General features: G+C 69.5%; 48 protein-coding genes and 1 pseudogene (2 of these 49 only partly in view). 31 read left to right on the forward strand and 18 right to left on the reverse strand.

What is annotated here, in order from left to right; all coding sequences use genetic code 11:
* The 7 genes from GQ57_RS04080 to GQ57_RS04110 form a co-directional block, all read left to right on the forward strand.
* Positions 1-380: the 3' portion of an Rrf2 family transcriptional regulator gene (locus GQ57_RS04080; protein ID WP_031398264.1), read on the forward strand. 61 nt of this gene lie to the left of the window's left edge; 380 of the gene's 441 nt are visible here — the last part of the coding sequence; its start codon lies beyond the left edge, outside the window; it ends in the stop codon at positions 378-380.
* A 250-nt stretch (positions 381-630) separates the two neighbouring features.
* Positions 631-1212, forward strand: coding sequence for a DUF2760 domain-containing protein (locus GQ57_RS04085; protein ID WP_031398263.1), 582 nt, complete (start codon positions 631-633; stop codon positions 1210-1212).
* Positions 1209-3050 carry an Hsp70 family protein gene (locus GQ57_RS04090; RefSeq protein ID WP_034197143.1) on the forward strand — a complete coding sequence of 614 codons (1842 nt, stop codon included), beginning with the start codon at positions 1209-1211 and terminating at the stop codon, positions 3048-3050. Before GQ57_RS04085 ends, GQ57_RS04090 begins: the two co-directional genes overlap by 4 nt.
* Before the next feature lie 5 nt (positions 3051-3055).
* Positions 3056-5800 carry an Hsp70 family protein gene (locus tag GQ57_RS04095; RefSeq protein ID WP_034197144.1) on the forward strand — a complete coding sequence of 915 codons (2745 nt, stop codon included), beginning with the start codon at positions 3056-3058 and terminating at the stop codon, positions 5798-5800.
* A 517-nt stretch (positions 5801-6317) separates the two neighbouring features.
* Positions 6318-6500 (forward strand): hypothetical protein, encoded by a 183-nt coding sequence (locus tag GQ57_RS04100; protein ID WP_034197145.1) that lies wholly within the window; start codon positions 6318-6320, stop codon positions 6498-6500.
* Between the two features lie 731 nt (positions 6501-7231).
* A complete protein-coding gene (locus GQ57_RS04105) occupies positions 7232-7477 on the forward strand; it encodes a type II toxin-antitoxin system ParD family antitoxin (protein ID WP_034197146.1) in 246 nt (81 codons plus the stop codon).
* Positions 7467-7724: a type II toxin-antitoxin system RelE/ParE family toxin gene (locus GQ57_RS04110; protein WP_034197212.1), complete on the forward strand. Its 258-nt coding sequence runs from the start codon at positions 7467-7469 to the stop codon at positions 7722-7724. The genes GQ57_RS04105 and GQ57_RS04110 overlap by 11 nt, the downstream gene beginning before the upstream one ends.
* A gap of 309 nt (positions 7725-8033) precedes the next feature.
* Here GQ57_RS04110 and ctlX read toward each other — a convergent pair whose 3' ends face one another.
* On the reverse strand, positions 8034-9020 hold the full coding sequence (gene ctlX, locus GQ57_RS04115; protein ID WP_034197147.1) for a citrulline utilization hydrolase CtlX: 987 nt from the start codon (positions 9018-9020) through the stop codon (positions 8034-8036).
* 57 nt (positions 9021-9077) lie between these two features.
* Positions 9078-10157, reverse strand: coding sequence for an ornithine cyclodeaminase (locus tag GQ57_RS04120; RefSeq protein WP_031398256.1), 1080 nt, complete (start codon positions 10155-10157; stop codon positions 9078-9080).
* 297 nt (positions 10158-10454) lie between these two features.
* Between GQ57_RS04120 and GQ57_RS04125 the strand changes: the two genes are divergently transcribed.
* Together GQ57_RS04125 and GQ57_RS04130 are read left to right on the forward strand one after the other, a co-directional pair.
* The gene (locus GQ57_RS04125) at positions 10455-10886 is read left to right on the forward strand and encodes an Lrp/AsnC family transcriptional regulator (RefSeq protein WP_006479718.1); all 432 of its coding nucleotides are present in this window, start codon (positions 10455-10457) and stop codon (positions 10884-10886) included.
* A 165-nt stretch (positions 10887-11051) separates the two neighbouring features.
* Positions 11052-11453, forward strand: a complete 402-nt coding sequence (locus GQ57_RS04130) for a GlcG/HbpS family heme-binding protein (RefSeq protein ID WP_034197148.1) — start codon at positions 11052-11054, stop codon at positions 11451-11453.
* Between the two features lie 31 nt (positions 11454-11484).
* Here the strand turns inward: GQ57_RS04130 and GQ57_RS04135 are convergent, their stop codons facing one another.
* From GQ57_RS04135 to GQ57_RS38090, 8 genes are read right to left on the reverse strand one after another with little or no spacing between them, the layout of a single operon-like run.
* Positions 11485-12399 carry an alpha/beta hydrolase gene (locus tag GQ57_RS04135; RefSeq protein WP_052001050.1) on the reverse strand — a complete coding sequence of 305 codons (915 nt, stop codon included), beginning with the start codon at positions 12397-12399 and terminating at the stop codon, positions 11485-11487.
* A complete protein-coding gene (locus GQ57_RS04140) occupies positions 12396-13790 on the reverse strand; it encodes an FAD-dependent oxidoreductase (RefSeq protein WP_052001052.1) in 1395 nt (464 codons plus the stop codon). The genes GQ57_RS04135 and GQ57_RS04140 overlap by 4 nt, the downstream gene beginning before the upstream one ends.
* A 28-nt stretch (positions 13791-13818) precedes the next feature.
* The gene (locus GQ57_RS04145; protein WP_081896586.1) at positions 13819-14658 is read right to left on the reverse strand and encodes a tryptophan 2,3-dioxygenase; all 840 of its coding nucleotides are present in this window, start codon (positions 14656-14658) and stop codon (positions 13819-13821) included.
* A 41-nt stretch (positions 14659-14699) separates the two neighbouring features.
* Positions 14700-14978 carry a MoaD/ThiS family protein gene (locus GQ57_RS04150; RefSeq protein WP_034197149.1) on the reverse strand — a complete coding sequence of 93 codons (279 nt, stop codon included), beginning with the start codon at positions 14976-14978 and terminating at the stop codon, positions 14700-14702.
* Between the two features lie 55 nt (positions 14979-15033).
* Positions 15034-15444, reverse strand: coding sequence for a Mov34/MPN/PAD-1 family protein (locus GQ57_RS04155; RefSeq protein WP_031398250.1), 411 nt, complete (start codon positions 15442-15444; stop codon positions 15034-15036).
* Positions 15445-15454: 10 nt separating this feature from the next.
* Positions 15455-16618, reverse strand: coding sequence for a molybdopterin-synthase adenylyltransferase MoeB (gene moeB, locus GQ57_RS04160; protein ID WP_034197150.1), 1164 nt, complete (start codon positions 16616-16618; stop codon positions 15455-15457).
* A 52-nt stretch (positions 16619-16670) separates the two neighbouring features.
* Positions 16671-17714, reverse strand: a complete 1044-nt coding sequence (locus GQ57_RS04165) for an aminotransferase class I/II-fold pyridoxal phosphate-dependent enzyme (RefSeq protein ID WP_052001056.1) — start codon at positions 17712-17714, stop codon at positions 16671-16673.
* A complete protein-coding gene (locus GQ57_RS38090; protein WP_052001058.1) occupies positions 17707-18660 on the reverse strand; it encodes a helix-turn-helix transcriptional regulator in 954 nt (317 codons plus the stop codon). Before GQ57_RS38090 ends, GQ57_RS04165 begins: the two co-directional genes overlap by 8 nt.
* Before the next feature lie 244 nt (positions 18661-18904).
* On the opposite strand from GQ57_RS38090, the gene GQ57_RS04170 reads away from it, so the two are divergent.
* From GQ57_RS04170 to GQ57_RS04195, 6 genes are all read left to right on the forward strand, one after another.
* Positions 18905-20932, forward strand: coding sequence for a CoA transferase (locus tag GQ57_RS04170; protein WP_152601703.1), 2028 nt, complete (start codon positions 18905-18907; stop codon positions 20930-20932).
* Entirely contained in the window at positions 20929-23673 is a 2745-nt protein-coding gene (locus GQ57_RS38095) for an AMP-binding protein (protein ID WP_052001062.1), read from the forward strand. Before GQ57_RS04170 ends, GQ57_RS38095 begins: the two co-directional genes overlap by 4 nt.
* A 75-nt stretch (positions 23674-23748) precedes the next feature.
* A complete protein-coding gene (locus GQ57_RS04180; RefSeq protein WP_052001063.1) occupies positions 23749-25488 on the forward strand; it encodes an ABC transporter ATP-binding protein/permease in 1740 nt (579 codons plus the stop codon).
* A complete protein-coding gene (locus tag GQ57_RS04185; RefSeq protein ID WP_034197152.1) occupies positions 25485-27269 on the forward strand; it encodes an ABC transporter ATP-binding protein in 1785 nt (594 codons plus the stop codon). The genes GQ57_RS04180 and GQ57_RS04185 overlap by 4 nt, the downstream gene beginning before the upstream one ends.
* A 203-nt stretch (positions 27270-27472) precedes the next feature.
* Positions 27473-29719, forward strand: a complete 2247-nt coding sequence (locus GQ57_RS04190; RefSeq protein WP_063934551.1) for a TonB-dependent receptor — start codon at positions 27473-27475, stop codon at positions 29717-29719.
* A gap of 11 nt (positions 29720-29730) precedes the next feature.
* Positions 29731-30996 (forward strand): MFS transporter, encoded by a 1266-nt coding sequence (locus GQ57_RS04195; RefSeq protein ID WP_034197153.1) that lies wholly within the window; start codon positions 29731-29733, stop codon positions 30994-30996.
* 45 nt (positions 30997-31041) lie between these two features.
* Here GQ57_RS04195 and GQ57_RS04200 read toward each other — a convergent pair whose 3' ends face one another.
* From GQ57_RS04200 to GQ57_RS04215, 4 genes are read right to left on the reverse strand one after another with little or no spacing between them, the layout of a single operon-like run.
* Positions 31042-31638, reverse strand: a complete 597-nt coding sequence (locus GQ57_RS04200) for a peroxidase-related enzyme (protein ID WP_034197154.1) — start codon at positions 31636-31638, stop codon at positions 31042-31044.
* Positions 31635-32165 carry a CMD domain-containing protein gene (locus tag GQ57_RS04205; protein ID WP_034197220.1) on the reverse strand — a complete coding sequence of 177 codons (531 nt, stop codon included), beginning with the start codon at positions 32163-32165 and terminating at the stop codon, positions 31635-31637. Before GQ57_RS04205 ends, GQ57_RS04200 begins: the two co-directional genes overlap by 4 nt.
* A gap of 46 nt (positions 32166-32211) precedes the next feature.
* Positions 32212-33636: an NAD(P)-binding domain-containing protein gene (locus GQ57_RS04210; RefSeq protein WP_034197221.1), complete on the reverse strand. Its 1425-nt coding sequence runs from the start codon at positions 33634-33636 to the stop codon at positions 32212-32214.
* Between the two features lie 5 nt (positions 33637-33641).
* Positions 33642-34655 carry a LysR family transcriptional regulator gene (locus GQ57_RS04215; RefSeq protein WP_034197222.1) on the reverse strand — a complete coding sequence of 338 codons (1014 nt, stop codon included), beginning with the start codon at positions 34653-34655 and terminating at the stop codon, positions 33642-33644.
* Between the two features lie 354 nt (positions 34656-35009).
* Between GQ57_RS04215 and GQ57_RS04220 the strand changes: the two genes are divergently transcribed.
* From GQ57_RS04220 to GQ57_RS04235, 4 genes are read left to right on the forward strand one after another with little or no spacing between them, the layout of a single operon-like run.
* Complete coding sequence (locus GQ57_RS04220; protein ID WP_034197155.1) at positions 35010-36203, forward strand: ABC transporter substrate-binding protein; 1194 nt, start codon at positions 35010-35012, stop codon at positions 36201-36203.
* 36 nt (positions 36204-36239) lie between these two features.
* Complete coding sequence (locus GQ57_RS04225) at positions 36240-38051, forward strand: ABC transporter permease (RefSeq protein ID WP_034197156.1); 1812 nt, start codon at positions 36240-36242, stop codon at positions 38049-38051.
* 11 nt (positions 38052-38062) lie between these two features.
* Positions 38063-38920 (forward strand): ABC transporter ATP-binding protein, encoded by an 858-nt coding sequence (locus GQ57_RS04230; RefSeq protein WP_031398234.1) that lies wholly within the window; start codon positions 38063-38065, stop codon positions 38918-38920.
* Positions 38917-39678 carry an ABC transporter ATP-binding protein gene (locus GQ57_RS04235; protein ID WP_031398233.1) on the forward strand — a complete coding sequence of 254 codons (762 nt, stop codon included), beginning with the start codon at positions 38917-38919 and terminating at the stop codon, positions 39676-39678. The genes GQ57_RS04230 and GQ57_RS04235 overlap by 4 nt, the downstream gene beginning before the upstream one ends.
* Positions 39679-39735: 57 nt before the next feature.
* Here the strand turns inward: GQ57_RS04235 and GQ57_RS04240 are convergent, their stop codons facing one another.
* Positions 39736-40356 (reverse strand): TetR/AcrR family transcriptional regulator, encoded by a 621-nt coding sequence (locus GQ57_RS04240; RefSeq protein ID WP_031398232.1) that lies wholly within the window; start codon positions 40354-40356, stop codon positions 39736-39738.
* 262 nt (positions 40357-40618) lie between these two features.
* On the opposite strand from GQ57_RS04240, the gene GQ57_RS04245 reads away from it, so the two are divergent.
* The 8 genes from GQ57_RS04245 (at position 40619) to GQ57_RS04280 (ending at position 50673) form a co-directional block, all read left to right on the forward strand.
* A complete protein-coding gene (locus GQ57_RS04245; RefSeq protein WP_200880649.1) occupies positions 40619-42790 on the forward strand; it encodes a beta-glucosidase family protein in 2172 nt (723 codons plus the stop codon).
* A gap of 32 nt (positions 42791-42822) precedes the next feature.
* The gene (locus tag GQ57_RS04250) at positions 42823-44070 is read left to right on the forward strand and encodes an MFS transporter (protein ID WP_034197157.1); all 1248 of its coding nucleotides are present in this window, start codon (positions 42823-42825) and stop codon (positions 44068-44070) included.
* Positions 44071-44101: 31 nt separating this feature from the next.
* Positions 44102-45589 (forward strand): sulfatase-like hydrolase/transferase, encoded by a 1488-nt coding sequence (locus GQ57_RS04255; protein ID WP_034197158.1) that lies wholly within the window; start codon positions 44102-44104, stop codon positions 45587-45589.
* A 161-nt stretch (positions 45590-45750) separates the two neighbouring features.
* On the forward strand, positions 45751-46788 hold the full coding sequence (locus GQ57_RS04260; RefSeq protein ID WP_031398228.1) for a porin: 1038 nt from the start codon (positions 45751-45753) through the stop codon (positions 46786-46788).
* Positions 46789-46855: 67 nt separating this feature from the next.
* Positions 46856-47266, forward strand: coding sequence for a BON domain-containing protein (locus GQ57_RS04265; RefSeq protein ID WP_081896578.1), 411 nt, complete (start codon positions 46856-46858; stop codon positions 47264-47266).
* Positions 47267-47402: 136 nt separating this feature from the next.
* Positions 47403-49028, forward strand: a complete 1626-nt coding sequence (locus GQ57_RS04270; RefSeq protein ID WP_034197159.1) for a sulfatase — start codon at positions 47403-47405, stop codon at positions 49026-49028.
* Positions 49029-49103: 75 nt separating this feature from the next.
* Positions 49104-50075 carry a formylglycine-generating enzyme family protein gene (locus tag GQ57_RS04275; RefSeq protein WP_081894870.1) on the forward strand — a complete coding sequence of 324 codons (972 nt, stop codon included), beginning with the start codon at positions 49104-49106 and terminating at the stop codon, positions 50073-50075.
* Between the two features lie 154 nt (positions 50076-50229).
* On the forward strand, positions 50230-50673 hold the full coding sequence (locus tag GQ57_RS04280) for a hypothetical protein (RefSeq protein ID WP_034197226.1): 444 nt from the start codon (positions 50230-50232) through the stop codon (positions 50671-50673).
* Positions 50674-50788: 115 nt separating this feature from the next.
* Here the strand turns inward: GQ57_RS04280 and GQ57_RS04285 are convergent, their stop codons facing one another.
* Both GQ57_RS04285 and GQ57_RS04290 read right to left on the reverse strand, forming a co-directional pair.
* The gene (locus GQ57_RS04285; protein WP_034197160.1) at positions 50789-52237 is read right to left on the reverse strand and encodes a sensor histidine kinase; all 1449 of its coding nucleotides are present in this window, start codon (positions 52235-52237) and stop codon (positions 50789-50791) included.
* Positions 52224-52889, reverse strand: a complete 666-nt coding sequence (locus GQ57_RS04290) for a response regulator transcription factor (RefSeq protein WP_031398222.1) — start codon at positions 52887-52889, stop codon at positions 52224-52226. The genes GQ57_RS04285 and GQ57_RS04290 overlap by 14 nt, the downstream gene beginning before the upstream one ends.
* A gap of 237 nt (positions 52890-53126) precedes the next feature.
* Here GQ57_RS04290 and GQ57_RS04295 point away from each other — a divergent pair, with 237 nt between their 5' ends.
* The 4 genes and pseudogenes from GQ57_RS04295 to GQ57_RS41315 all read left to right on the forward strand — a co-directional run bounded on the left by GQ57_RS04295 (position 53127) and on the right by GQ57_RS41315 (position 56174).
* Positions 53127-54143 carry an ABC transporter substrate-binding protein gene (locus GQ57_RS04295; protein WP_034197161.1) on the forward strand — a complete coding sequence of 339 codons (1017 nt, stop codon included), beginning with the start codon at positions 53127-53129 and terminating at the stop codon, positions 54141-54143.
* A 98-nt stretch (positions 54144-54241) separates the two neighbouring features.
* Entirely contained in the window at positions 54242-55552 is a 1311-nt protein-coding gene (locus GQ57_RS04300; protein WP_031398220.1) for an MFS transporter, read from the forward strand.
* An 81-nt stretch (positions 55553-55633) separates the two neighbouring features.
* Positions 55634-55909, forward strand: coding sequence for a YlcI/YnfO family protein (locus GQ57_RS04305; protein ID WP_034197162.1), 276 nt, complete (start codon positions 55634-55636; stop codon positions 55907-55909).
* Positions 55906-56174: pseudogene (locus tag GQ57_RS41315) on the forward strand (type II toxin-antitoxin system RelE/ParE family toxin). Before GQ57_RS04305 ends, GQ57_RS41315 begins: the two are co-directional and overlap by 4 nt.
* Before the next feature lie 37 nt (positions 56175-56211).
* On the opposite strand, the gene GQ57_RS04315 reads toward GQ57_RS41315, so the two are convergent.
* Positions 56212-57671, reverse strand: partial view of a sensor histidine kinase gene (locus GQ57_RS04315; RefSeq protein ID WP_031402229.1) — the 3' portion only. Its footprint extends 325 nt past the window's final position; the window shows 1460 of its 1785 coding nt (coding positions 326-1785); its start codon lies beyond the right edge, outside the window; it ends in the stop codon at positions 56212-56214.

Genomic DNA, 57671 nt, shown 5'->3' on the forward strand with positions numbered 1-57671 from the left:
ACGGCCCGCTGACGTCGGAGACGATCGCGACGATGCTGGGCACGAACCCGGTGGTCGTGCGCCGCCTGCTCGGCGGCTTGCGCGACCACGGCTACGTGCAGTCGGAGAAGGGGCATGGCGGCGGGTGGGTGTTGAGCGCCGCACTCGACGACATCACGCTGCTCGACGTCTATGGCGCGGTGGGCGAGCCGCCGCTGTTCTCCGATCTCGTCACCGACGACGAGGCCGAATGCCTGGTCGAGCAGGCCGTCAACGCGCACCTGTCGGCCACGCTGAAGGAGGCCGAGACGACGCTGCTGGCCCGCTTCGGCGAAGTCACGCTCGGCATGCTGTCGCGCGATTTCGAAGCGAAGGCGGCCCGGCGGCGCAAGCCGCGCTGACGCGCTGCAGCATCGCGGCCGGGCGCGGCCGCCGTGCGTGCCGACGCGGCCGAAACGGTCGCGTCGCGACGTTCTGTCCCCCAACTTCTGCCCGGTTCGCCCGCCACAGGGCAAAATACGGGTTTTCCGCACCCGCGAGGGCGCGACCGAATCACGCGCCGGGTGGCGAAAGTGCGCAATCCGCACGCCGCCGCCGGGCGCCCAGGCACGATCGCTCGCCATGTCGCGAGCCCACAGGAGTCCAGACCTCATGCCCGAATCCAACCTGTCCTTCTTCGGCCGGCTGTCGCTTGCCGTCGGCACGTTCTTCTCCGTGCTCGGCAATCGCGAGTTCGCGGCCGGCGTGCTGCGCGTGCGCGACGGCGCCCCGGCGCCGGTTGCACCGGCCCCCGCGGCCGCCCCGGCCCCCGCGCCGGCGCCCGTGAAGGCGCCGGCGCCCGAGCTGCGCGAAGCGAGCCCGCAGGCCGCGCTGCAACTGCTCGGCCTGCTGCAGCGCGATGCGCGCTTCATCGATTTCGTCGAGGAAGACATCGCCGGCTACGCGGACGCCGACATCGGCGCGGCCGCGCGCCTCGTCCACGACGGCTGCCGCGCCGCGCTGCGCGAGCACTTCACGATCGTGCCGGTGCGCGACGAAGCCGAAGGCAGCCGCGTGACGCTGCCGGCCGGCTTCGACGCGACGGCCGTGCGCGTGACGGGCAACGTGGTCGGCGCCGCGCCGTTCACGGGGACGGTCAGCCATCGCGGCTGGCGCGTGGCCGACGTGCGCCTGCCGAAGCTGACGGGCAGCCACGACGCCTCGGTCGTCGCACCGGCGGAGGTGGAACTGTGAGCGATTCGCGCTATTCGATCGGGATCGACCTCGGGACGACCCACTGCGCGCTGTCGTACGTCGACAGCGCCGCGAGCGACGGCGAAACCATCGCGCAGCAGGTGCTGCCGATCGCGCAGCTCACCGCGCCCGGCGCGCTGGAGTCGCGCGACCTGCTGCCGTCGTTCCTCTACCTGCCGCATGAAAGCGAACTGACGCAGGGCGACCTGACGCTGCCGTGGACGTCCTCGCGCGACTTCGCGGTCGGCGAGATGGCGCGCACCCGCGGCGCCGGCACGCCGATCCGCCTCGTGTCGAGCGCGAAGAGCTGGCTGTGCCACCCGGGCGTCGACCGCCGCGCGGCGATCCTGCCGAGCGATGCGCCGCCCGAGGTGTCGCGCGTGTCGCCGCTGGAAAGCTCGATCCGCTACCTGACGCACCTGCGCGAAGCGTGGGACCACGCGCATCCCGATGCGCCGTTCGCCGAGCAGGACGTGACGGTCACGATCCCCGCGTCGTTCGATCCGGCCGCGCGCGAGCTGACGGCCGAGGCCGCCCGCGCCGCCGGCTATTCGCGGATGACGCTGCTCGAGGAGCCGCAGGCCGCGCTCTACAGCTGGATCCAGAAAAGCCACGGCGGCTGGCGCAAGCAGGTGCAGGTCGGAGACCTGATCCTGTGCGTCGACGTCGGCGGCGGCACGACCGACCTGTCGCTGATCGCGGTGGTCGAGCGCGACGGCAATCTCGAACTGCACCGCGTGGCGGTGGGCGAGCACATCCTGCTCGGCGGCGACAACATGGACCTCGCGCTCGCGCACGTAGTCGCCCGCAAGCTCGCGCAGCAGGGCACCCAGGCCGATCCGTGGCAACTGCGCGCGCTCACGTACGCATGCCGCGCCGCGAAGGAAACGCTGCTGTCCGATCCGTCGGCCGACGCGGTGCCGCTGGTCGTGCCGAGCCGCGGCTCGAAGCTGATCGGCGGGTCGATCCGCACGGAACTCACCCGCGCGGAACTCACGCAGACGATCCTCGAAGGCTTCTTCCCGCAGGTCGATGCGGCGGCGCGCCCGGTGAGCCGCGCGCGCGTCGGCCTGACGCAGCTCGGCCTGCCGTATGCGCAGGACGCGGGCGTCACGCGCCATCTCGCGGCGTTCCTCGGCCGCCAGGTCGCGGCGCTCGATTCGCTCGAAGGCGTGCAGCGCACGCTGCCGCAGGGCGCGACGTTCCTGCATCCGACCGCCGTGCTGTTCAACGGCGGCGTGTTCAAGTCGACGCTGCTCACGCAGCGCGTGCTCGACACCCTCAACAGCTGGCTCGCCGCCGAAGGCGCGCCGCCCGCCCGCCTGCTCGAAGGCGCGGATCTCGATCTCGCGGTCGCGCGCGGCGCGGCCTACTACGGCTACGTGAAGCGCGGCCGTGGCGTGCGCATTCGCGGCGGCACGGCGCGTGCGTACTACGTCGCGATCGAATCGGCGATGCCCGCGGTGCCGGGGCTCGAACCGCCGGTGCAGGCGCTGTGCGTCGCGCCGTTCGGGATGGAGGAGGGCTCGGATGCGGCGCTGCCGCCGCAGGAGTTCGGCCTCGTCGTCGGCGAACCGGTGCAGTTCCGCTTCTTCGGTTCGTCGGTGCGCCGCCAGGATCAGGTCGGCACGCTGCTCGACTACTGGTCGCCGGAAGAACTGCAGGAACTCGAGGAAATCCAGGCCACGCTGCCCGCCGAAGGGCGCACGGTCGGCGAGGTCGTGCCGGTGAAGCTGCATGCGCGCGTGACCGAGGCCGGCACGCTCGAACTCGAGGCGATCCCGAGCGGCACGAACGAGCGCTGGAAGGTCGAGTTCGACGTGCGCGGCGCCGCCTGAGCGCGATGAAGCGCTATACGGTCGGTATCGACCTCGGCACCAGCAACACGGTCGTCGCATACGTCGAGGCCGGTTCCGACGCGATCCGCGTGTTCGACGTCGAGCAGCTGGTCGGCCCCGGTGCGGTGGCCGCCCAGCCGCTGCTGCCGTCGGTGCGCTATCACCCCGCGGCGGGCGAGCTGCCGCCCGATGCGTTGCGGCTGCCGTGGGCGGCCGATGCGCAGGCGGGCGCGGCCGGGGCGGCGCCCGCCGTGATCGGCCGCTACGCGCGCACGCTCGGCGCGCAGGTGCCGGGCCGGCTCGTCAGCAGTGCGAAGAGCTGGCTGTCGCACGCGTCGGTCGACCGGCTCGCGGCGATCCTGCCGTGGGGCGCGGCCGACGGCGTCGACAAGGTGTCGCCGGTCGATGCCAGCGCGAGCTATCTCGCGCATGTGCGCGACGCGTGGAACGCGCGTTTTCCCGATGCGCCGCTCGCGGAACAGGACGTGATCCTCACGGTGCCCGCGTCGTTCGACGACGGCGCGCGGGCACTGACCGTCGAGGCCGCGCGGCGCGCGAAGCTGCCCGCGCTGCGGCTGCTGGAGGAGCCGCAGGCCGCGTTCTACGACTGGCTGTACGGCCAGCGTGGCAGGTTGCGCGACACGTTCGCCGCCGCGCGGCGCGTGCTGATCTGCGACGTCGGCGGCGGCACGACCGACCTCACGCTCGTCGACGTCGCGCCGGGCGGCGACGGCGAGCCGACCTTCACGCGCGTCGGCGTCGGCAATCACCTGATGCTCGGCGGCGACAACATGGACCTCGCGCTCGCGCGCCTGGTCGAAACGCGCCTGACCGAGCCCGGCGCGCGGCTGTCGGCGGCGAGCCTGTCGCAGCTCGTCGAGCGCTGCCGCGCGGCGAAGGAGCGGCTGCTCGGCGACGACGCGCCCGCATCCGTCACCGTCACGCTGCTCGGCGCGGGCAGCAAGCTCGTCGGCGGCGCGCGCTCGGCCGAGCTGACGCGGCAGGAAGTCGAGCAGATCGTCGTCGACGGGTTCTTTCCGCAGGTCGAAGCCGGCGAGCTGCCGCGCCGTGCGCGCGCCGCGATCGTCGAATTCGGGCTGCCGTATGCGAGCGACGCGGCCGTCACGCGGCACGTCGCCGCGTTCCTGAAGCGTCACGCGGAAGGCCCGCTGCCCGACACGCTGCTGCTCAACGGCGGCGTGTTCCGCGCGGGCGCGCTTGCCGGCCGGCTCGCACGGACGCTCGGCGCGTGGCGCGGCGCGCCGCTCGACGTGCTGCACAACGCGCATCCGGACGTGGCCGTCGCGCGCGGCGCGGTGGCCTACGGGCTCGCGCGCGCCGGGCATGCGCCGCGCATCGGCGGCGGCTCCGCGCGCAGCTATTTCCTCGTGCTCGACGACGGCGCGGCCGATTCCGCCGCGCGTGGCGTCTGCCTGCTGCCGCGCGGCGCGGAAGAGGGCCGCGAGATCCGGCTCGAGGATCGCACGTTCGCGTTGCAGCTCGGACAGCCGGTGCGTTTTCACCTCGTGTCGACGGTGGCCGAGACCGCGTACCGGCCCGGCGATCTCGTCGACCTCGACGGCGGCGATTTCGTGCGGCTGCCGCCGATCGCGACGGTGGTCGACGCGAAGGTGGGCAGCGACGCACGCGAAACGCCGGTGAAGCTCACCGCGTCGCTGACCGAAGTCGGCACGCTCGAAATGCATTGCCTCGCGACCGACGACGCGGCGCGCCGCTGGCGGCTCGAATTCCAGCTGCGCGGCGATGCGCCGGCGCCTGGCGACGATGCGTCGCCCGCGCGGCATCCGCGGCTCGACCAGGCGCTCGAACTGATCGAGCGCTCGTTCGGCAGCAAGGCGGCGGACGTCGCGCCGAAGGACACGCGCCGGCTGCGCGCGCAGCTCGAACAGGTGCTCGGCGCCCGCGAGGCGTGGGACGTCGCGCTTGCCCGCGAACTGTTCGATGCGCTGCTCGCACGCGCGCGTCGTCGCCGCCGCTCGGCCGATCACGAGCGCGCGTGGCTGAACCTCGCCGGGTATTGCCTGCGGCCGGGCTTCGGCCATCCGCTCGACGCCTGGCGCATCGAGCAGCTGTGGCCGCTGTTCGACGACGGCATTCAATACGTGACCGACGGCCAGGTGTGGTCGGAGTGGTGGACGCTGTGGCGGCGCGTGGCCGGCGGCCTCGACGACGACGCGCAGGCGCAGGTGCGCGACGCGATCGCGTTCCTCGAACCGTCCGACGACAAGCGGCGCAAGCTGCCGTTCGATCCGGGCAAGGTCGGCCCCGCCGACATGACGCGGTTGTCCGCATCGCTCGAAAGGCTGCCGGTCGAGCGCAAGGTCGAGCTGGCCGGGCGCCTGATCGTGCAATTGCAGAAGCCGGCCGAGCGTGCGCTGTGCGCATGGGCGCTCGGGCGCATCGGCGCGCGCCGGCCGTTCTACGGCAGCGCGCACGGCGTCGTGCCGGCGGACGTCGTCGGCGGCTGGCTCGATGCGCTGTTCGCGCTCGACTGGAAGCAGGTCGAGCCGGCCGCGTTCGCGGCCGCGCAGATCGCGCGGATGACGGGCGACCGTTCGCGCGATCTGGCGGACGAGGTGCGCGAGGCGGTGATCCGGCGTCTCGCGGCCGCCAATGCGTCGGCCGCATGGGTCGACATGGTGCGCGAGGCGATCGCGTTCGACGAAGCCGATACGGTGCGCGTGTTCGGCGAAACGCTGCCGGCCGGGTTGAAGCTGCTGGCGGGGTGAGCGGTGCGCGTCACGCTTCGGCATCGTTTGCATATGAGCAGGAGCGGGCAAGCAACCCGGTCGGCCAGAACGGTCGCCCGGCAGACGGACATCCAGGGATTGCGGCCGAAACCGCTGAGCAATGGGCAATGGCGCGGCTGTTGCCTGTTCGTCAAACCTTTATTTACGGCCAATGATGCTGATGGCCTCGTACGCATAAATCCTGGCGACTTTCCCTTCGCCGTGAGTTCCGGGGCGCCCGAGCGGTTTAAGGAGTCGGGTTGCCAAACCGGTATAGGTGAAAGTCTGTCGCGGGCTGGAATCCCGTCTCCCGGGAAAGAGCCCGGCTGCAGGGCTCTTTCCGGCTTACGGCCTCGTGCTCAAAGTCAGTTGACTACGTGCCTACCCGCAGACAATTTCCTTCCGGCCCTGTACGATGATCGGGTCGGATTACGCGAGACCTCCATGGTGGAGTGAAGCGCCCGGCAGCCGCGCAAGCGAGTGCACCTTCGCGGCAAACCGTAGGGAGACCGATCCTATGTCGATCGATCGAGAAGAAGCGTGGCAAGAAGCCTGGCACGATGCTGCCGAGGCACTGGGGTTAGACGCCGCAACCGATGACGGGGCCACGTTGGACCTGATTTGGGATGAGGCGGAAAAACTGATGCAGGAGTGGGGCATCCCGCTGCCGGAATCGGTCAAGCAAGGCAAGGCTGCGTAGTACGAGGCAGCGAGAACCCGGCCTCGGCCGGGTTTTTCTTTCGTACCTTTCAATGCCGCCAAGTCTGCTTGGCTGCATGTTGGTCGGGCCGGGCGGTGTCGCCCGCAACTCACGTACCCGATCCGGGCTGCGGCCGGGATTGATTGGCTAACCGCCGGGCCAATCCCTTACAACTGGCCGGTTGCCGCCGCAGCCGGCGCCGCGGGGACCGCCACCAGAGCGGCGGCAGCTCGCTCAAACCTGGCACGCATCGATCCCGCCGCTTGACGAACCGCCTGCGTCGCCTAAGCTTGCTGATGGCTTTCGTCAGACGATTTGTCGGTATCGGGACGCGCGCGGACGGCGCCAATCCACCATCAAGGAGAGCGCATCATGCGTCGAATCAAAAGGGCCGTGCTGGGCGGGCTAGCGGCCGCCATGCTGATCGGGGTTGTCGCGCCGGCGGTCGCCGAGGAGTTCCAGCCCCAGTTCGAGTGTAATTCCCGCCAGTGCCTGGTGACTCAATGCTGGGAGTTTTGGTGCTTCTGGGGCGGATAGTGCTGACGGCAGCATGTCGACCTGTGGACCCGGCCCCGGCCGGGTTTTTTACGGCCGGCGCCGGCGGATCAGCGGGGCCGGGGCCAAAAGTGCTACCTCTGATAACTCTGCTTATCAGATGCGAGGCCGCGGCCCCCCATCGATGCGAATACCAAAATTTGGTAGATGATCGAGCGGTTACGAGGAGGAGCGCGATGCCACGCAATACATCGATCTCGCCGGGCGATCGCCTGACCCAGTTTGCGGACACGCAGGTCGCGTCCGGGCGCTACGGCTCCGCGAGCGACGTGGTGCGGGCAGGGTTGCGCCTGCTCGAGACCCGGGAAACGGAACTGCGGGTCCTGCAGGAAGCCTTGAAGGCCGGCGAGGCCTCGGGCACGCCGGTCGCGTTTGACGGCCCGACGTTCCTGGCCCGCATGCGGACCAGGCATGCCGGTTAAGTCGCGTACGGTGCGGCTGACGCCGCTGGCCGAGACCGATCTCGAGGACATCTGGAGCTACACCGTCGAACGCTGGTCGCCCGAGCAGGCCGAGCGCTATGTGGGCGAGCTCGCCGCTGCGTTCGAGCGGCTGGCGTGCGGCGAGTGGCTGGGACGGCCGAGGAAAAGCGGCGCCGCTCGGAGATCGCGAAATACCACGCGCGCCTGTTGGTCCGGAGATAGTTCGGCACCCGTCGATCTTCAGTGAGTCCATGCCAAGGCCAATGCTCCCGATCGATCAAGATTTGGTCGCCGCGCCGTTACAGTCCCCCAATTATTTGCGGAATTTGGACGCGGTGTCTCGAAGCGCCTTCAGGAACGGCGGCATTGCGCAGAATGCAACCGAGTCGCTGTTGTTGCGCGGGCTCTGGACGCCGATTAGCTTGTACGAATAGTCCCCTCCGTCGAGGACGTTCAACGCGAAGATCGGCCCGCCGCTCATGCCATCTATGGCGGCCGGCTTGTAATGTTGTGGACACTTCACCTGTCAATGGCAGGTTTGCAGTTCCGGCACGCCCTATGGTCTGACCAGTTCGATTGTCGGCACGTCCAGCGCGTCCTGCGTGCATGCACGCCGCGCCAGATGAATCCCCGCCAGCATGCAGCGCACCGAGCCTCCGGCCAGTTCGATCGTCGGCACGTCGAGCGGCAGCAGCCGCGCGGAGCGTTCGATCGTCGCGCGCTGCGCTGCGGTGAGGCAGTCGAACGCACGCCGCGACAGCGCGAGCACGCGGCCCGCGTTGCCCGACAATTCCAGCGTATTGCCCGCGAAATTCGCGATCTGCGCCGCATCGAGCGCGATCACCGTGCGGCCCGTTTCGGCGAGCCGCCGGGCGATCTCGTCGCGCCGGCGGCTGTCGGCGATCAGGTCGAGGCCGACCATCGCGAACTCGGTCGCGACGCTCATCATCACGTTGGTGTGATAGATCGGGCGGCCGTCCGCATCGGCCGTGTCGAAGCAGATCGGTTCGAAATTGAAGTGCGTGCAGAAGCGTTCGAGCGCGACCGGATCGGCGCGGCGCGAACGCGCGGTGTACGCGATCCGCGCGACGTGGTCGAGCACCATCGCACCCGTGCCTTCCAGGAACACGTCGTCGTATTCGAGCCCCGAGTAATCGATCACGTCCTGCACGCGATACTCGGCCTTCAACATCTCGACGATATCGGCGCGCCGTTCGCGGCGGCGGTTCGCGCTGAACATCGGATACAGCGCGACATGGCCGCCCGGGTGCGTCGAGAACCAGTTGTTCGGGAACACCGAGTCGGGCGTGTCGCGTTCGCCGTGGTCGTCGAACACGTGCACGCGCACACCCGCATCGGCGAGCGTGCGTGCGGCGGCCGTGACCTCGTCGCGCGCGGCCGCGGAAACGGACGGTGCGCCGGCCGCACCGCCTCCGGCCGTGCGCTGGAATGCGTTGTCGGCCGCGGTCTGCGGGTTCGGCAGGAAGCGGTGCGGCCGGATCATCACGGCGGCGGCTGGCGCCTGGATCGATACGAGATTCATGAGGGGCAGGAGCGAGGGACGGGGAGCCGGGCGGCGCGCGCCGCCCGGGAATGACGGTCAGCGCGCGAACGCGGCGACGGCTTCGGCGACCAGCACCGCGTGACCCGGCGCGATCGCGGCCGGATCGTCGATCAGCGCGAACAGGTTCTTCGGGTCGACGGCCGGCGGAATCAGCGCGATCTCGACGCCCGCGTGGTGCCGCTGCGCGAGTGCATACAGGTAGCGCAGCGCCGAGTAATCCTCGAGTGCGAAGCCGACCGAGTCGAACACCGTGACCTCGTCCGCGCGTTCGCGGCCGGTCGTTTCGCCGCGCAGCACGCGCCACAGTTCGGTGACGGGGAAGTCGGCCGGCATCTGCTGGATCTCGCCCTCGATGCGCGATTGCGGCTCGAATTCGACGAACACGCGGCCCGCGTGCAGCACGCCCGCCTCGAGTTCGGTCTTGCCCGGGCAATCGCCGCCCACGGCGTTCAGATGCATGCCGGGCTCGATCATGCCGGCCGTGACGATCGTCGCGTATGCCTTGTCGGCGGTGACGGTCGTCACGATGTCGGCGCCGCGCACGGCGTCGGCGGTCGACGCGGCGCGCACCACGCGCAGCCCGGGGTACGCGGCAAGGTTGTGCACGAGCTTGTCGGTCGCGCGCGGATCGACGTCGAACACGCGGATTTCGTCGATGCCGAGCAGCGAGTGGAAGGCGATCGCCTGGAATTCGCTCTGCGCGCCGTTGCCGATCAGCGCCATCGTGCGCGCATCGGGCCGTGCGAGCGCTTGCGCGGCGAGCACCGACGTGGCGGCCGTGCGCAGCGCGGTGGTCAGCGTGAGTTCGGCGAGCAGCAGCGGGTAGCCGGTGTCGACTTCGGCCAGCGCGCCGAACGCCATCACCGTGTGCATGCCGCGCGCCGCGTTGACGGGGTGGCCGTTCACGTACTTGAACGCGAACAGCGACGCGTTCGCGACGGGCATCAGTTCGATCACGCCGTCGCGCGAGTGGCACGCGACGCGCGGCGACTTGTCGAAATCGGCCCACTGCAGGTAATCGGCGCGCAGCGTATCGACGAGTTCGCGCAGGAACGTCGTGACGCCGGTCCGGGCGATCAGGCGGGCGGTGGCGGGCACGTCGAGGAAGCGAGTCATCGGTCTGTCTCCATAGGGTCTTTGCCGGTACGGGTGTCCTGGCTTTTCGGTCGACCGGACAGGGCGCCGGCGCGGGCCCGGACTGCCTGACGGGCACTTTCGCGGCGGATGCGGCCGGTCGATGACGTCATTATTTCCGCGAGTCGAGCCAACAAAAAGACAGCAAAAGTGGCAGATTTATCGATAGACTTGGCAGAATGACGGCCAATTTCGGCAATGTGCGCGGTTCGCGCTGGCCGAAATGCGCAGCCTCCGGCACGCTGGCGGCCGGTTCACGTTCAACAGGAAGTCTCGCCCATGATCACGCTCGACGACGTCGACCGGCAGCTCATCGCGCTGCTGCGCGACAACGCGCGACTGCCCGTCGTCGCGCTGGCGAAGGAACTGCGCGTCGCGCGCGCGACCGTGCAGAACCGGCTGACGCGGCTGGAGAAAAACGGCGTGATCGTCGGCTATACGGTGCGGCTCAAGCCGGCGGCCGAACGGCACCGGATCCGCGCGCTGATGTCGATCGCGGTGCAGGGCAATCGCGGCGCGGAAGTGGTGAAGGTGCTGCGCGGGCATCCGAACGTCGCGTCGATCCACAGCACCAACGGCCGCTGGGATCTGGTCGCCGAGCTGCACGCCGATTCGCTCGAGCACTTCGATCGCGTGCTCGGCGCGATCCGGTTGATCGACGGGATCGCGAATACGGAGACGAGTATTTTGTTGTCGACGCACAAGGCGTAGCGCGTGGTGTGCCGCAGGCGCGCTTTGCGGGCTTTCCGTCGAATCGTCATTTCCGTATCGGACATATTGTCAAGCGACGGTCGAATCGGTGCAATGTTTACGCTATATTTTTAATTCGGACAACTATGTAAAAACAACGAATCAACCAAAGAAAGGCCACACGCGATGAAAACCAAACCCGTATTGACGAGTGAAGACGTAAAGAAGATCGCCGCCGCATCGGAGGCTTTCGCGCTGGCTCGTCACTGGCCCGTGACGATCGCGATTCTCGACGACGGCGGCCACTTGCTGCATCTGCAGCGGCTCGACGGCGCAACGCCGAGTTCGGTCGAGATGGCGATCGCGAAAGGGCGCACGGCCGCGCTCGGACGACGCGAGACCAAGATCTACGAAGACATCGTGATGCAGGGCCGCGTGTCGTTTCTCAGCGCGCCGATGGCCGGCTTTCTCGAGGGCGGCGTGCCGATCGTCGTCGACGGCGAGACCGTCGGCTCGGTCAGCGTATCGGGTGTGACGTCCGCCGAGGACGCGGAAGTCGCCCGTGCGGGGATCGCCGCGCTCGCGTAGCGGGCAGGCCACGCGCCGTGGCGGGCACGCGTCAGAGTCCGCCGCGGCCGAGCAGCGGCGCGATCCGGCGATCAAGCGGCGAGCCGGCCACACCGAGGTCGAATACGAGGTCGAAGTGGTTCCGCGCCGCCATTTCGCCGGCCGCGTACAGCATGCCGACACGCGCGAGGCGGCCGACCAGATTACGGCTCTGCCGCCGGAACTCGTTGGTGTCATGTTCTCCCCAGCAGACGGTCACCGGTACCCGTGTGTGAATCGGCAGGTACTGTGGGCTCAACGCGAAGGCGTCGCGTTCGTCTAGTCGCAGCGCATCGTTGATGTAGGTGCCGACGAGCGGGCGCAGGTCGTAGATGCCCGACAGCAGGATCGCGCCGTCGAACGGCGATACGCCGGGCACGCGCGTGCGCCAGTCGAGCGTCAGCAGCATCGCGGCCAGATGAGCGCCCGCCGAACTGCCGGCGATGACGATGCGGGGGGCGGCTATCCGGGCGGCGGCCATCCGTGGGGCGGTCGTGAAGCGCCGCAGTGCGGCGATGGCATCGGCAGCCTGCTCGACGATGCCGGGCAGTGTCGCGCGCGGCGCGAGCGTGTAGCCGACGGCCGCGTAGGCGATGCGCCGGCCGAGGAATGCGGGCGCGGGAAACAGCGAATCGTCGGCCGACAGTTCCTGCCAGTAGCCGCCGTGGAAATAGGCAACAAGCACGTCGGCGGCGTGCCCGGGCGGCTCGAACAGCAGGATGCGCTGCGCGGCGTCGGGGCCGTAGCGCAGGATCGTCGGCGCGACGAGGTCGCGTGCCGCGCTGAGGCTGCGCGCGCGATAGTCGGACAGCGTGTGGAGGAAATCCGGCGCTTTCGAACTCGGCGAATACTCGCGTGCGCGCTCGGCGTCATCCAGCCGGCGCCAGGCCGGCCGGATGATGCCTGGCAGGATCGTGGCGGCGGTCATGCTGTGGACAGTTCGGGCAGGCGCTCGAACAGGTCGCGCTCGACCGCGCGCAGGTCGATCTGCCGGAATGAGTCGCAGCCGGCTGTACCAGCCCGCAGGATGTCGGCCTGGATCTTGCCGCGTTCGTACGCGAGCACATACGGCACACGCTGGAAGGTCACCATGCTGTAGCGCGGGACGAAGCGCGCGGGATGGCGTTCAGCGAGCCATGTCGACAGCTCGCGTTCGAGCGCATATCCGGGCGTCGCGACCCGCGCACGCATCTCGACATAGTTCTCGAGCGCCATCGCCTGGATCGCCAGCGCATTGGGTCGGCGTTCGGCCTCGAATGCGGCGAGCGCGGCCGGGCGATCGTGCGGGTGCTGATCGAGCTGGTGCGCGAGCGCGACGGCGTCTTCCAGCGCGCAGTTCATTCCCTGACCATGGAACGGAACCATTGCGTGCGCGGCATCTCCGAGCAGTACGGTATGCCCGTGCGCATGCCAGCGCCGCAGCCGCAGCGTGGCGAGCATGCCGACCGGGTGCGCGTCGAAATCGGCCTCGAGTGCCGGCACGTGCGTGGACAGGTCGGGGAACGTCTGCTCGAACAGTCGCCGCGCGGCACGGCCGTCGGGCAACTGAGCGAAGCTGGGCGTGCCCGGGTCGCCATCCGCGTCGACCGGCAGGAACAGCGTCGTGGTGAAGCTGCCTTCGACATTCGGCAGAGCGATGCACATGTAGCCGCCGCGCGGCCACAGATGCAGCGCATGCGGCTCGATGCGAAAGCCGCCGCCGGGCGCTGCGGGAATCTCCAGCTCCTTGTAGCCGTGCGGTTGCCGTTCGCAATCGATGCCGAGATCGGCGGTGCGCGATAGCGCGGCTCGCACGCGGGAATCCGCGCCGTCCGCACCGATCAGCAGGTCGAAGGCGACACGCTGCCCGTTCGTCAGGATCAGCTCGCGCGCCCCGCAATCAATATCCTCGACGGCCGCATCGTGATGCACGCGCGCACCGGCGCGCTCGGCCGCATCGAGCAGGAGCCGGTTCAGTCGACCTCGATGGATCGACCAGATCACGTCGCCGGGGCTGCGTCCGTAAGGATGCAGGTGCGGATATTCGCCGATCGTATGCACCATGCGGCCGCGCATCGCGACTGCGTGGTGCATCGTTTCGACGTCGAGCCGCGCGGCGCGTAGCGCGTGGATGCCACGCTCCGCGAGCGCGAGATTGATCGATCGGCCGCCCGCGTCGCCGTGGAGTCGCGGGTCAGTGCGCCGCTCGAACACATCGACGCGCCAGCCGCGCGTGGCGAGCAGGCACGCGGCGAGCGTGCCTGCCAGTCCCGCGCCAGCGATCGCGAGGCGGCCGCGCGACGCGGGCCGGCCGAGAGGAGGGGGGAAGGTATCGTGCATGTCGGAGATTCGAAAAGAGAGGCGGGAGTCAGAGCGCCGTGCGCATCTGCCACAGCTCGGGAAACAGCACGACGTCGAGCGTCCTGCGCAGATAGCTCGCGCCATCGCTGCCGCCCGTGCCGCGGCGCAGGCCGATCGTGCGTTCGACGGTGCCGATATGTCGAAAGCGCCATTGACGTACGCCTTCCTCGAGGTCGATCAGGCGTTCGCCGAGGTCGTACAGCGCCCAGTGCGCATCCGTGTCGCGGTACACCGCGCACCACGCGGCTTCCACCGACGCGTCGTAACGTACCGACCCGGCCGGATCGGCATCGAGTCGCGCGCGGCAGATCGCGAAGCCCGCGCGCGCCAGTGCGCCGACCGCCTCGTCGTATAGCGACGGAGCGTGCAGACGCGTGAGCAGCGCGTCGCGCGCGGCCGGGTGCGCATCGTGATCGCCGATCATCGCCGGGTTCTTGTTGCCGAGCAGGAATTCGATTTCGCGGAACTGGAATGACTGATGGCCGGACGCGGTACCGAGCGCGGGGCGCATCGCGAGGAACTCGACGGGCGTGAGCGTCGCGAGCACGTTCCAGCTGTGCACGAGATGCTCCATGGTTCGCTGCGCGCGGGCGATCGTCTTCGACGCCTGCGGCAGCTGCGATGCGCGAAGTTGCACGCACGCACGCGTCAGCTCGTGCAGCAGCAGCTTCATCCACAGCTCCGATGCCTGATGCTGGATGATGAACAGCATCTCGTCGTGCGTGCCTGACAGCAGCGACTGGCTGTCGAGCAAGCTGTCGAGCTGCAGATAGCCGCTGTAACGCAAGCCCGGCCGCGGCTTCGCGGGTTTCGTAACGGGCGGGCTCATGAAAGGACATTGCTGCATGATCGGCTCCTCGGACGGGAGAGGCGTCGCGGCGGCCACGTTCAGGAGCGGCCACCGGCGACTGCCGGAAGGATCGTGATGGTGTCGCCGTCCGCGATGGCGGCCGACAGTCCGCCCTTGAAGCGGATGTCGTCGTCGTTCACGTAGACATTGACGAAGCGGTGCAGCCGGTCGTCTTCGACGAGCCGCGCCTGCAGGCCCGGATATATCGACTCGAGCGATTCGATCACACCGCGAAGCGTGCCGCCCTGCGCTTCGACGACCTTCCGGTCGTTGGTCAGCGGTCGCATGATGGTCGGGATGCAGATGGTGATTGCCATTTGTAGTCCTTAGTATATTTTTTGGATAAATCGTACAGGTTGATCAGAGTGGTTCCTATGCTCCGATTTTCAGCGGCGTTTCGGTCGCGATCCCGTTGACGATCAGGTAGCAGCGGAGCGTCGGCTCGAAGCGTGGATCGGTCGCGATGATCAGGTGGTATGCGTCGGGGTGCGCGGCCGCGTACGCGATGTCGGTGCGGCTTGGTCGCGCGGCCGATGCCGTATGCGAGTGATAGATCACGACGGGTGCCTCGTCACGTGCGTCGAGGTCGCGCCAGACGCGCAACTGCTCGGCGGCGTCGAACTGGAAGAAGGTCTGCGACTGCGCGGCATTGCGCATCGGCACCACTCGCGATGGCGGGGAACCGTCGGCCGTGCCTGCGATGATGCCGCAGCATTCGAGCGGATGCGCGTCGTGCGCGTGGCGGACGATCGTGTCTACGACGTCGGTCGGCAGGGTCAGCATCGTCGGCGCCTCAATATCGCGGCAGAGACGGATCGACCATGCGGATCCACGACAGGATCCCGCCGTCGAGGTTGCTGACGTCCGTGAAGCCCGCACGGTACATCGCCTGCACGACGTCGCGCGAGCGCGCGCCGCCCTTGCAGTAGACGACAGTGCGTCGCGTGCGTTCGAGCTGTGCGAGCCCGTCGGCCAGCAACTGCTGCTTGGGCATCAGCCTTGCGCCGGGAATGCGCACGAGTTCCCATTCGTTCGGCTCGCGTACGTCGACGAGTTCCACGGGCATACCTGCATCGAGCAGTTGCTTGAGTGCAGTCGCATCGATTGCGGGCACCTGCACGGGCTCGATGCGCGTCGTGAGGCCGCAGAAATGCGGATAGTCGTCGAGCGCGACGATCGGCCGTCGCTGCGGCGCGCGCTGCAGCGGCAGGAAGCGGTAGCGCATGTCGAGCGCGTCGTACACGGCGAGCCGGCCGAGCAGCGATTCTCCGATGCCCGTGATCAGCTTCACGGCCTCGGTCGCCATGATCGACGCGATCGACGCGCACAGCACGCCGAGTACACCGCCTTCGGCGCACGACGGCGCGAGATGCGGCGGCGGCGGTTCCGGATAGAGATCGCGATAGTTGACGCCGACGCCGTCGGGCGCGTCCTCCCAGAACACCGACGCCTGGCCTTCGAAGCGGTAGATCGAGCCCCATACGTAGGGCTTGCCGGCCAGCACGCAGGCATCGTTGACGAGGTAGCGCGTCGCGAAGTTGTCGGTGCCGTCGACGATCAGGTCGTACTGCGAGAACAGCGCGATCGCGTTGTCGTTGTCGAGCCGTTCGTCATGCAGCCGCACGTCGACGTGGGGATTGAGCGCGACGATCGCGTTGTGCGCGCTGGCTGTCTTCGGCATGCCGACCGTCGACATCCGGTGGATCACTTGCCGCTGCAGGTTCGACACGTCGACGCGGTCGAAATCGATCACGCCGAGCGTGCCGACTCCCGCGGCGGCAAGATAGAGCAGTGCGGGCGAGCCGAGCCCGCCTGCGCCGACCACGAGCACGCGGGCGGCCTTCAGGCGCTGCTGGCCGGTCAGGCCGAGTTCGGGCAGCAGGACATGCCGGCTGTAGCGGGTCAGTTCGTCGCCGGACAGCGGCGCGAGCGTCGTAACGAGAGGCGGTAGTTTCATGGTGGATCGTCGGTAGGCGGTTGAACGGAATGAGGGGGAGAGTGGGGCATGCTCAGGCAGCGTCGCGCCCGACCGGCTCGGCGAGCACGTGTACGAGCGCCTCTTTCAGCGCTGCCATCTCGTCGCGCGTGCCGATCGTGATGCGCATCCAGTTCGGCATGTCGGGCCAATTGCGTCCGACGTGCACGCCGCGCGCGGCGAGCGCCGCGATCACGGGCGGCCCGGGGCGGCCGAGATCGACCATCACGCAGTTCGAGCGCGAAGGCAGGCACGTGAGGCCGCGCGCGGCGAACCAGCGGATCAGGTCGTCGCGGCCGGCTGCCGTGTATGCCTTGCGCTCGCCGAGCCGGTCGCGCAGCGCAAGGCTCGCGAGGGCCGCGGCGGTGGCCGGCACCGACACGTCGTGCGGCGGCATGGTGTGGATGCACCCGATGGCGTCGGGTTGCGCGACCGCATAGCCGAGCCGCAGGCCGGCCATCCCGTAGATCTTCGAAAATGTGCGCGCGACGATCAGCCCCGGGTCCGTACGTACCGCGTCGAGCATCGACGGCTCGTCGCTGTATTCGATATACGCCTCGTCGACGAGCACGGTCGTGCCGGGCCAGCGATCGCTGAGCAGGCGTCGCAGCGCGCCGTGCGGGGTCACGGTGCCGGTCGGGTTGTTCGGGTTGGCGACATAGATCAGTCCGCGCGGCGCCGCCTCGCACATCGCGGCAACGTCGTGCGCGCCGTCCGCGCGGAGCGGTACGCGGCGCACGGGCCGGTTCGCGAGCCGGGCGGCCTGCTCGCAGACAGGGTAGCCGGGGCTGGCGAGCACGAGCGGCGCATCGGGCGCGGTGAACGCGAGCGTCGCGTAATGCAGCGCGCGATTCGAGCCCGGATACAGCGACACCCAGCCGGTGGGCACGTCGTGCGCGGCGGCGATCGCTTCGCGCAGCCGTTCGACGAGCGGGAACTGGTAGCGGCCTGCCTCGGCGAGCACGCGCGCGGCGGCGGCTTCGGCTTCGTCGAACGGTCCGAACGGCGATTCGTTGAGGTTCAGGAAAATCTCGCACCGGCCGGCGGCGCGGGCGGGTGTGGCATGCAGGTCAGTCATGGCTGGCACATTCGGCGGATCGGGGAAGGGCTCGGCAGGATCGGTTGCCGAGGACGGATTTCGGCGTGCATCCGAAGAAACGCGTGAAGGCGGCGCTGAGATTGCTCGGATGCTGGTAGCCGACGCGATAAGCTGTCTCGGCCACCTGGTGGCCGGCTTCGAGCAGTTCCTGCGCGCGGTGCATCCGCAGTTCAAGCAGGTGCTGCGCGGGGCTCGTGCCGTAGGCCTGACGGAAGCACTCCTTCAGCTTGTATTCGCTGATGCCGAGCGAGGCCGACAGGTACGCGTTGTTGAGCGGCTTGTCGAGGTGGGTGCGCATGAATGCCTCGATATGCGCGAGCTTGTCGAGGTCGCGCGCGCCGAGGCGACCGGTTCGCGCGGGTGCCGGCGCGATCGTATGCAACTGGTCGGCGAGCAGGCTCAGCGCGTGGATGCGCAGGCTCAGGCCATCCTGCTGCTGCAGGTCGGGGTTGCGGAAGAAACGCAGGTGTGGGCTCGTGCCGTTCGCCGTGAATGCAACCTGCCGGAATCCTTCGAAATGACCGAGCATCGGGCCGAGCAGTTCGCGGCAACGGTCCTCGCCGACGAAGCTCGACAGCGTGCTTTCCGATACGACAAGCCGCAGTTGCCGCACGAGCCGGTTCGCCGCGAAGCGGCGTTCGCCGCCGCCGCTGCGGAACACCGACACCGTTGTGTGACCGGACGAGAACGGCAGGCGTTCGCCGCGCCGGTCGCAGAATTCGGAGTCGCCTTCGAGCCCGATCGCGACGACAAGCTGGCGTTCGGCGCCGTCGTGGCTGCAGGCCTCGGTCAACTCGCGCTCCGACAGCACGCTTGAGCGGACGACCGAGAAGCCGGGTTCGCAATTGAGGCGTTCGACCGCGTAGCTGCCGCATTCGGCGTCTCCGCGTGCGACGGTCCAGGTCTGGTTTGGGGCGACGTCCATTGGGGACGCGCTGGGTATGGTCAGTGCGTGCATCCGAACAACTCCTCTCAGGTTCTCCACGGCAGACCGGACGGCTCGTATGAGTCTCAAACGCCTCGATGGCCGCAAGACTAGCTACAAAGTTTTTGGGATGGAACGGCTTCATCCGGCCCGCATATGAAATTCGCCGACATACATACGAAATGAGAATTATTCTCATTCAACCGTAAAATATCATTGTGGATGTCGACCATCAACCGATGGCGTGGCTGCCGGACAAGCGGGAAACGGTGCGTTTCCTCAGGTCGGGGCCAGATCTATATCCATGCCTATGACTGACGTTGAACGAAATGCCGCGAGCCTCGCGGCGCCGCCGCTGGGTGGCGTGCGGCTGACGCTGCCGGCGGCGTCGCCCGGCTTCGCGCCGGCGCAAGCCGCGCTGCGTCGGCGGATGGTGGCGCTGGGCGTGCAGTGTGCTCCGCTGCCGCTCGCTTGCGCGTTGCCTGACGGCGGGGCAGCCGCTGATGGCGCGATTCACGCGCGTCTTGCCGATGCGTCGGGCGCGCGCGTCGATGTTTCGCTACGAGGCTGGCCGGCGGCCGTCGCTCCCGTGTCCGATGCGCTGCTGCAGGCCGCGACCGGCATCACGGGCTGGCATGCGCGTGCGGTGCATGCGTGGCGGCCGCTTGGTGTCGACTACGTGTCGACGCTCGCCGCGTCGCTCGCGTCCGTGTCGGCGCTGTCCGCACTGGCTGCCCAGCGCGGACGCGACGGCGCGCTGCCTGCCGCGCTGTCGCTGTGTCTTGCCGATGCGGCGCTGTTCGCGATGGGCCAATACCTCGCGATGGATCACGTCGGGCAGCCCGCGCAGCAGCCGCGCGATGCGAACGATCGTCCGCCGCCGTTCGAGAGTGGCGACGGCGTGCGCTTCGAGCTCGAAGCGCTCGACCCGGACGCGTGGGGGCGCTTCTGGCGGCGAGTGGCGGCAGGCGAGGACGACATCGCTGCCGGGTGGCGTCCGTTCATGCTGCGCTACACGCAGGCGCTTGCGCCGCTGCCGGTCGGCCTGTTCCGCGCGGCGGCCCGGTTCGACTATGCGTCGCTGGGCGCGATCGCACGCGAGACGGGTACCTACGTGAGCGCGGTGCGCGACGCGGCCGCGCTGCGCGACGATCCGCGCGACGCGCGCTGGCGCGCGGGTGGCCCGTGGCAATTCGATCCTGCGGCCGAACCGGCCAGTGCGCGAACGTTCGCGCGCGGCAATGTGCCGGCGGTGCACGACCGGCCGCTCGCCGGCATCACGGTGCTCGAATCCTGCCGGCTGATCCAGGGGCCGCTCGCCGGGCACGTGTTGCGCCTGCTCGGCGCGCGCGTGCTCAAGATCGAGCCGCCCGGCGGCGATCCGATGCGTGGGATGCCCCCTTTCGCGGGCGGCGTGTCCGCGCATTTCGATGCCATCAACCGCGGCAAGGAATGCGTCGAACTCGACCTCCGTACGCGCGCCGGGCGCGACCGCGTGCTCGAGCTCGCGCGCGACGCTGACGTGTTCCTGCACAACTGGGCACCCGGCCGCGCTGTGCGGCTCGAACTGACGGCGGCCGATTTCGCGGCGGTCGCACCAGCGCTCGTCTATGTATCGGCGTCGGGCGCCGGGCGCGAGCCAGCGCCCGACGATCCGGTCGGTACCGACTTCATGGTGCAGGCGCACAGCGGCCTGGCGTCTCTGATCGGCGGCCCGCATGGAAGCGGCGGCGCGCTGCTGACGCTGGTCGACGTGCTCGGCGGCGTCGCGGCGGCTGAGGGCGTGGCCGCTGCGCTCTACGCGCGCGCTGTCGATGGCCGCGCGCGCGGGTTCGATTCCGCTATGACGGGTGCCGCGGCGCTGCTCGTCGCGCATGAGCACGAGGTGGCGGTCGCGATGCGGCGTAACGATGCCGCGCCGCTCGTCGCGGCGCTGGGCCTGCCGGCCGCGTACGCGACGCGCGACGGCCGCCTGATGATCGATGTGCCGCCCGGCGAACGTGGCGCGGCGCGCATTGCGACGCTGTGCGGGGTCGTGCATGGCACGGTGCCGGACGATGCAGCCGAGCGTCTCGCTGCGGCGCTCGCGATGCACGACACCACGCACTGGCAGCACGAATTCGCCGCGCACGACGTGCCGGCCGTCGCTATCGCGCCCGACGCAGCCTGCGTCGCCACCCATTCTCTGCTGACGGGCAGCGTGCGACGCGAAGCCGATCGCCTGTCCGTCGCCTGTCCCTGGACCTTCACTCACACCGAGACGCTTCGATGACATTCGACTCCACGCTTTCCGCCGCCCGCTCGTGCGACGCCGTTCCGGAATCCGGTGCCGTACGCGATCATGTGCCAGCCCCGCTGCGGCGCGCCTGGGCTGACGCCGGCATTTACGCCGGTCGCGACCTGTTCGGGGCGTTCGCGGGCTACGCAGATGCGCACCCGCTCGCACTCGCGGTGTCCGACGGCGGCATCGCGCTCACCTATGCGCAACTGCGCGTGCGCAGCCTCGGGCTCGCAGCCGCGCTGCACGCAAGCGGCGTGCGCATGGGCGACGTCGTCGCGGTCAATCTGCCGAACGGCTGGCGTGCCTGCGCGGTCGACCTGGCCGCCGCCGCGCTCGGCGCGATCGTATTGCCTTACCCGATCGGTCGCAAGCGGCACGAGAGCCGCGCGCTGCTCTCGAAGTCGGCCGCGAAAGTGCTGATCTGCCAGCGGCGGGTGGGCGACATCGACTACGTAGCGCTGGTCGACGGGTTGCGCGACGAACTGCCTGCGCTCGAACGCGTGTTCGTGCATGGCGCGCGTTATCTCGACTGGCCCGACCTCGATCGCTGCTGGGAGTTCGAACCGTATCCGTATCGGGCGGGCGTGCTCGATCCGGACGGCCCGGTGCGGCTGATCGCGTCGTCGGGCTCGGAGGCCGAGCCGAAGCTCGTGCTGTATTCGCACAACGGCCTGATCGGCGGGCAGGCATCGTACCTGAAGAGTCTCGGCGCCGATGTTTCGTCGATACGCGCGATGTTCTGCGTGTCGCTCGCGTCGCCGTTCGGCTCGCTCGGCACGTCGTGCACGCTCGCGGCGCTCGGCGGAGCGCTCGTCAATCTCGAGCGGTTCGAGCCGACTGCCGCGCTGCTCTCGGTCGCCGCGCTGCGCGTCACGCACCTGTTCGCCGGACCGAACATGGTCGACATGCTGCTTGAAAGCCCGCTGCTTGTGGACGGAGGGGCCGACGCGCCCGACCTGTCGTCGCTGAAGGCGATCGTCAGCGGTGGCTCGGCGCTGAGCGCGGAGACCGCTCGGCGTGTGCGCGACGTGATCGGCTGCTCTCTGATCCAGTCGTACGGCTCGGCAGACGGTGTCGCATGCCACACCGCGCTGGACGACGATTTAGATACGGTTGTCGCGACGGTCGGGCGTCCCGATCCGGCGGTCGTCACGGTGCGGATCGTCGATGAGGCGGGTGCAGACGTCGACCCGGGCGACGAGGGAGAGATCTGGGCGCGCGGGCCGATGACGCCGATGGGCTACTACGGTGCGCCGGAGCTGGATGAACGCAATCGCGCGGCGGACGGCTGGGTGCGATTGGGCGATCGCGGCCGGATGGACTCGGCCGGTTACCTGCAGATCGTCGGCCGACGGGCGGACATCGTGTTGCGTAACGGCGTGAAGATCAACCTCGTTGAGATCGAGATGCTTCTGCACGGGCATCCCGACGTCGCGGACGTGGCCGTCGTGCAGGCGGCCGGCGACGCAACTGGGGTGCGGCTCTGCGCTTGCGTCGTGCCGCGCGCGGGTCGCCCGGCGCCGACGCTCGACGCGGTCAACCGCTTCCTGTTCGACGACGCGGGCGTGGAAAGCTGCAAGCGCGTCGACGCGGTCGTGCCCTGCCCGCGGCTGCCGCTCGCGCCGTCGGGCAAGGTTGACCGCGCGATGCTCGCGCGCGAGGTCGCGACCGCGCAGGCTGCGCTCGCGACCTGCTTGCCGGGCGCGCAACCCGCACTGTCCGCGGCACCGATCCTCGATCTGCTGATGGGCGTCGAGCGCGCCGGCGTGCTGCGCGCGGCGATCGAGCTGCGCGTATTCGACCGGCTGGCGGCCGGCCCGCGCGGCGCGGCCGAGCTGGCCGGAGAACTGCGGGCCAGTGCGCGCGGAATACGGATCCTGCTCGATGCGCTGGCCGGGCTTGCGCTCGTCGATCATGATGCCGTGCAGGCATGCTATGCGCTGAATCCGACGTCGCAGCGCTTTCTCGTGACCGCATCGCCGCATTACATCGGCGGCCTGTCGAGCGTCTACACGGCCGATCTGATGTGGGACACGTTCCGGCATTTCAGGGAGGCCGTCGTGGCGGGTGGCAGCGTGCTGCCGTCGAGCCTCGAGGCGGCGGATCACCCGTACTGGCAGGAATTCGCGGTCGGCATTGCGAACACAAGCCGGCGTACCGCGCAACGCGTCGCGGATCTGCTCTCACCGTGGGCTGCCGTGCGCCGTTCGGTTGCGGTGCTCGATCTCGGCTGCGGCAACGGCATCTACGGTTTCACATTCGCGCAGGCGCAGCCGAAGGCGATCGTGTGCGGCGTCGACTGGCCGTCGATCCACGACGCATGTGCGCGCACCGCCCATGAATTCGGGGTCGAGGCGCGTGCGCGGTTCATCGGCGGTGACCTGTTCGACGTCGAGATCCCGGGGCAGTACGACCTCGTCATCATGAGCCAGATCCTCCATCACTTCGATGAGGACGCATGCCGTCGGCTGCTCGCTCGCGCATGCAGTTGCCTCGCGCCCGGCGGGCGGATCGCGGTCTGCGATTTCATGATCTCCGACGCGCCTCCAGCGAGCGAACCCGTGCCGCGTCTGTTCGCAGCACAGATGCTTGGACTTACGCAGGCGGGCGATTGCTATCCGGTTGCCGCCGTCAGGGCGCTGCTCGCCGAGCAGGGGCTCGTCGACATCACGGCCACGCCGCTGAAGGGCGTGCCCGTGCACTGCGTGACGGGCGACCGCGCGGCCGGCTGACCAGCGCGTTGCATCCATGCCATGGCGGTGCGGTCCGATCCAAATCGATAAGGTATCCATATTAAGGAGAATCAGATGCAACCTCAGTTGTGGCGGCTCGCGGGAGTCGTTTATGCCGATATCGCGGCGAGCGTCGCAATCGGGCTGGCCGTTACCGCATGCCACGCGGCCCAGGCACTGTGCCTCGCGTTCGGGATCGTGGCCGTGCTGTCCGGCACGCCGCCGTCTGGCGTGTTCGGTTGGGCGCTTGGTTTCGCGCTGTTCGCGCTCGTGCGGATCGCGCTGATGTGGGCCGGTGAAGTTGCCGCGCTGCGCACCGCGAGCCGCACCAAGGCGCGGCTGCGCGCGCGGTTGCTGCCGCAGGCGCTGGCGCTCGGCGCGGACGGCGGCGCGGGCCGCACCGCCGAACTGCAGAACACCATCGTCGGCGGTGTCGAAGCGCTCGAGACGTATTACGGTCGCTACATCCCGGCCGTCTGCGTCGCGCTCGTCGGCTGTACCGGCGTGATCGGCGTCGTCGCGTGGCTCGATCCGCTGTCTGCCGGCGTGCTCGCCGTCTGCGTGCTGGCGGTGCCCGTGGTCGATCGTGTGTGGCTGCGGCTGTGCCGGCCGAAGGCATCGGGGCTGATGGCATCGATGGGGCGTTTCGGTGCGACGATGCTCGACAGCCTGCAGGGCATCGTCACGCTGAAGGCGTTCGACGTGGCCGGTACGCGCCGCGCGGCACTGGTTGCCGCGGCGGCCGAATTGCGCCGCGAGGCGATGGGGATTCTTTACGCCACGCTGATGCGCAATGGCGTGACGGGCCTGTTCGGGCTCGGCTGCATCGCGCTGATCGCGGCGCTCAACGCGTCGCGCGCGGCGTCGGGTGCGCTGCCAGCGACGACCGCGCTGATCACGCTGTTTCTGGCGCGCGAGGCGTTCCGGCCGGTCGACCGGCTCGACAAGACGTTCCACATCGCGTGGGGCGCCGCGAGCGCGGCCGCGCCGGTCGCTGCGCTGCTCGATGCCGAACCGCCGGTGCGCGAGCCTGCGTCGCCGCGCGCGCCGGGTGCGCGCTCCGACATTGCATTCGACGACGTGACGTTCGCATGGCCGGGCAGCGATCGCCCCGCACTCGAGCGCGTATCGCTCGCGGTCGGCGAGCGCGAATTCGTCGGCGTCGTCGGACCGTCGGGGGCCGGCAAGTCGACACTCGGTGCGTTGCTGATGCGGATGGCCGATCCGCAGCGCGGCGCCGTGCGGATCGGCGGCATCGACCTGCGCGATCTGCCGCTGGCGGAGATGCGTGCGCAGGTCAGCGCGGTGTTTCAGGACATCGTGCTGTTTCACGGCAGCATCGAGGACAACCTGCGGTTCGCGCGTCCCGACGCGGACGCGCAAGCGATCCGCGACGCGGCGCGCGTCGCGCACATCCACGATTTCATCGAAAGCCTGCCGCGTGGCTATGCGACCGCGGTCGGCGAACGCGGCGCGCAACTGTCGGGCGGCCAGCGACAGCGGCTCGCGATCGCACGTGCGTGGCTGAAGGGCGCGCCGGTCCTGCTGCTCGACGAGGCGACCTCGAATGTCGATCCGGCGAGCGAGCAGGCGATCCAGGCGTCGATCGAGGCGTTCGCCGGACAGCACGCGCTCGTCGTGATCGCGCATCGCCTCGCGACGGTGCGGCACGCGGACCGGATCGTCGTCGTCGATGACGGCCGGATCGTCGAGGAAGGCAATCACGACGCATTGACGGCGCGCGGCGGACTGTATGCGCGTCTGCTGGCCGCACAGGATGCACACGCCGGCGCATCGCAGGAGAAAACCGCATGAGCACGACCTCGACAACGATCCGCGATCGAGCGGCGGCGCCGCGCGACGACGCGCCGCGCACGCGCAGCGGATGGGCGGACCTGATGCGGCTCGCCGGCGGGCAGGAACGGCTGATGGTGCTGACGATCGTCGCGACGGTTCTTGCACAGGGCGGGATGGTCGCGACGCTCGCGACCTGTGCGTGGCTGGTCGGGGTGGCGGTCACCGGCGGGGCCGTCGCGCAGTGGCAGCCCGGCCTGTGGGTGCTTGCCGCGGCGGTGGTCGCGGGCGCGGGCGGTCGCTGGTGGCAGGCGCACGTATCGCACGAATTCGCGTTCGCGCTGATCGAGACGATGCAGATCGGCATCTACGACGGGCTCGACCGCGCGGCGCCGGGTTCCGTAGCCGGGCGCCGCACGGGCGAGCTCGCGGCGACGGCGACGCGCGACGCGCAGGCAATGGAACATTTCTTCGCGCACACGCTTGCCGACGCGATCGCGGCGGGCGTCGTACCGCTGCTGGCGCTCGTGGTGCTCGCGTTCGTGCAGCCGTGGTTGACGCTTGCGCTGCTGCCGTTCCTGCCGCTGCTCGCCTCGGTGCCGTTCTGGCTCGGCGATCGTGCGCACCGCCAGGGCCGCAAGCTCGCGGCAGCGGCTGCGCGGCTCGATGCCGACGTGATTGAAGGGATCCAGGGGCGCAAGGAGATTGCGCTGTTCGGCCAGGCAGGCGCGTGGCTCGACCGCGTCGCGTCGCGCGTGGCCGAGATGGAGAACGAACAGCGCCGCTACGGCGTGCGTGTGGGGCTCGAGCAGGCCGCGATCGAACTGCTGCAGGCGTGTGCGTTGCTCGCCGCGCTCCTGGCCGGCGCGGTGCTGGTCCAGAACGGGCTGCTCGCCGGCGCGTTGCTGCCGTGCGCGGTCGTGCTGGTTGGCGCCGCGTTGATCCCGCTTGCCGAAGTCGCGCAGGCCGCGCGCAAGCTCGGCGAGCTGAAGGCCGGTGCGGAGCGCATTCTCGCGATTCAGCGGCAGCCCGTGCAGATCGTCGACCACGGCAGCGCGGAGCCGGGCGACGCGACGGTCCGCTTCGAGCAGGCCGGGTTCGCGTACGACGGCGCGCACGCGCCGGCGCTGAGCGGTGTCGATCTCGATGTGAAGCCGGCCGAGACGGTCGCGCTCGTCGGTGCGTCGGGCGCGGGCAAGAGCACGTGTGTGAGCCTGCTGCTGCGCTTCCGGGACGTACAGTCGGGACGGGTGACGCTCGGTGGTGTCGACGTGCGCGACATCCCGGTCGCGCGGCTGCGGCAGCTCGTGTCGGTGGTGCCGCAGGATGTGTACCTGTTCGACGATTCCATCGCGAACAACATCCGCCTCGGGCGGCCGGACGCGAGCGACGCGGACATCGAGCAGGCCGCGCGCGATGCGCAGGCTCACGACTTCATCGCCGCGTTGCCGAACGGTTATGACACGCGCTGCGGCGAGCGCGGCGCGCGACTGTCAGGCGGCCAGCGACAGCGGATCGCGATCGCGCGCGCGCTGTTGCGCGACAGCCCCGTGCTCGTGCTCGATGAAGCGTCGTCGAGCCTCGACACTGAAAGCGAGCGCGCGTTCCACGACGCGCTCGCGCGGCTGCGCCGGCGTCGCACGGTGCTGATGATCGCGCACCGGCCGTCGACGATCCGCCAGGCTGACCGCATCGTCGTGCTCGATGAAGGCCGCGTCGTCGAGCAGGGCACGCACGCCGAACTCGTCGCGCGCCACGGACGCTATGCGCGCCTGATTGCCCGCGATGCCGGGCACGCGTGAATCTCATCACCCATTGCAACCACCACGCTTCACGGGGTTCGCGGCGAGGCCGTTGCCGGTCCGTCGCGGACGGAGCATCAGCAGAGGAAGGCTTCATGAATCGTCGTTGCAGTCGCACCGCCCGGACTCGCCGGGCGACTTCTCGTATCGCTTCGCCGGATCGATTCGCCGGTCATTCCGGCCATTCACGGAACGTTTCACCGATGGGCGTCGCAGAATCCACCGATGCCGGGTTACGCATCAAGGTCTCGTCGATTGTGCCGCTGTCGCTTGCGCTGGCTGCCGCGTTGGCGCCGACGCCAGCCGCGCACGCAGCTGAAACAGCGACGCCGGCGGCGGCCCGGTCGTCTGCTTCCGCTTCGTCCGATGCGGTCGACGGCTCGCAGCTCGAAGCGGTGACGATCACCGCGCGCCGTCACAGCGAATCGCGACAGAAGGTGCCGGTCAGCGTGACGGCCGTGAGCGGTGCGGATCTCGCGGTCGATGCAGCGCCGTCGGCCGGCAATGCGGGCCTGGCGCGCTCGGTGCCGAATCTCGCGTTCGCGGATATCGGCGCGACCTATGCGAACGTGTTCAGCATCCGCGGCGTCGGCTCCTTCATGCCGCTCGCAGCCGACGACGAATCGGTCGTGATGTACGTGAACGACGTGCCGCGCGCGACCACCGGGGCGCCGCCGACCTTCATGGACGTCGACCGCGTCGAGGTGCTGCGCGGCCCGCAGGGCACGCTGTTCGGCCGCAATACGCAGGGCGGCGCGATCAACGTGATCACGAAGCAGCCGACCTTCAAGCGGGAATTCTCGGCCACCGCGGAAGCCGGCACGCACGGTCGCTGGCTCGGCGAGGTGATTGGCAACGGGGCGGTGTCGGACGATGTCGCCGCGCGCGTCGCGGTGCGGATGTCGAATCTGAACGGCAACGTGCCGAACCTCGCGACGGGCGGCACCGACGGGCGCGTGAAGATCGGCGCCGCGCGCGGCACGGTGCTGTGGGTGATCGACGACCATACGTCGGTCACTGTGTCGGGTTTCGTCGACCAGACCGAGACCACCGCGCCGCGCTTCGTGCTGTTGCAGAATCCCGCGTTCCCGCAGGTCGAGCTGAATCCGTCCACGTTCAGCCGCTGGCGCGACGCGGGCGGCAGCGTGCGGGTCGACCGCGAGTTCGAGCGCTTCAAGTTCACGTCGCTGACGAGCTACCAGGATTCGCGCAACGTCCAGCAGTTCGACCTGACCGACGGGCTCATCTATTCGGCACTGTCGAAGCGGCCGGCGACCGTGTTCGACGTGCCGGGCGCGGACTACACCGAGATGCATTTCGGCGAAACGACGTTCCAGCAGGAGATGCGGCTGAATTCGCGCGACGACAGCCCCGTGATGTGGACGGCCGGGCTCAACTATTTCCATTCGCGCTTTACGAACGACTCGTCGGCGATTGCGTCGCCGGCCGCGTTCAATTTCGTGACGACGCAGAACGGTCAGCAGCACAACCGCATCAATACCGACAGCGTGTCGCTGTTCGGCGAGGCGAGCTGGCCGCTCACGGCCCGGCTGAAGGCGATCACGGGCGTGCGCGCGACCTACGAACGCAAGGACGCGCGCTATGCGTTCGACGGCAACGGCAATCCGAAGGTCGTGAGCCGATTCCGCGAGGAAGACAGCCTGAGCGACACGTTCGTCACCGGCCGCGCCGGCCTGACGTTCGACTGGACCGATACGCTGATGACCTACGCGACCGTGTCGCGTGGCGAGGCGTCGGCCGGGTTCCCGGCCGTGACCGTGAACGGGCCGCAAGGCCGGCGCGAGTCGTCGTTTCCGGCGTCGACGAGCTGGACCTACGAGCTTGGCTTCAAGTCGCTGTGGCTCGACCGGCGGCTCAGCGTCGACGGTTCGGTGTTCTACAACGACGTGAAGAACGGCCACCTCGTCGCGTTCTTCCCGTCGAACGGGTTGTTCATGCCCGCGTCGCTCGACTACCGGACCTACGGCGCGGAGCTCGAACTCGGCGCGAAGGTATCGCGCTACGTGCGGTTGACGGCAGGGCTCGGTTATACGCAGGGCGAACTGCGCGCGGTGCCCGCCGGCGATGTGACGGGCGCGCGGTCGGGCAACCGGCTGCCGAACGTGCCGCGCACGACGGCCAGCCTCGGCGTGCATGGAGAACTGCCCGGCGGCACGGTTGGCATGCCGGGACGCTTCAACGCGGACGCGGCGTGGCAATTCGTCGGCTCGCGCGCGGTCGACGTACGCAACAGCTTCAATCTCGCCGCGTACAGCGTGGTCAACCTGCGGGTCGGCTGGACGTACCGGAACTGGACGCTGTACGGGTTCGCAGAGAACCTGCTCGACCGTCGCTACGTCGTCGCGGGGCAGAGCTGGGCGCCGGGCGTCGGATCGGTGCGCGTCGGGCAGCCGCGCGTCGTCGGCATCGGCATCACGACGAAGCTTTGACAGGAGATCACATGAGCGAACCGCTTCATCTCGCCGGCGATCGATCGCCGGCCGTTGCGCAGGGGCCCGGCATCGCGCGTGTGCTCACGGTCGTCGCGATTCTCTACGCCGCGATCGGCAGCGTGCTCGGCTTCGTGCAGGGCGGCCTCGGGCCGATCCTGCGCGCTCAAGGCGTGGCGCTGGCGTCGCTGCAATGGGTCTATGCGCTGTACCTGCCTTTCGGCGTCGCGTTCCTGTGGGCGCCGTGGCTCGACGCGCGGCGGCTGCCCCGGCTCGGGCACCGGACGGGCTGGATCGTCGCGGCGCAGGGCGTCGCGGTCGCCGCGACGCTCGGCATCGCCGCGTTGCCGGGCGCGCCCGTCGCGAGGTTGTTCGCGCTCGGGCTCGTCGCGACGGCGGCCGTCGCGACGATGGACCTGTCGCTCGACGCGTTGACGGTCGAGCAGACGCCGCCATCGGGCCGTACGCTCGTTGCGGCCGCGAAGATGGGCGGGATGGCGTTCGGCCTGCTGCTGGGCGGCGGCGTGCTCTTGTGGGCGTATCCGTCGGCCGGCTGGCGGCTCACGTTCGTGCTGCTGGCCGCGATCCTTGCCGTGTCGCTGCTGCCGGTCACGCTGCTGGTCGCGGCCGATCGCGCGGCGCCGCGCATCGCGAACCGGTCGCTGCCGGGATGGCGCAATGCACTGAGCGACGCGCCGATGCGGGCGCGACTGCTTGCGACGATCGCTCTGACAGTGATGTTGATGTTGCTGTTCAACTTCAACCGGCTGCTGCTGGTCGATCTCGGCCTGCCGCTGCAGCGGATCGGTGCGCTGCTCGGCACGCTCGTGCCGGCAGCGAACCTTGCGGCGGCGGTAGCGACCGGCTGGGCCGCGCGTCGCTGGCGGCCCGCCGCGATCTGCGCGACGGGCGCCGTGGCCTGCATCGCGAGCGTTACCGTGCTGGCGGTCGCCGCCATGCGTGGCGACGCTGCGCTGGCCACGACGGGAGCGGTGCTGGTCGGCGCGGCCAGCGCCTGGACCTTCATCGGCATGGGCGGTGCGATCCTCGGCTGGGCGGCCGGCCGCCAGCCGGCGACCGTCTATGCACTGTTCTACGGCAGCGGGCGGCTGGTCGGCACGTTCGGATTGCTCGGGATGCCGAGACTGATCGCGTCGGTGGGCTGGCCGGCGTTCTATGCTGGCGCGGGCATCGCGTTCGGGCTGGCGGCGGCGGTGTTTCTCGCGTTGCTGGTGCGCGGCGGCACGGTGCCGACGGAGCCGGGCCGCGCGGCGTGAAGGTCGGCCCCGGGCGGACGCGGCGCGGCGAATGTCGCGCCGCGCTTACGCAGATCGATCTCCCTCTCCCGGAAACACCGGCTCCCCCAGCGTCAACATCAACCGGTTCGCCCACGCGAAGATCGCGACCGCGTGCGACAGGTCGAGAATTTCCTCATGCGTGAGCCCTTCGGCCTCGAGCGCGGCGATGGCGCTCGCATCGACCGTATCGGGCCGCTCGGTCAGCACGATCGCATAGCGCACGATCGCGCGTTCGCGTGCCGTCGTGCCGGCCGTCGCCGGATCGTCGAACACCTGCTCGATCGCATCGGTGCGTTTCGCGAGCTGCGCGAAGCGCTGCGCATGAACCGACGCGCAATACACGCAGCCGTTCACGCGCGACACGGCCGTGCTGGCCAGTTCGCGTTCCGCGCGAGACAGCCCGCCCGGGCCGTACATGATCGCGTTGAACACGCCCGAGCGCTGCCGCAGGATCTCGGGCAGGTGGACGAGCAGCAGGTAGTAGTCGGACGTCTTCGCCTGCGGGTGGCTCGCTTCGAGCACCGCAAGCTGCTCGGGCGTCGCGGCGTCGAGCGGCACCGTGTCGAGCCAGGCGCGCCAGCCGAGCGTGTCGGACGTGAAGCCGTGGGCGGCGGTCGTCATGCGGCCTCCTGCGCGGCACGCGCCTGAAGTGCCTGCGCGGCAGCCGCGACGCGCAACTGGTACGCGACGAACGCGACGAGCTGCGACAGCGCGACGATCGCGGGCGTCGTGAGGCCGGCCGACTTCAGGGCGTCGAGATCGGCCGCGCGTGCGTCGACGGGCGACCGCGCCAGCAGCCGCGCATGCGCGAGGATCGCGCCGACGCGCGGGGCGAGCGCGTCGAACGCCTCGGCGTCCGCGCTGGCGATGTCCTCGGCGCCGCCGCCGGCGTCGAGCAGCCGGGCGCGATACGTCTCGGCCAGCGCGTGCGCGTTCGATTGGCGCGCGACCAGGCGCGCCGCATGCAGCCTTTCGATCAGCGAGAGATCGGGCAGCGCGGGATCGAACAGCGCGGCTTCGCTCAGCTGCGTATGGCGCAGCACCTTGTCGCGCGCGCGGCGCAGCACGGCTATCGCGTCGCCGCCGTGCAGGCCGGCCACCGCGTCGATCGTATCCGGCACGGCGGCCGGCGTAATGGGTTCAGTCATCGTTTCGGATTCCCTTCGTTCGTCAATGTCGTCGCTGGACGCGCGTTCATGCGTCGGCGTCATGCCATTCGTCGCCTTGCAGTTCGGCGTTCGCATACGCGACGAGTGCGTCGTAATGGCGGTCGCGATCGGCGTCGAACAGCCGGCTCGCGATGCCGCGCGCCAGCCGCTTCGCCCCCGCGCTGATCGCCGGGATGTCGCCGGACAGCTTGCCCTGGCTCAGGCTCGCCGCGTGGTTGAAGCAGTGGATGCGCGTGACGGCCGGGCACGCGCCGGGCTCGCGTTCCTGGAACGCGAACGCGGGGCCGAGGTCGGGCGACTCGGCGAGCTCGTCGAGCCATGCGCCGGGCGCCGGCCGGTAGCGATCCTTCCAGCGCCGCACGTGCGTGCCGAACGACGCGAATTCCGCGCGCGTCGTCCAGTCCGAATGGAAGCCCGTCGCGAAGATCAGGAAGTCGACGGTGTAGCGCCCGCGGGGCGTCGTCACGTCGAGGCCGTCCGCGTGGCCGGCGAGCGTCTCGATCGGGCTGCCCGCGTGAAAGTGCGCTTGCGCGTGGCGCGACACGCGCAGCACGCTGTCGCGCGGCGGCGGCGTCTGCGACGTCAGCGCGTAGTGCATGAAACGCCACTTCGTCGCGTCGTCGAGATCGGCGTAGCCGTGCACGAGGCCCGGGCTGCCGATGCCGGTCAGCTTGTTGATGCGCGGAATGTCGGCGCGGCGGAAGAACAGGTCGACGCGCGCGGCGCCGGCCTCGAGCGCGGCGCCCGCGTTGTCGAACGCGGAAGCGCCCGCGCCGACCACGCCGACCCGCTTGCCCGCGAGCGCCGCGAAATCGATCGGCTCGGACGAATGGGCCCAGCGTGCGCGCGGCGCGCGTTGCGCGACGGGTGGCACGTACGGGCCGCCGAGCCCGTCGCGGCCGGTCGCGAGCACGACATGGCGCGCGAGCAGCGTCCGCGCTTCGCCGTTGGCGCGCACGTCGAGCGCGAGCAGGCCGTCGGCGCGCGGGCGCAGCGCGGCAAGCGTGGTGTCGTTGCACACCTGCAGGTCGAGCACGCGCCGGTACCAGCGCAGGTAGTCCATCCATTGCGTGCGCGGGATCTTGTAGAGCGCGTCCCACGCGTCGCGGCCGTATTGGGCCTCGAACCATGCGCGGAACGTCAGCGCGGGCAGGCCGAGCGCGGGGCCGGCGAGCTGCTTCGGCGAACGCAGCGTTTCCATCCGCGCGAACGTGACCCACGGGCCTTCGTAGCCGGCCGGCGCGCGGTCGATCACGCACTGGTTGTCGATGCCGAGCAGGCGCAGTTCGGCGGACGCCGCGAGCCCCGCCATCCCGCCGCCGACGATCGCGACGTCGAGCACGCGCATGCCGTCGGCTTCCTGCGGCGGCACCCACGACGGCGCGGGCAGGTCGAGCCAGCGCAGGTCCTGCGCGAGCCGCGCTTCGAGCGCCGGGAGTGCGTCGGGCATCGTCGTCATGCAGCCTCCTGGCGGGCGCGGCGGGTCCGCGCGGCGCGAGGCGGGCGCGGCGTGCGCTCGCTGCGCAGCCGGTCGCCGCGCAGCAGCGCATCGTGCGCGGCGGCCTCGTGAAAGATCACGTCGTCGAGCAGCGCGCGCGTCGTGCGCCGCAGCGCGTCGAGCAGCGCATCGACGGCCGCGGTGCGGGCCTTGCCGGCCGGCGTCGCCACGCCGAACGCGAACGGGATGTCGACGTCGAGCGGACGCGCGACGACGCCGTCCACCGGCAGCGCGACGCCCGTGGCCGGATCGACGATGCCGATTCCGACGCCCGCGCGGGCGGCCATCACCGCGTTCAGCGACGCATTGGTCTCGATGAATACGCGCGCCTTGATTCGCGCCGCCGCGAATGCCGCATCGATCCGCTGGCGCAGCCGGTGGCGGTTCGCGACCGTCACGATGCGGCGTTGCTCGAGATCGCGCAGCGCGATGCGCGGCTTCGACGCGAGCGGATCGCCGGCGGGCAGCACGGCGACGCACGGCGTCTGCGCGATCCAGTGCACGTCGAGCCCCGCATGCGCCATCGGCAGCGTGACGACGCCGACGTCGGCCGTGCCGGCCAGCACTTCGTGGACGACATGCTCGGCCGATTCGCTGCGCAACTGGTAGTGCGGCGCGTGCGCGTCGTCGGGCAGCGCGGCGAGCGCGGCCGGCACGAGCGTGGCCGCGAGCGACGGCGTGGCCGCGATCCGCACGGGCTCGGCCGTTTCGACGCCGAGCGCGCGGGCCCGCGCCTCGATCGCGCGCAGGCCGACGAGCGAGCGCTCGACTTCCTCGTAAAGCAGGAACGCGCGCCGCGTCGGCGTGACGCGCGGGCCGTTCCGGTCGAACAGCGCGTAGCCGAGATCGGCTTCGAGCTCCTGGATCTGCCGCGTGACGGCCGGCTGCGAGCGGCCGAGCAGTTCGCCCGCGCCGGTCACGCTGCCGGCCGACATGACCGCGGAAAAGGCTTCGAGTTGGTGCAGCTCCATGACACGTTCCGATGATGCGATTTGCGCATTGTAGAAGTGCGAGCATGCGTAATTCATATAATGATTTTTGCTATCGACAGCGCGAAAACTGCGAAGCGCGCGCCCGGGGCGCGCGTCGGCGGCGGGCGCCCGTGCCGCGGCGTCGCGCGATGCCGCGCGGAAAACACCAATCGAATCAACGCGATGCGCTATCGGCGCGGCGCCGCACGATGCGCGGCAGTCGCCGGGCCTTGCGCAGGCGCGATCGGCTTCGCGCCGCACGCGATATCGATATGCGCAAAACTTCGTTGGATCGCCCTGAACCGGGTGGTTACATGCCCTCACTCTTTTCGATCGACTGAAGGTGGGGGCGGCATGAAGGTTTCGGGGAACGACGCACGCGGCGCATGGCGGCGCGTGCTGGGCACGGTGGCGGCGCTCGCGGCCGCATGGGGCTTGTCGGCGGGCGGTGCGCTCGCGGCGGGCGTGTCGGGCGAGCCGGTGGTGGTCGGCGTGAGCGGGCCGCTCACGGGGCAGGACGCGCAATACGGCGAGCAATGGAAGCGCGGCTTCGATCTCGCGCTCGACGAGATCAACGGCAGCGGCGGCATTCACGGCCGGCCGCTCGCGGTCGACTTCCAGGACAGCCGCAGCGATCCGCGCCAGGCGGTCGCGATCGCGCAGAAGTTCGTCGCCGATCCGCGCGTCGTGATCGAGCTCGGCGATTTCTCGAGCGCGACGTCGATGGCCGCGTCGCCGATCTACCAGCGCGGGCAACTGCTCCAGTTCGGCTTCACGAACTCGCATCCGGATTTCACGAAAGGCGGCGACTACCTGTGGAGCACCGCGCTGAGCCAGGCCGAGGAGCAGCCGCTGCTCGCGCGCTACGCGGTGAAGGAACTCGGCTTCAAGCGGATCGCGGTGCTGTACCTGAACACCGACTGGGGCCGCACCAGCAAGGACATCTTCGCGAAGGCGGTGACCGGGCTCGGCGCGCAGGTCGTCGCGGCCGAAGGCTATCAGCCGGCGGAGAAGGATTTCCGCTCGACGCTCGTGCGCATCGGCGAATCGAAGCCCGATTCGATCGTGCTGATCTCGTACTACGCGGACGGCGCACAGATCGTGCGGCAGGCGCGCACGTCGGGTGTCGCGCTGCCGATCGCGGCGGTCGGTTCCGTGTATTCGCCGAAGTTCATCGAGCTGGGCGGCGCGGCCGTCGACGGCGTCTATACCGAATCGAACTTCTTCCCGGCCGAGCCGCGCCCCGAGGTGCAGGCGTTCGTGCAGCGCTATCGCGCGAAATTCCACGCCGATCCCGATTCGTTCGTCGCACGGGCGTACGACGCGCTGATCCTGTCGGCCGAGGTGCTGCGCCGCTACGGCACGACGCGCCAGGCCGCGCACGACGGCTTCGCGAAAGTGAGCGACGTGCCGAGCGTGATCTTCGGCAAGGTGCGCTTCGATCCGCAGACGCGCCGCGTCGCGGGCGCGCGCACCGTGTATCTGGTCGTGAAGCAGGGGCAGTGGGCGCTGTGGGACGGCGCGAAGCCCCAGCTCGCCGCGCGCTGATTCCGGATTCCACAGGCAAGTGATGGACGCATCGTGATGGCATCCTGGATCGACTACACGCTCAACGGCCTCATCGTCGGCAACATCTACGCGCTGCTCGCGGTCGGGCTCGCGCTGATCTTCGGCGTGTCGCACCTGATCAACTTCGCGCACGGCTCGGTGTACATGGTCGGCGCATTCATCGGCTGGCTGTGCCTGACGCGCTTCGGGCTGCCGCTGCCGGTCGCGCTCGCGGCGGTCGTGGCCGGCTGCGGTGCGCTCGGCATCGCGATCGAGCGGATCGGGCTGCGGCCGCTGCGCCACGCCGCGCGGATCGCGCCGCTGCTCGCGACGATCGGCATCAGCTTCATCCTCGACCAGCTCGCGCAGCTCGCGTTCGGCGCGGACCCGCGCGCGGTGCCGACGCCGCTGCCCGACTGGCACCTGCGGATCGCCGGCGCGACGCTCGGCTCGCTCGACCTGCTGATCGCGGGCATCGGCATCGCGGCGGCCGCGCTGCTGTACGGCTTCCTGCGCTTCACGCGGCTCGGCTGGGCCGTGCGCGCGACCGCGCAGGATCGCGACGCGGCGCTGCAGATGGGCGTCGACGTCGACCGCGTGAACCAGACGGTGTTCGCGATCGCGTGCGCGCTCGGCGGCGTGAGCGGGCTGCTGGTCGGCATGTACTACAACAGCATCGACCCGGCGATGGGCTTCCAGGCGACGCTGAAGGGCGTCGTCGCGCTGCTGATCGGCGGGCTCGGCAACGTGCCGGGCGCGATCGCGGGCAGCCTGCTGCTCGGTCTCGTCGAAAGCTACGGCGTCGCGCTGTTCGGCACCAGCTACCGCGACCTGTTCGCGTTCGGACTGCTGATCGTGTTCCTCGTGTGGCGGCCCAACGGCCTGTTCAGCGCGAACCGCGCGCTGCCGCCCGAGCCGATGACGGGCACCTTCCTCGCGGCCGCGAAAGCCGTGCGCGTGCCGCGCCCGGCGCTCGTCGCGCTGATCCTGGCGGCCGCCGCGCTGCCGTGGCTCGGCGCATCGCCGTACGTGCTGCAGACGCTCACCAACGCGTGGCTGTACGGCCTGCTCGCGGTGAGCCTCACGCTCGTCGCGGGCACGGTCGGGCAGATCTCGCTCGGCCACGCGGCGCTGCTCGTGATCGGCGCGTACGCGTCGGCGCTGCTGTCGTCGGATCTCGGCTGGTCGCCGGCCGTGACGATCCCGTGCGCGGGCGCGATCACGGCCGTGCTCGGCACGCTGCTCGTCTATCCGGCCTTCCGGCTGCGGGGGCACTACGTGTCGATCGCGACGCTCGGCATCGGCGAGGTGGTGAGCCTCGTGATCCTGAACTGGGACGGCCTCACGCGCGGCCCGCTCGGCATCACCGGCATCGCGCCGCTGCCGTGGGCGACGAGCGCGCAGGCCGCGTACTGGTTCACGTTCGCGGTGCTCGTCGCGTTCGCGCTGGTGCAGGTGCGGCTGCTGCGCTCGCATCTCGGCCGCACGCTGCGCGCGGTGCGCGAGGACGACGTCGCCGCACGCGCGCACGGCATCGCGCCGAACCGCTACAAGGCGATCGCGTTCGCGGTCGGCGGCGTCGCGGCCGGCGTGAGCGGCGGCATCGCCGCGCACCTGTACAGCTACATCAATCACCAGACCTTCGACTCGCAGGTGTCGATCCTCGCGCTGACGATGGTGATCCTCGGCGGGCTCGGCAACGTGCTCGGCGGCATCGCCGGCGCGGTCGCGCTGATCGGGCTGCCCGAGCTGTTCCGCTGGGCGGCCGACTACCGGATGCTGATCTACGGCGTCGTGCTGCTGCTGCTCGTCCGGTTCCGGCCGCAGGGCCTGCTCGGCACCGTGTGAGGAGACAGACGATGACGACCCCTCGACCCTTGCTCGACGTGCAGGGCCTGACGCGCCGCTTCGACGGCGTGACCGCGCTCGACGGCGCGAGCCTGACGCTCGCCGACGGCGAACTGCTGAGCGTGATCGGCCCGAACGGCGCCGGCAAGTCCACGCTGTTCAACCTGATCGCGGGCGCCGACCGGCCCGACGCCGGCCGCGTGACGTTCGACGGCCGCGACATCACGGGCACCGCGCCCGAACGGCTCGCGGCGCTGGGCATCGCGCGCACGTTCCAGCACGGCCGCGTGTTCGGCAACCTGAGCGTGCTCGACAACGTGCTGATCGGCGCACATGCGCGGCTGCGCGCGGCGCGGCCCGGCTGGCCCGTGCTCGGCGCGGCCGCCGAGGTGCTGCGCGCGCTCGTGCGGCCCGCGTCGGTGCGCCGCGAGGAGGCGGCGCTGCGCGACGAGGCGCGCGCGATCGTCGCCGGGTTCGGCGAACGGCTCACGCCGCGCATCGATCATCCGGCGCACAGCCTGTCGTATGCGAACCGGCGGCGCGTGGAGATCGGCCGTGCGCTCGCGCTGCATCCGCGGCTGCTGCTGCTCGACGAACCGACGGCCGGGATGAACGAAACGGAAACGGCGGAGATGCTGCTGCTGATCCAGTCGCTGAAGGCGCGCGGCCTCACGATCCTGCTGATCGAGCACAAGCTCGAACTCGTGATGCGCGTGTCCGACCGCGTGATGGTGCTCGACAACGGCGTGAAGATCGCCGAAGGCGCGCCGCGCGACGTGCGGCACGATCCGCGCGTGATCGAGGCGTACCTCGGCCGCCGCCATGCGGGCGGCGCCGACGCGCCGCACCCCGCGCAGGCGGTCGCATGACCGCGCTTTCTTCCGGACCCGACACGACCATGACCGACGCGCTGCTGAAACTCGAACACCTCGACACGTTCTACGGGCCGGTGCAGGTGCATTTCGACGTGAATTTCGAAGTCGGCCGCGGGCAGATCGTCAGCCTGCTCGGCGGCAACGCGAGCGGCAAGTCGACGACGATGAAGCTGATTCTCGGGTTGATGCGGCCGAAGCGCGGCGTCGTGCGCTTCGACGGCGACGACGTGACGGCGCTCGCGACGCCGCAGCGCGTGCGGCGCGGGATCGCGGCCGTGCCCGAGGCGCGGCGGCTGTTCGGCGACATGAGCGTGCGCGAGAACCTGCTGATGGGTGCCTACACGCGCGGCGACCGCACGGCGGTGGCGGAGGACTACGCGCGCGTGCTCGACCTGTTTCCGCGGGTGCGGGAGCGGCTCGCGCAGCGTGCGGGCACGCTGTCGGGCGGCGAGCAGCAGATGCTGGCGATGGCGCGCGCGCTGATGGCGCGGCCGAAGCTGATCTGCATGGACGAGCCGACGATGGGGCTGTCGCCGCTCTACGTCGACAAGGTGCTCGAGCTGATCGACGCGATCAACAGGCAGGGCGTGACGGTGTTCATGGTGGAGCAGAACGCGAGCCTCGCGCTGGAGATCGCGCATTACGGCTACGTGCTGCAGACCGGGCGCGTCGTGCTCGAAGGGCCGGCGCAGGCGCTGCTCGCGGACGAACGGATCAGGGATGCGTATCTCGGCGGCGAGGTCGCGGCGTAGCCGCGCGCACCGGGCGAGGGCGCCGGCGCGGCGCGGTCGCGCCGCGCACCCGACGTTTCAACGGAAGATGAACGCGACGACGGCGTCGCAATGCGCGTCGATCGCCCGCTCGTCGAGCGCGTCGATGCCGTGCGCGTAGCGCATTTCGGCCGTCAGCAGATAGGGCACCTGCGCGATCGCGGTAATCATGTACAGCAGCACGACCGGGTCGATCCGCGCGAGCCCGTCGGTCGTCTCGCTGACCAGGCGGATCAGCGGCACCGAGCGATCGTGGCGCGGCCGCACGAAGGTTTCCGCCATCCACTTCAGGCGTTCCGAATCGCGGTTGGCCTCCTGCATCATCAGCCGCGCATGCTCGGGATGCGCGGCGCAATAGCGCACGTAGTTGCGGATGTACTGCTTGACGGCGTCGATCGAGAACGTGTCCGACGCCGGGTCCGGCAGCGCGACCCCCTCCATGAACCGGTCGAACAGCTGCGTCACGCTGGCGCGCCACAGGTTCTCCTTGTTGCCGAAGTAGTAGCGGATCATCGCGTGGTTCACGCCGGCCGCGTCCGCGATGTCGCGCACGCTGACCGCGTCGAAACCGCGGGTCGAGAACTGTTCGAGCGCGATGCCCAGAATTTCCGAACGGGTCTGTTCGCCGCGCTCCTGCTGCGCCTGCCGGGCAATCTGCATGTGTCCTGTCCTTGATCGAATCCCCGGATTGTGCCGTCCGTCCGGGCCGGCCGCAACGGGCCGGCCCGGCCCGACGCGGTGCGCCCGCGCGATGCCGCAGCCCGCACGGGTCGGGGAAAACCCCGCCGCCATTAGAGCGGTCACACGCTTGACACGCAGGTTCAAAACAATAATTATCCACTCGGATAATTATTCGGCGGCACCCGCTCGGCATGGCGATGCGAGCGCGGTGCCTGCCGGTCCCGTTCATTCGACGCCACGCATGATGAAACCCACGACCCATCTGCAGCATCCCCTCGAATCCTCCGAGCCGGCCGGCCCGTACATGGCGCCGGCGGATTGTCCCGACGCCCGCGCGCGGGAAACCGAAGCCCGCATGACCGACGACGAGCGCTTTTCGCTGCTCTACAGCCTGATGGTGCGGGTCTTTGGCCGTACCGGCCGCGAGCCGCGCGTGCCGGCCGACCTGCCGGTCATCGCCGGCTACGTCCCCGGCGTGCCGCGCCTCGGCGTGCCGGCGCTGAAGCTGGCCGACGCGAGCCTCGGCCTGCGCCATACCGAAACCGCCGACGAGCGCGCGACCGCGTTCCCGGCCGCGCTGGCGCTCGGCGCGACCTTCGATCCCGCGCTGGCGTGCCGCATGGGCGCGGCGATCGGCAGGGAGGCGCGCGCTCGCGGCTTCAACGTCGCGCTGGGCGGCGGCATCAACCTGGTGCGCGACGTGCGCAACGGCCGCAACTTCGAATACGTGTCGGAAGATCCGCTGCTGTCCGGGCGGATCGGTGGCAGCGTGGTGGCCGGCACGCAGCGCGAGGGCGTGGTCGCGCTGCTCAAGCACCTGTCGCTCAACGCGAGCGAGACCGACAAGTTCTTCCTGAACGCCGTGATCGATCCGGACGCGCATCGCGAGAGCGACCTGCTCGCGTTCCAGATCGCGATCGAGGCGGGCGCGCCCGGCGCGCTGATGGCCGCCTACAACCAGGTCAACGGCGCGTATGCGAGCGGCAACCGGCCGCTGCTGCAGGACATCGTCAAGGACGCGATGGGCTTCAAGGGCTGGATCATGTCGGACTGGCGCTCGGTGTACGGCTGGGAATCCGCGCTCGCGGGCCTCGACCAGCATTCGGGCGCGCAGCTCGACGAGGCCGAGTGGTTCAACGGGCCGCTGCGGCGCGCGTACGACGAAGGCAAGGTGCCGCCGGCGCGCATCGGCGAGATGGTGACGCGCATCCTGCGATCCTGCTACGCGGTCGGCATCGATCGCGCGCGCCCGCCGGAGCCGGTCGATTTCGCCGCGCACGACGCGATCGCGCTGCAGATCGCCCGCGAGGGCATCGTGCTGCTGAAGAACGACCGGCAGGTGCTGCCGCTCCTGCCGGCGGTGCGCCGCGTCGCGGTGATCGGCGGCTTCGCGCAGGCGGGCGTGCTGTCCGGTTCGGGTTCCAGCCAGGTGATGCCGCACGGCGGCTATGCGGCGGTCGTGCCGATGCGCAGCCATCCGCTGCTCGGGCCGACCGCGATGTGCATCGGCGGCGGGTCGCCGCTCGCGGCGCTGCGGGCGCAGTTGCCGGACGCGATCGTCGAATACGACAGCGGCGCGCACGTCGCGGACGCCGTCGCGCTCGCGCGCCGCGCCGACGTCGTGATCGTCAACGCGATCCGTCACGAGGGCGAACGCTTCGATTGCCCCGACATGACGCTGCCGTTCGGCCAGGATGCGCTGATCGACGCGGTGGCGCGCGCGAACCCCGATACGGTGGTCGTGCTGCAGACCGGCAACCCGGTCGCGATGCCATGGAGCGGCGATGTCGCGGCGATCGTGCAGGCGTGGTATCCGGGGCAGGCGGGCGCGCAGGCGATCGCGGAGATCCTGACGGGGCGCGTCAATCCGTCGGGCCGCCTGCCGGTCACGTTTCCGGCCGACGTCGCGCACACGCCGCATCCGGCGCTGCCGGGCGCCGACGTCGAACTCGGCACGCCGATCGACGTGCACTACCACGAGGGCGCGGACGTCGGCTATCGCTGGTTCGCCAGGACGGGGCGGACGCCGCGCTTCGCTTTCGGCTTCGGGCTGAGCTATACGCGCTTCGCGTACGACGACCTGCGGCTCGACGGCGGCGACACGGTGACGGCGCGCTTCACGGTGACCAACACCGGCGCGCGCGACGGCGACGACGTGCCGCAGCTCTACCTGACGAATGCCTGCGGCGAGCCGCGCGTGCGGCTGCTCGGGTTCGAGCGCGTGACGTTGCGCGCGGGCGAATCCATCCGCGTGGCGCTGAGCGTCGATCCGCGCCTGCTGGCCCGGTTCGACGGATCGGCCGGACAGTGGCGGATCGCGGCCGGCGCGTATCGCATCGCGCTGGCGCGCGCGGCGACCGATCACGCGATCGCGGGGTCGGTGCAGCTCGACGGGCGGGTGTTCGGGCGCTGAGCGGGCGGCGGCGCATGATGAATGGAGGGGATATGGACGAATTGATCTATGTATCGGCCCGTAAAACGGCCAACCGGTATCTCGGCGTGACGCTGACCGTCGCCTTCGTCGGCGTCTGGCTGGCGATGTTGCCGTATCCGATGATGATCCTGCCGATGCTGGCGGAACGCATCTCGCCGACCGACAAGGCAACCGTGCTGGCGCGGGCGCTCGGCATCGGCTCGTTCATCGGCCTGGTCGCGCAGCCGATATTCGGCGTGCTGAGCGATCACACGCGCTCGCGCTGGGGCATGCGCAAGCCGTGGATCCTGGGCGGCATGCTGGGCGGGCTCGGCGCGATGGCCGTCATGGCGACCGCGCGCACGCCCGCGCAGCTCGCGCTCGGATGGGGGCTGATGGCGTTGACCTTCAATTCGATCTTGAGCGGCCTGAACGCGGTGCTTCCGGATCAGGTCCGCTCCGAGAAGCTCGGCTTCTATTCGTCGATCGTCGGATTCACGCCGCCGATCGGCATTCTCCTGGGCGTCGGCATTGCGAGGCAACTGGCCCCCGATCTCGTGTCGATCGCGCTGGTGCAGGGGGCGATCGCGCTGGTGGCGGTCACCTGCTTCGTCGTGTTCGCCAACGACCGGCAACTGGATGTCCGCCAGGTGAAACCGCTGCAGTGGCGGCAACTGGCGGCGAGTTTCTGGACCAATCCGGTCAGGCATCCCGACTTCGCGATCGCGTGGCTGTCGCGTGCGCTGGTGCTGTTCGGCGTCAGCAGCTTGCAGTATTACCTGCTGTTCTATCTGCGGGACCGGATCGGCCTGTCGACGAAGGAGACGCCGCACGCGATGTTCATGTGCCTGCTGGTGGCCACGACGGCCATGACGGCCAGTGCGCTGGTGTTCGGGCGGCTGTCGGACCGGTTGCGGCGCCGCAAGGTCTTCGTGATCGGGGCCGGCATCGGGATGGCGCTCGGGTTTCCGGTGCTCCTGTACTGCGCGACGTTTTCGCAGTTGCTGGCCGTGATCGCGTGGATGGGCGTGGCGCAGGGCGCGTATCTCGCCGTCGACCTTGCGCTGGTGACGGAAGTGCTGCCCGACCGCAATGCGGCGGCAAAGGACATGGGCGTGTTCCATCTCGCGAACGTCGTGCCGCAGCTTTCCCTTTCCCTTCTCGCGACCTGGCTGACGATGCCGGGCGGCGCCATCCGCTTCGACGCGCTGTTCCTCGCGGCGGGTTGCTCGACGCTGCTCGGCGGGATCGTCATCGCCGCGATCAGGTCGGTTCGCTGACATCGACTCGTATTTTGCCAACGGATATCTCATGACCACGAAGCCCAATTTCGTCATCATCGTCGCGGACCAGTTGCGCGCCGATTGCGTTCACGCGGTTGATCCCGCGACGCCCGTCCGCACGCCGAACCTGGATCGGCTCGCCGCCGGCGGCGTTGCGTTCACGCAGGCGTTCGGACAACACAGTGTCTGCTCGCCGTCGCGCGTGTCGTTCCTGTCGGGACAGTATCCGCACGTGGCCGGGCATCGCACGCTCGGTTACCTGCTGGGGCCGGACGAGCCGAATTTCCTGCGCGTCTTCAAGGAGAACGGCTATCACGTGGCGATGGCCGGCGGTCGCGGCGATTCGTTCGCGCCCGGCGCGACCGAACGTTCGGCGCATGAGTATGGCTTCCTGCCGGAAGAGACGCGGCGCAGCGCGGCGGAATTCCTGCAGAGCAAGGCGAAAGGGGACCCCGCGGACCCGATGGTGCGCGCGTTCTATCGGGGGCAGCGTTCGCAGGAGCAGGCCGCCATCGAATACGACGAGGTGGTGATCCGCACGGCGGAGCATTGGCTCGCCGCCCCGCCGCGCGAACCGTGGGTGCTGTATGTTCCGCTGTTTGCGCCGCATCCGCCGTTCGAGGCGGAGGAGCCGTGGTTTTCGATGTACGACCGCGCGGCGGTGCCGGAGCGTGCGGTCGGACATGGCCGGATGCCCGCTTACGTCGAGGCGCTGGCCCGCGCGCATGGATGGGACCGTCTGACCGACGCGCAATGGCGGGAACTGCGCGCCGTGTACTACGGCATGGTGTCGAGACTGGATCACCACGTCGGCCGCGTGATGGAGGCGGCCGGCCGCGCCACCGAGCCGGGGCGCCTGGTCACCACGTTCTTTTCGGATCACGGCGAATACATCGGGGATTTCGGGCTCGCGGAGAAGTGGCCGTCGGGCGTGCACGAATGCCTGCTGCGCAATCCGCTCATCGTCTCCGGCGCGTCCGGGCCGGACGTGGCCGGCACGACCTCGAGCGCGATGGTCGAGATGATCGACGTGTTTCCCACGCTGCTGGAGCTGGCCGGCCTGGAGGCGACGCATGCGCACTACGGGAAAAGCTTCGCGCACTGCCTCCTGGCGGCAGGGGAGGCGCACCGTGAGCAGGTGTTCAGCGAGGGCGGCTTCCTGACCCGGGAAGTCGACCATTTCGAGCAGGCCGGCTTTCCGTACGACATCAAGGCGAAGCTGCAAAGCGGGCAGCCGGAGACGGTGGGCAAGGCCGCGGTCATCCGGACGCCGGAGTGGACGTATGTGTGGCGCCTCTACGAGGCGCCCGAGCTGTATCGGCGCGCGACCGATCCGGGCGAGACGACGAACCTGGCCGGCAGGCCGGAATTTGCCGACGTCGAGGCCGGGTTGCTGGAGCGCCTGTTGCGCTGGCAAGTCGAAACGGCCGACGTCCTGCCCGCCGCGAAAGGCTCTCGCTTTCCGCCGGTCGACTTGCCGCGCCCCGGCGAGTGGCGTGCGCAGGAAGATCGATAGGCAGTAACCGGGCGCGCAGGCGGTACGTCAGGTACGCCTTCGCGCCCGGCCCGTACAGGAGCTCGGAGAAGCCCCGTTCGATGTTGTCTGTTTTAGCGTGGAATTTAATAAGGAATATTAATTATTGAAGGGGAAGCGTGGTGAGGAGACTGACATTAGGCATGGTTGCGCTGGTGATTGGCGGAGGTGCGCACGCGCAGTCGAGCGTGACGCTGTTCGGCACGCTCGGCGGCGGCGTTCGATGGACCGATGGCGGGAAGGGCGGGCAGCAGGTCGGCTTCGACAACAATCCGATTGCGGGCAACACCCTCGGTTTCACGGGCAAGGAGGACCTGGGCGGCGGAGTGAGGGCCGTCTTCATGCTGCAGAGCGGCTTCAATCTGGGCACCGGTGCGTTGAAATCGTCGAATACGCTTTTCTCGCAGCGGGCGTACGTCGGGCTGGAGGGGGGATTCGGCCGGCTGACGCTTGGACGCCAGCTGAACGCCGCCGAAGATATCGGCGTTCAACTCGATCCGAACCAGGCGAATGGCTCGACGCTTGCGATGACGCCCGGCATTGTCTGGGGCGGCAATTTCTTTACGCTCGATGCCCGTTTCAACAATACGGTCAAGTACGTCGGCCGGCTCGGCGGCTTCACGCTGAGAGCCAGTTATTCGCCGGGAGGCGTGGCAGGCGACTGGCACACGGGTACGAATCTGGCCGCCGGCGCCAGCTATCAGTTCCGCTCGCTGCTGCTCGCGGCCGCGTACCAGAAGACCTACAGCGCCACCACCAACCAGTGGGCGCAAACCGCAATGGGCGGCGCGACGTGGCAGCTCGGGCCGACGCGGCTGTACCTGAACTACAGCGCGCTGGCGGTCTCCGCGGCGAGCGCGGCCGGCAGCAAGCGGCGCGACAACATTCCCGGGGTCGGCATCGTCTACCAGATCACGCCGACGTTGCAGTTCACCGGCGCCACCTATTACGACATGGCCAGCAACCTGCAAAACGTTGCCGGGGCGGATGGCCGGAAGACAAGCTCGTACGCGATGCTCGAGTACTTCCTGTCGAAGCGGTCGGAACTCTATGTGGAGTTCGACCGGAACGGCTTCTCTGGGGCCTACAAGAAGGATCCGACGAACGTGTCGGCACTGAACCTGCGTCCCGACGGGCGCACCGTGAGCGGGGTGTCGATCGGCGTCATGACGCAGTTTTAGAGGTACGGCCCATGGCATCGCGGCGCACGACGCGAGGCGATGCCGGGGGAACAACGGGAGAAACGACATGCAGGTTTGCAGAAGGGGAAGCCGCTATCTGGTGGCATGGACGATCGCTTTGAGTGCGCTGAGTGCCGCCGCTCAGGAATCGCAGGGCGGGGGGGCGGCGACTCCAGCGTCGGCATCGGCATCGGCGGCTGCGTCGGCATCGGTGTCGGCGTCAGCGTCCGGCAGCGAGTCGCGCAAGGCGACGAAGGCGGCCGACCGACGGTTGCGCAAGCAGGTGGCGGGTGCGCTGGCGCGAACGAAGCGTCTCGATTCGAGCCGCCTGCTGATCTTCGCGAGGTCCGGCGTCGTCACGTTGTCCGGCGAGGTGGCCGATGCCGAGCAGGCCGCGCTGGCCGCGTCGGTCGCGCAGCGCGTGCCGGGCGTCGGCGAGGTGCGTAATCGGCTGCGCATCAGTCCGCAGACCCGGTAAGACGGGAACCGTCGGGATCATCGGATGCGCTGCGGCGGCCAAGGGGCCGCGACCGTTCCGGCGGCGAGCCGCACGTGAACGATGCGACGAGCAGGCCGCACACGATGCATCAAACATGGAGTGAATCGAACCGATCATGAAAGCCATACTCGTGATGTACGACAGCCTGAACCGGCACATGCTGCCGCCGTACGGCAACACCTGGGTCAACGCGCCGAATTTTCAGCGGCTCGCCGATCGCAGCGCGACCTTCGACAACTGCTATATCGGCAGCATGGCCTGCATACCGGCGCGCAGGGAACTGCACACCGGGCGCTACAACTTCCTGCATCGAAGCTGGGGGCCGCTGGAGCCGTTCGACGATTCGATGCCGGACATGCTCCGCAAGAAGGGCATTCACACCCATCTGGCGAGCGATCACCCGCACTACTGGGAAGACGGCGGCGCGACCTATCACACGCGATACAGCAGCTGGGAATTCTTCCGGGGGCAGGAGGGCGACCCGTGGAAGGCGGAACTCGGCCCGCCCCCGATGCCGGCACGGCTGAAAGGCGCGTTGAAGGAGACAGCCGCGCGGCAGGATTTCGTGAACCGCCAGTATTACCCGACCGAGGATCTGCATCCGCAGACGCTGACCTTCGATGCGGGTGAAGCGTTCCTGAGAAAGAATCACGACAAGGATTCGTGGTTCCTGCAGATCGAGACGTTCGATCCTCACGAGCCGTTCGCCAGCTATCCGAAGTATCGCGACCTTTACCCGGGCGATCGAGACGGCACGCACTTCGACTGGCCGCCCTACGGCCCGGTCTCCGCCGCCGAGACGGACGGCGACCTGCGCACGGCGCAGGCCGGGTATGCCGCGCTCGTGTCCATGTGCGACCACTCGCTCGGGCGGGTGCTCGATCTGATGGACGAACTCGATCTGTGGCGCGACACGATGCTGATCGTCTGCACCGACCACGGGTACATGCTCGGCGAGCACGGGTGGTGGGCAAAGACAGTCCAGCCGTGGTTCAACGAACTCGCCAACACGCCGCTCTTCATCTGGGATCCGCGCTGGCGTCGGGCCGGCGTACGCCGCCGTTCGCTCGTGCAGATGATCGACCTCGCGCCGACGCTGCTCGACTTTTTCGGTCTGGCGCCCACGCCGGACATGCAGGGCAGTGCGCTCTGGAGAACGATCGACACGGACGCGCCCGTTCGCGAGGCCGCGCTGTTCGGCATGCATGGCGAACAGGTCAACGTGACCGACGGGCGCTACGTGTACATGCGCTCGGGCGTCGATCCGGACCGTAACGAACCGCTGTACGAATATACGTTGATGCCCACCCACATGCGGGAGCGGTTCAGCGTCGACGAACTGCGGGACATCGAGTTGTCCGAACCCTTTTCGTTTACCAAGGGTGTCCGGACGATGCGGATCGCGAGCCGGCCTGTCGGGTATGCGTACCGGTCGGGGACGCTGCTTTTCGATCTGCATGACGATCCGCGACAGGAGCGCCCGCTGTACGACGAGACGGCCGAACTGCGGATGGCCGAACTCATGCGCGACCTGATGCGGGCCAGCGATGCGCCGGAAGACCAATACACGCGGCTCGGCCTGCCGTCCGCGGGCGCGATCGAGCCGGCGCGGCTTCTGGCCCGCAGCCACGCGGATCGCGCCGAGCGGTGGCGGGCGCACCTGGCCGTCCAGGCGCAGGCCATGCGCGCCGAGGTCGAGCGCAAGCGCGCGGCCCAGGCCGGGGCCGCGTCGGGTGGCTGACGTGCGACGCCATCCCGGGTTCGGCACCCCGTGGCCGGCAGACACGGGGAAACGACGTTTCGGCAGGGAGGAACCGTGAGCAACGACAAGCAACGATCGTGCTGTCCCGGCGCGGGAAAGCGCCAGCAATTGTCCGCGGTGTCGGCGCATGCGTCCGCGCCGCGCATCCACAGCACGGGCGCCGGCGTGCCGTCGAGCCGGGACATCGTCTGGTTCGAGGCGGGCAGGAGCTGGGTCGGCACGGATACGCCCGTCATCAAGGCCGACGGCGAGGGGCCGCGGCGGCGCGTCACGTTGCGCGCGTTCGGGATGGATCGCTATGCCGTCTCGAACGCGCGCTTCGCGGAGTTCGTCGCCGCGACCGGCTATCGCACGGAGGCCGAGCGCATCGGCTGGAGTTACGTGTTCCGCTCGTCCTCCGTCTGCGCAGATCACCTCGTGGGCGTCGCGGACGCCCCGTGGTGGCTGGCGATCGACGGCGCCAGCTGGGCGGCGCCGGAGGGGCCCGGTTCGTCGGTTGCGGGGCGCGAGCAGCATCCGGTGGTGCACGTGTCGTGGAACGACGCGTGCGCGTTTGCGGCGTGGTGCGGCGGCCGGCTGCCGACCGAGGCGGAGTGGGAGCATGCGGCCAGAGGGGGCGCGCAAGCGCGCCGCTATCCCTGGGGCGACGAGGAGCCGTCCGACGAGATGCAGTGCTGCAACATCTGGCACGGCGTGTTTCCCCATCTGAACACGTCGCCGGACGGGTATGCCGGCACGGTTCGGGTCGATGCGTTTTCGCCGAATCCCGCCGGCTTGTACAACTGCAGCGGCAACGTGTGGGAATGGTGCGCCGATCCGTTCCTGACGCAGTCGCTGTCGGGCGCGGGAAAGGCGCGCAATCGTCAGGCGCTCGCGGAGCGGGAGCATACGCTGAAAGGCGGGTCGTATCTGTGCCATCGCGATTACTGCTATCGCTACCGTATCGCCGCCCGGACGGGGCGACCGCGGGATACCTCGACCGGACACACGGGGTTCCGGATTGCATACGATGTCGCGCACGACTGATCGGCGTGCGTCAACGCAGCGGACGGGTGCGCCGCGCCCTCTCCAGTCGGGTAGGTCGCCTGTTTTTTGTCAGGCATGCGAAAAATACTGATGGACGGCGGCATTCAAGGTAGATTGACGTTCTCCCGATACCGGACGCCACGGAGTGCCGCGCATGTTGACCTATTCCGTTCAGAAAGTCGGCTACGACTTCAATCAGCTGGATCCGCAAGGCGCGACGGACTACGCGTCGTTCACGCAGGCGTTCGACGCGTTTCCGTGGCCCGCGCAGCATGCGGAGTGGGACGAAGCGCAGGAAGGCCCGTTGCCGGCCCTCGTGCTGCAGCAGGCCGACGACCAGCGGGAATTGTGGGTGACCGCGCTCGGCGATGCGCATGCGGAAGGCTTCCAGTTGCATGCCGTTTCCATGCGGGTGAAGAAGGGGCTCTTCGGGATCGGCAAGGGGAAGCAGGAGCGGTATGTCGAGACGATCGATGTCGAGAAGCGCGCGGACGTCGACGCATTGTGCCGGCTGTTCTGCGAGCGTCAGTACGACGAGCTGGACCGGCTCGTCGCGCGGCTGGCGGCGCTCGGCCGCGATGCCGGCGACGGCGACTGAGCGCGGTGACGCGCGAGCCTCGACGCGGGCCATGATGCGCCGGGCCTGACGCGTCGACCGGAATGACGCACTGGCCCGGCCCGGCCGCACCTGCGCCGGATGGCGTTCGCCCGGCCTAGTTGCCCGGCCGTGTCCGGCCGGCCTTTGCGGCATCCGCCGGGAGCTTCGCCGCGCGCGGAAACGTCAGCACGACCGCGAACCCGCCCGCGTCGGGAAACGCGAACCCGACGCGCCCGCCGTGCGCCTTCATCACCTCCTGCACGATCGCGAGCCCGAGGCCTGACCCGGTGCGCCGCTCGCTGCCGTCCGGCGCGATCCGCACGAACGGCTGCAAGGCGGCGTCCCAGTGTTCGCGCGGGATGCCGCGACCGTTATCGGTGACGGTCAGCGTGATCGCGCCGTCGGCGTGACCGGCGCTCGCGACCGCCACGACGAGATCGTCCGCATGGCCGTGCAACAACGCGTTGTGCAGCACGTTCGACAGCGCTTCCTGCAGGCTGATCGCGTCGCCGTCGATCCACGCGAACGGCGCGTCGCTCGCGAACGCGACGGCGACGTCGCGCTCGTCCGCGAGCGGAATCGTGCGGCCGAGCACGTCCTTCGCGAGCGCGACGAGTTCGACCGGCTGCTGCTGCACGGCCTCGGTGCGATGGATCACCATCGCGTGATTGAGCAACTGGCCGGTCAGCCGCCCGACGTCCGAGCAGGTCGCGCGCAATGCGTCGAGGCGCGCCGCGTGGCGTGCGGGATCGGCCTCGCCGTCGAGCAGCTCGATCTGCGCATCGAGCCGCGCGAGCGGCGTGCGCATCTGGTGCGCGGCGTCGGCGATGAAGCGCTGCATCGCGTTGATGCGTTCGGCCAGACGGCGCATCAGCCCGTTGATCGACCCGATGATCGCGTCGATCTCGCTCGGCGTGTCGACGGCCACCGGCCGCAGGTCGGCCGGATCGCGCGCGGCGATGATCGTGCCGATCTGCGCGAGCGGGCGCAGGCCGCGCCGGATCGCGAGGCCGCTTGCGCCGATCGCGAGCACGCTCATCAGCAGGATCAGCGTCCACACCTTGAGGCTCATGTCGTTGGTGAGCTGCTGGCGTGCATTGGTGGTTTGCGCGACGGTCACGAGCGCCCAGCCCGGCGTGCTCTCTTCGGGCATGTAGCGCGCGATGGTCGCGGTGCGGATCCGGTGCCCCTGGTACAGGCCGTTCGCGAACGCCGGGCCCTGTTTCGCGGCGGCGAGCGTCACGGGGCTCGCGAGATCGTTATAGCCGGCCACGACGATGCCGCGCGAGTCGACGACCTTGTAGTACACGAGGTCGTAGCGCGACAGCGTCGACAGCGCGGCCACCGGCGGATTCAGCGCGAGCACGCCGCCTTGCACGTAGAGGTTCTCGGCGACCTGGATCGACGCGCCGCCCAGCAACTGGTCGTATGCACGCTCGGCCGCGACGCCCGCGTAGTAGCGCGCGATCGCCGCGAGTGCGAGGGCGCCGGTCGCGACGACGATCGCGACGAACAGCAGCGTGCGCCCGAACAGCGTCTTGGGGAACCAGTCAATGCGCGGCAATCTGGTACCCCATGCCGCGCGCGGTGCGGATCTCGACCGAGCTGCCCTGCAGCTTCCTGCGCACGCGCGTCACATACTGCTCGACCGCGTTCGCGGTCGGCTCGTTGCCGAAGCTGAACAACTGGTTCAGCAGTTCGTCCTTCGAGAAGATCCGCTGCGGCCGGCTCGCGAGGATTTCGAGCAGCGCGAATTCCTGGCGCGACAGCGACAGCGGCTGGCCGTCGAGTTCAGCGAGCCGGCTGCTGCGGTCGATCACGAGGCCGCCGAGCGTCAGCACGTCGTTCGCATGGCCGCTGTTGCGGCGCAGGAGCGCCTGCACGCGCGCATCGAGCTCGCGATAGTCGAACGGCTTCACCAGGTAGTCGTCGGCGCCGAGGCCGAGGCCGCTCACGCGATCGTCGATCGCCGAGCGCGCGGTGACGAGCAGCACGGGCGTCGTGCTGCCCGCTGCGCGCAGGTGGCGCAGCACCGCGAAGCCGTCCATGCCGGGCAGGTTCGCATCGAGCACGACGAGGTCGAAGCGCTCGACGCGCAGCAGCCCGTTCGCGGTTGCCCCGTCGGTTTCGAGATCGACCGCGTGGCCGAGCCGCGCGAGGCGGCTGCGGATCGCCGCGCCGATCTCGGCATCGTCTTCCACGACCAGAATGCGCATGGTGCCGTCTTGCAGAGGATGGGTTAGGGGTTTTCCCGGGGCCGGGATGTCAGCATTTTCTCAGACTCGGCCGATAACCTGTGTCGAGCCGGAAGCAGAATGCAAGGACGGCATTAATACCAGAAATATTCAAGGAGACGGCAACATGCAGCAGGTCACGGGCACGACGGGCGTGCGGCGCGGCGCGGCGATGGCCCGCGCGCGGCCGTTGGCCGACCGTTGCATGGCGGTGTGCGCATGACCGCGTCGCCGCGTCGCCGCGCGTTGCTGGCCGCCGGGCTCGGCGTGCTCGCCGCGCCGTCGCTCGTGCGCGCGAAGCCGCGCACGGTCCGGATCTCGAAAGGCTATGGCGTGCTGTACCTGCCGCTGCTCGTGATGGAGAAGCAGCGGCTGTTCGAACGGCACGCGGCGCGCCAGGGCCTGCGCGAGGTCGCGGTCGACTGGGTGCTGCTCGACGGCGGCAATTCCGTCAACGACGCGATGATGGCCGGCACGCTCGATTTCGCGGGCGCCGGCGCGCCCGGCTTCATCGAGCTGTGGGCGCGGGCGCGCGGCATTCCGAACGTCGAGGTGATCGGCATCAGCGGGCTGTCGGCCACGTCGCTGTCGCTGAACGCGAACCGTCCGGGCCTCGTGTCGCTGCGCGACTTCGCGCCGTCCGACCGGATCGCGGTGCCGGGCATCCGCACGTCGCTGTCGGCGGTCGTGCTGCAGATGGTCGCGAGCCGCCAGCTCGGCCCCGCGCATTTCGCGCAGCTCGATTCGATCACCGTGAACCTGCCGCATCCGCAGGCGATGCAGGCGCTGATCCGCCGCGAGAACGGCGTCACCGCGCACTTCACGTCGCCGCCGTTCTCCACGCTGGAGCTGCGCCAGCCGGGCATCCACCGCGTCGTGAATTCGGTCGACGTGCTCGGCCCGATGACGCTCGACGTCGTGTTCGCGCCGAAGCGGCTCGTCGACACGGAGCCCGCGCTGGCCGTGGCGTTCATCGCCGCGCTCGACGAGGCGAACCGCCTGATCGCGCAGGACCCGCGCGCGGCGGCCGCGCTGTACGCGGCGTCGTCGGGCGTCGGCGTGTCGCACGACGACGTGATGCGGATGCTCGCCGCGCCGGACACGCGCTTTTCGGTCCTGCCGAACCAGTTGATGGACTACGTCGAATTCCTGTACCTGGCCGGCACGATCAAGGCGAAGCCGCGCGCGTGGCACGAGATGTTCGCGCCGATGCTGGACGCCTACCGGTCGGGCTGAACCGCCGCCCCCGTTCATCGATCCACCCCCGCGCCCGCGCGTTCGTCGCGCGGCGCCGATCCAACCGATACGCAACCGATTCACGCAAGGAGCCCGAAGTGAGCGCTACCGATACCCTGGACCCCGCGTCCGCCGAAGAGCAGCGCATCATGTCGAAGATGGCGCGGCGCCTGCTGCCCATCCTCGTCGTGATGTTCCTGATCGCGTTCATCGACCGGCAGAACGTCGGCTTCGCGAAACTGCAGATGGTGCACAGCCTCGGGATGACGGAAGCCGCGTTCGGCCTCGCGTCGTCGCTGTTCTTCATCGGCTACCTGCTGTTCGAGGTGCCGAGCACGCTTGCGCTGCATCGCTACGGCGCGCGCCTGTGGCTGGCGCGGATCATGCTTACGTGGGGCCTCATCACGGTGCTGATGGGCTTCACGACGTCGATGCCCGCGTTCTGCGCGCTGCGCTTCGTGCTCGGGATCGCCGAGGCCGGCTTCTATCCCGGCGTGATCTACTACCTGACGCTGTGGTTTCCGCAAAGCTATCGCGCGAAGGTGCTCGGCATCTTCACGCTCGGCAGCGCGCTCGCGAACATGCTCGGCTCGCTGGTCGGCGGCGTGTTGCTGAGCCTGAACGGCGTGTGGGGGCTCGCGGGCTGGCAGTGGGTGTTCGTGGCGACCGGCATCCCGGCGGTGATCGTCGCGATCGTCGTGTTCCGCGTGCTGCCCGCGTCGGTGCGCGACGCGCGTTTTCTCGATGCGCGCGAGAAGGCGATCGTCGAGGCCGCGCTCGAACGCGAGAAGCCGGCGCAGGCCGAGCACGGCCAGCCGTGGAAGGCGCTGCTCGATCCGCGCGTGATGCTGTTCGCGGCGACCTACATGCTGATGTCGACGTCGCTGTACGGCGTCACGTACTGGCTGCCGACGCTCGTGAAGTCGTTCGGCGTGTCGAGCAGCATGAACGGCTTCCTGAGCATGCTGCCGTGGGCGCTCGCGGTGCTGCTGCTGCTGTGGCTGCCGGCGAAGCTGCGCCGCGCGAAGAGCATCCTGCGCACGATCGCGATCGTCGCGGCGCTCGGCGCGCTCGGTTTCCTGCTGAGCCTCGTGCTGCCGTCCACGCCGCTGCGCTTCGTCGCGCTCGTGCTCGGCGGCGCGTGCATTCCGCTGCTGTATCCGTGCTTCTGGTCGATGCCGCCGCGCTACTTCACCGGCGCGCGGGCGGCGGCGAGCGTGGCCGCGATCAACTCGATCGGCAACCTGGGCGGCTTCTTCAGCCAGAACCTGATGCCGTTCGCGGGCAAGGCGACCGGCACCGCGTTCGGGCCGATGATCGTGCCGATCGTGTGCCTGGCGCTGCTCGGCATCGGCGCGCTGGTCGCGTGGACGCGCTCGGAGCGCGCGATGGTGGCGGCGCGGGCGTGAGGGGGCGGGGGTGCGTATCCGGATGCACGCAAAAGGCGGGCGTGCTGTCGTGCATTACATATGTAATGCGCGAGGAAGGCGATGAAAACTGCGACCATGCCGGCGCTGCGCGTCGATCCGCAACTGCGGGAGGAGGCGGAGTCGGTCCTTGTGGGAAACGAGACGCTGTCTGCGTTCACGGAGTCGGTGCTGCGCGACGGCATTGCGCGTCGACGCCGGCAGCGCGGGTTCGTCGCTCGTGGCCTGGCATCGCGCGACAACGCGCGTCGTACCGGTGATTACGTCGATGCCACCGACGTACAGGCCGAGCTCGATGGAATGCTGAAGGCAGCGCGTGCGGCGAAGGCGGCTGATTGATCTATCGGGTTCGATATACGCGAGCCGCGCGCGAAGACCTTGCGAGCCTGTATCGATACTGGCTCGAACGTGATGTTGAGGCGGCGTCGCCGTGCTTCGCCTGTTTCCGTTCACGTGCCGCAAGATCGACGATGACAACCCGTTCCTGCGCGAGCAGCTCGTTTCCTTCGGCGCAGCGGGCCATGTCCTGCTGTTCCAGGTCGAAGCGGCCGAGCAGGTCGCGATTCTCGCCGTACGGCATCAGCGGGAAGAAGACTGCTACTGACGCGCGACCGGCGCGGCGGCGCGCATCGCCGCCCGCGTCAATCCACCCGCGCCCGCCCATCCCCGCGCGGCGCGGCCGCGACGGGCACATGCGGCAGCGGAATCTCCACGTCGATCGTCGTCCCCTCGCCAAGCGTCGTCGCGATCCGCAGCGTGCCGCCGACGAGATACGCGCGCTCGCGCAGGCCCACCAGCCCGAACGAGCCCGACTTGCGCGGCAGGCGGGGATCGAAGCCCGTGCCGTCGTCGCGAATCGTCAGCGCGATCGCCCGGCGCCCGCAGGCGAGTGCGACGCTCGCATGCGACGCGGCGGCATGCCGCGCGACGTTCGCGAGCGCTTCCTGCGCGATGCGGAACACGGCCGTCGCGTACGGCTCGTCTAGCTGCAGCTCGGGCGGATCGACGTGCAGCGCGCAGTCGATGCCGTGACGGCGCCGGAAATCCTCCACGAGCCATTGCATTGCCGCGGCGAAGCCGAGATCGTCGAGCATCAGCGGGCGCAGGTCCGACGCGATGCGACGCGTCGCGGCGACCGCATCGCGCGCCAGCCCGTGCATCGCCGCGATCTTGCGCGCCAGCAGCGCGTCGTCCTGCGGCACGCGGTCGAGCAGCCATTCGAGATCGTTCTTCAGCGTCGCGAGCGTTTGCGCGAGTTCGTCGTGCAGTTCGCGCGCGATGCGGCGCTGCTCGGCTTCGCGCGCGCTCGCGCTGATCGCGGCGATCTCGCGCAGTTCCTCGCGCGACGCCTGCAGTGCACGCTCCGCGCGCACGCGCTCCTCGACCTCGCGCCGCAGGTCGCGGTTCGACGCGCTCAGTTGCGCGGTGCGCGCGGCGACGCGCTGCTCCAGCCGTTCGTTCGCATCGTTCAGCTGCGCGCTCTTCTGCACGACGAGCAGGTGCTGGTAGCGTGCGCCGGCCAGCGCGCGCACCGTCTGCGCGTGCAGCCGGCCGTTCTCGAACAGCATCGCGAACAGCACGACGCCGGACGCGACGAGGCCGTATGCACGCCCCGCGTAGAAGCCGAGATCGTAGCGCCCCTGGTTCAGTATCGACGACAGCGCGATGTCGAACAGCCACGCGACGAGCACGGTCATCACCCACAGATCGAGCACCGAGTGACGGCGGCGTCGCTGCCACATCAGCAGCAGCGCGATCAGGTTCAGTCCCCAGACGACGGAGATCGCGTTCGCCATCGGCGCGGCCATCCGGTTGCCGTTCATGATGCGCGGCAGCCATGCGTGGCCGGCGGTCGCGAACAGCGCGAGCGCGACCGTCGCCGCAGCCGCGGCCGCGATGCACAGCATCATCGGCATCGCCGTGCGGTGTCGCGGGGCCGGGATCGGGGGCGGCGTCGTGCGCAGCAGCGCGTACGCGGCGACCGTCAGCGGAAAGCCGCTGTGCCAGAACAGGTAAAGCCACGCGGTGGTCTGGTCGCCGGCGCCGAGCAGGCCGGCCGTCGCGAACAGCCCGGGAAAGGTCAGCATGTGCGTGCCGGCCA

The organism is Burkholderia sp. MSh2, from assembly GCF_000731655.1.
Lineage (GTDB): Bacteria > Pseudomonadota > Gammaproteobacteria > Burkholderiales > Burkholderiaceae > Burkholderia > Burkholderia paludis.

Excerpts from the sequence above, each read along its gene's own strand:
- GQ57_RS04085 (WP_031398263.1), top strand. The coding sequence starts at position 631 with ATGCCCGAATCCAACCTGTCCTTCTTCGGCCGGCTGTCGCTTGCCGTC.
- GQ57_RS04095 (WP_034197144.1), top strand. The coding sequence starts at position 3,056 with ATGAAGCGCTATACGGTCGGTATCGACCTCGGCACCAGCAACACGGTC.
- GQ57_RS04100 (WP_034197145.1), top strand. The coding sequence starts at position 6,318 with ATGTCGATCGATCGAGAAGAAGCGTGGCAAGAAGCCTGGCACGATGCT.
- GQ57_RS04105 (WP_034197146.1), top strand. The coding sequence starts at position 7,232 with ATGCCACGCAATACATCGATCTCGCCGGGCGATCGCCTGACCCAGTTT.
- GQ57_RS04110 (WP_034197212.1), top strand. The coding sequence starts at position 7,467 with ATGCCGGTTAAGTCGCGTACGGTGCGGCTGACGCCGCTGGCCGAGACC.
- ctlX (WP_034197147.1), bottom strand. The coding sequence starts at position 9,020 with ATGAATCTCGTATCGATCCAGGCGCCAGCCGCCGCCGTGATGATCCGG.
- GQ57_RS04120 (WP_031398256.1), bottom strand. The coding sequence starts at position 10,157 with ATGACTCGCTTCCTCGACGTGCCCGCCACCGCCCGCCTGATCGCCCGG.
- GQ57_RS04125 (WP_006479718.1), top strand. The coding sequence starts at position 10,455 with ATGATCACGCTCGACGACGTCGACCGGCAGCTCATCGCGCTGCTGCGC.
- GQ57_RS04130 (WP_034197148.1), top strand. The coding sequence starts at position 11,052 with ATGAAAACCAAACCCGTATTGACGAGTGAAGACGTAAAGAAGATCGCC.
- GQ57_RS04135 (WP_052001050.1), bottom strand. The coding sequence starts at position 12,399 with ATGACCGCCGCCACGATCCTGCCAGGCATCATCCGGCCGGCCTGGCGC.
- GQ57_RS04140 (WP_052001052.1), bottom strand. The coding sequence starts at position 13,790 with ATGCACGATACCTTCCCCCCTCCTCTCGGCCGGCCCGCGTCGCGCGGC.
- GQ57_RS04145 (WP_081896586.1), bottom strand. The coding sequence starts at position 14,658 with ATGCAGCAATGTCCTTTCATGAGCCCGCCCGTTACGAAACCCGCGAAG.
- GQ57_RS04150 (WP_034197149.1), bottom strand. The coding sequence starts at position 14,978 with ATGGCAATCACCATCTGCATCCCGACCATCATGCGACCGCTGACCAAC.
- GQ57_RS04155 (WP_031398250.1), bottom strand. The coding sequence starts at position 15,444 with ATGCTGACCCTGCCGACCGACGTCGTAGACACGATCGTCCGCCACGCG.
- moeB (WP_034197150.1), bottom strand. The coding sequence starts at position 16,618 with ATGAAACTACCGCCTCTCGTTACGACGCTCGCGCCGCTGTCCGGCGAC.
- GQ57_RS04165 (WP_052001056.1), bottom strand. The coding sequence starts at position 17,714 with ATGACTGACCTGCATGCCACACCCGCCCGCGCCGCCGGCCGGTGCGAG.
- GQ57_RS38090 (WP_052001058.1), bottom strand. The coding sequence starts at position 18,660 with ATGGACGTCGCCCCAAACCAGACCTGGACCGTCGCACGCGGAGACGCC.
- GQ57_RS38095 (WP_052001062.1), top strand. The coding sequence starts at position 20,929 with ATGACATTCGACTCCACGCTTTCCGCCGCCCGCTCGTGCGACGCCGTT.
- GQ57_RS04180 (WP_052001063.1), top strand. The coding sequence starts at position 23,749 with ATGCAACCTCAGTTGTGGCGGCTCGCGGGAGTCGTTTATGCCGATATC.
- GQ57_RS04185 (WP_034197152.1), top strand. The coding sequence starts at position 25,485 with ATGAGCACGACCTCGACAACGATCCGCGATCGAGCGGCGGCGCCGCGC.
- GQ57_RS04190 (WP_063934551.1), top strand. The coding sequence starts at position 27,473 with ATGGGCGTCGCAGAATCCACCGATGCCGGGTTACGCATCAAGGTCTCG.
- GQ57_RS04195 (WP_034197153.1), top strand. The coding sequence starts at position 29,731 with ATGAGCGAACCGCTTCATCTCGCCGGCGATCGATCGCCGGCCGTTGCG.
- GQ57_RS04200 (WP_034197154.1), bottom strand. The coding sequence starts at position 31,638 with ATGACGACCGCCGCCCACGGCTTCACGTCCGACACGCTCGGCTGGCGC.
- GQ57_RS04205 (WP_034197220.1), bottom strand. The coding sequence starts at position 32,165 with ATGACTGAACCCATTACGCCGGCCGCCGTGCCGGATACGATCGACGCG.
- GQ57_RS04210 (WP_034197221.1), bottom strand. The coding sequence starts at position 33,636 with ATGCCCGACGCACTCCCGGCGCTCGAAGCGCGGCTCGCGCAGGACCTG.
- GQ57_RS04215 (WP_034197222.1), bottom strand. The coding sequence starts at position 34,655 with ATGGAGCTGCACCAACTCGAAGCCTTTTCCGCGGTCATGTCGGCCGGC.
- GQ57_RS04220 (WP_034197155.1), top strand. The coding sequence starts at position 35,010 with ATGAAGGTTTCGGGGAACGACGCACGCGGCGCATGGCGGCGCGTGCTG.
- GQ57_RS04225 (WP_034197156.1), top strand. The coding sequence starts at position 36,240 with ATGGCATCCTGGATCGACTACACGCTCAACGGCCTCATCGTCGGCAAC.
- GQ57_RS04230 (WP_031398234.1), top strand. The coding sequence starts at position 38,063 with ATGACGACCCCTCGACCCTTGCTCGACGTGCAGGGCCTGACGCGCCGC.
- GQ57_RS04235 (WP_031398233.1), top strand. The coding sequence starts at position 38,917 with ATGACCGCGCTTTCTTCCGGACCCGACACGACCATGACCGACGCGCTG.
- GQ57_RS04240 (WP_031398232.1), bottom strand. The coding sequence starts at position 40,356 with ATGCAGATTGCCCGGCAGGCGCAGCAGGAGCGCGGCGAACAGACCCGT.
- GQ57_RS04245 (WP_200880649.1), top strand. The coding sequence starts at position 40,619 with ATGATGAAACCCACGACCCATCTGCAGCATCCCCTCGAATCCTCCGAG.
- GQ57_RS04250 (WP_034197157.1), top strand. The coding sequence starts at position 42,823 with ATGGACGAATTGATCTATGTATCGGCCCGTAAAACGGCCAACCGGTAT.
- GQ57_RS04255 (WP_034197158.1), top strand. The coding sequence starts at position 44,102 with ATGACCACGAAGCCCAATTTCGTCATCATCGTCGCGGACCAGTTGCGC.
- GQ57_RS04260 (WP_031398228.1), top strand. The coding sequence starts at position 45,751 with ATGGTTGCGCTGGTGATTGGCGGAGGTGCGCACGCGCAGTCGAGCGTG.
- GQ57_RS04265 (WP_081896578.1), top strand. The coding sequence starts at position 46,856 with ATGCAGGTTTGCAGAAGGGGAAGCCGCTATCTGGTGGCATGGACGATC.
- GQ57_RS04270 (WP_034197159.1), top strand. The coding sequence starts at position 47,403 with ATGAAAGCCATACTCGTGATGTACGACAGCCTGAACCGGCACATGCTG.
- GQ57_RS04280 (WP_034197226.1), top strand. The coding sequence starts at position 50,230 with ATGTTGACCTATTCCGTTCAGAAAGTCGGCTACGACTTCAATCAGCTG.
- GQ57_RS04290 (WP_031398222.1), bottom strand. The coding sequence starts at position 52,889 with ATGCGCATTCTGGTCGTGGAAGACGATGCCGAGATCGGCGCGGCGATC.
- GQ57_RS04295 (WP_034197161.1), top strand. The coding sequence starts at position 53,127 with ATGACCGCGTCGCCGCGTCGCCGCGCGTTGCTGGCCGCCGGGCTCGGC.
- GQ57_RS04305 (WP_034197162.1), top strand. The coding sequence starts at position 55,634 with ATGAAAACTGCGACCATGCCGGCGCTGCGCGTCGATCCGCAACTGCGG.